Origin of the sequence: Asticcacaulis sp. SL142, from assembly GCF_026625745.1 — a bacterium.
Classification (GTDB): Bacteria; Pseudomonadota; Alphaproteobacteria; order Caulobacterales; family Caulobacteraceae; genus Asticcacaulis.
The window spans coordinates 3088657-3146327 of sequence record NZ_CP113061.1 but is presented as its reverse complement, the minus strand read 5'-3'; the positions used below and the strand labels follow the sequence as shown (position 1 = coordinate 3146327).

Sequence of the window (57671 nt, the reverse complement as noted above, 5' to 3'; positions counted from 1 at the left end):
GGCGACAACAGGTCATAATCCTTCAGCAGGTTGACGAAGGATTCCGTGCGACGGCGCTCAGTTTCAAAGTCAGTGCAGAACTTCATGGCGTTTTCAACAAACGCAGATGCCTTGCCTGCCTCAAAGAACGGCACATCCGGATTGTTGGTGGTGACCATGGAGGCGCCGGTGTCAACGCACAGGATCATGCGCTCCTGACCTTCGTCATTGGCGAACACGAACGGATAACGGCGGGCAAAAGCCGGCAGGTAAGCGTCCGAACGGAACACGCCCGCATCGGACACGAACACGTTCTGGCCTTGGGTTAAGCCCATAGCGGCGACCGGCATACGGCTTTCGCCGATGAAGACGATCGGATAGCTCAGAGCGGCGGCCGGAAATTCGGCCACGGTCAGCGGCACGACATTGGTTTCGGCCACGAACGCGTGGGGGGTCGTTGAGGCGCTGATGCCGAGGTTGGCATGAAGCTCAGGGCTCAGGGGCTCAGGGGTTTTGTAAAACAGGACGCTTCCGGTCAGTTGGGCATCTGCTAATGGAGTTTGTTCCATAGTGGCTCTTTATCTGGGCTTAAGGTAAAAACAGTAGGAAATCGCTTCTAGCGCATGGCACGGCTGTGGGCAAGCCAGGTAACAGCCAAGTTGAGTGCCGTGACGCGAAAACCCCAAATACGACCTTCCCTCCTCCCTTGCGAAGCGGGGGAGGTGCCGAGTTAACGAGGCGGAGGGGGCACTCGCGACGCTTGCCCCTCATCCGGCCCGCCATCTTCGATGCCAGCCCACCTTCTCCCCGTGAAACGGGGAGAAGGAAGTTTTTTAAAACCGGTAGCTCAACCCCGCACGCAAGTTACGGCCCGGCTGAACCAGGATATCCTTATTGAACGACGCATGTTCACGCGCTTCTTCGTCAAAGACATTGCGCACTTCGGCAAACACAGACACGCCCTCAAAACGCGCCACCTTATAGGCGGCAAACAGGTTGACCAGCGTATAGGAATCGGTCGGCAGTTCCTGTTCGGTAAGGCGATCCTGTTCACCGGCGTAGCGGGCCTCAATATGGGTCGTCCAGCGCGGATCGGTATAGGACACCTTGCCCGTCACGCTATAGGGCGGGATGCGCGCCACCGGCCCCAGATCGCTGTCGCCATGCACATAGTCATAGGTGGCATCGAAGCGGACGGTCTTATCGCCGCGCGCCCACAGATTGATGCCGCCCTCAAGCTCAAGGCCGTAGAAATCAGCATCGGTCTGGACATACTGATAGACCGGCAGTGCGTCCTGTTCGGCACCCGTGGGGCGCAGGTCGATGAAGTTATCGAACTTTGAGGTATAGACATGGGCATCAAAGGTGAAATCGGAATGCTCATCCATCAGCCAGTGACCGGTCAGCTCAAGGCTATAGCCCACTTCGGTATCGAAATCGGCATTGCCAATTTCATAAGACCCCGTCCCCGCATGAGGGCCATTGGCCAGCAGTTCGACATCGGACGGTGCGCGTTCAGACCGCGTCAGGCTGGCGCCAAAGAAGCTGTGATCGGAGGGCTTATAGAACGCGCCCAGCGAGGCCGAGGTGTTGGTGAAATCACGGTCAAAACCTGCGGAACTGATCTTTTTCTGATCGAGACGTAAGCCCCCTTCCACGCCCCAGTTGCCCTTATCGAGGCGGCCTTGAGAGAACACGCCCAGTTCCTTGGTGGTGCTCGACGGAACAAAGGCCTCAGCGCCGATGGCTTCAAAATCGCGGGTCAGGCCGTTGATGCCGATGACGCCGGACACTTCGCCCATGCCCTGACGGATCAGATTGGCGCGGAACTCCTTACCGTCCGACAGGAAACGGGTGCCGACCTCATCGCCTTCCAGTTCGGTGTGCTCATAGTCGGTATAGCCCGCCGCAAATTGCAGGCTGTTGAACGGGCCGGAGTCGATATTCAGGTGTGAGCGGAAATCATAGCGGGTTTGTTTCAAGTCGATACGGACAGGGCCTTCTTCCTCATGGCCCTCTTCGGCCTCGCCTTCTTCGTGTTCATGGCTGTGGCCCGGAACGCCGTACAAAGAATTGGTCTGCTTGGCGCTGAAGCCGATAAAACCAAAATCACCGACATAGCTCAGGCCCGCACCGTAAGATTCGAGATCGGTGGCTGAGTTGACTTGCGTGTCGCCGGTATCGGGCTCTTCGCCCTCAGCATCGGTCAGGCGGCGTGATTCCGGCCCGACCGGGGTTTTATAATCCTCAGTCTTGCGCTTAAGGCCATCCAGCGTCAGCACCCACGGCCCGTTACCGGCCTTGAGGTTAAACGCCCCCTGATAGCCCTCATCCACTGACGAGGCCTGCGCCGTCACCCGTCCGTCAAGGCCGTCCTTGGCCGGTGCCCCGGCAATACGGTCATCAATGATGTTGACGATGCCGCCGATGGCATTACCGCCATAGGTCAGGGCCGACGGCCCACGCAGAACCTCAATGCGCTGGGCTTCCAGAGGATCGGTGGCCGAGGCATGGTCCGGCGATACGGCTGAGGCATCGACCTGCCCCATGCCATTATTCAGCACCAGCACGCGAAAGCCATCCAGCCCGCGTATGATCGGCCGCGACGCCCCCGGCGCAAAACCGGAAGAACGTACCCCCGGCAGATCAGACAGCATATCACCTAAACCACGCGCTGGCATTTCATCGATCTGCGCCTGTTTCAGCACATCGACATTGGACATCAGGGCGTCTTTGGAGACCGCATAGGCCGAGCCGGTGACGACAACTTCCTTGACGGGCTCATCGGCATTTTGAGCCTGAACCTGTGATTGGGCTTGGGCCACGCCCGATAAGGCAATAAGTGAAATACCCGCGCTCAACGCAATTTTAAAAGACGATCCGGTCATGATAATGCCCCGTTACTAAATAACATTAACGCCCGTGTTATTTAATAACATAACCACTGTCAAGCCGTACCGTCAAGATTCATGCTGCATCTGCACAATTGCGCGACGGATCAGGAACCACTACATTGCTACTATGACTCAGCACGCCTGCGACCACGACCATAGCCACGACACCACAACCATCAATGTCGATGCGCGCCTTAAGGCCGCCGAAGCCCTGTGCGTGGCCTCCGGTGAGCGCCTAACCGCGCCGCGCCTGCGTACCTATGAGTTGATCCTTGGCAATAACGGGCCGATGAAGGCCTATGATGTCATTGACCGCTTTCACCCGGAAGGGGCCGCCAAGCCCCCGACCGTGTACCGCGCCTTAAGCTTCCTGGAGCAGATGGGCCTGATCCACCGGATCGAGAGCCTCAATGCCTTTGTGGCCTGCGCCACCCCCGCCAATGTCGACCATCATCACCCGCACACCGCGGCGTTCCTGCTGTGCGATTGCTGTGGCCAGAGCGAGGAAATCGCGACCTTAAGTCTGGCCGATATTGAGCATCAGGCCCAGCATCTGGGCTTTGAGGTTAAGCACATCACGGTCGAGGCCAAGGGCCGCTGCAAGACCTGCCGCTAGCTAAAATTCCCACTCAGTATTATGCCCTGCCGCGCACGGGAGTAGTTGCGCCTGCATCTAAAATAGTGCTAAGGCATTTTCCGCATCAAGAGTTGGGCCGACGCCTGACACCAACCTGCTCATCCGGCAAGGTGGTGCCCCCAAATGAATGGGGGGATGTGGCCTGACCGGCAAATACGGGATCACAGCCACACGTCGTTTCGCTCTTTTATAATCAGAAAGGGCGCTTAACATGGCCAATATTCCTCAACAATTCGCCAGCGACAACTATGCCGGCATCTGCCCCGAAGCCTGGGCTGCCCTGCAGGCCGCCAATGACGGCTCGGCGGTCGCTTACGGCAATGACGACTGGACGATCCGCGCCGCTGATGGCCTGCGCGCCCTGTTCGAGTCCGACGCCCAGGTCTTCTTCGCCTTTAACGGCACGGCGGCCAATTCGCTGGCGCTGGCGTCCCTGTGCCAGTCCTACCACAGCGTCATCTGCTCATCGTCAGCCCACGTTGAAACCGACGAATGTGGCGCGCCGGAGTTTTTCTCCAACGGCTCAAAGCTGTTGGTCGCCCCCACCCCGGACGGCAAGCTGACACCGCAGGCGATCCGGGATCTTGCCATCAGTCGCTCGGATATCCACTTCCCTAAACCGCGCGTGGTCACGGTCACCCAACCAACCGAAACCGGCCTTGTCTACACACCTGACGAATTGAAGGCCATATCGGCGACCTGCCGCGACCTGGGGCTTAAGCTGCACATGGACGGCGCGCGCTTTGCCCATGCCTGCGCGACGCTGAACTGCACCCCGGCAGATATCACCTGGCGGGCCGGGGTCGATGTGCTATGTTTTGGCGGCACCAAGAACGGCATGGCTGTCGGCGATGCCGTGCTGTTTTTTGACACGGCCCTGTCAGAAGATTTCGGTTATCGCTGCAAGCAGGCCGGGCAACTGGCCTCCAAGATGCGCTTTCTGGCCGCCCCGTGGGTCGGGATGCTGGAGAGCGGCGCGTGGCTTAAGAACGCGCAACATGGCAATGCCTGCGCCAAACGGCTGGCGGCACAGATTGAGCCGCTAACTGGCGTCGGGCTGATGTTTAAGGTTGAGGCCAATGCCGTGTTCCTGCGCGCGCCGGAGACGGTGTTGCAGGGCTTACGCGATCGCGGTTGGCTGTTCTACACCTTCATTGGCGGGGGCGCGCGTTTCATGTTCGCGTGGGATGCCAAACCGGAGCGCATCGACGAACTGGCCGCCGATATTCGGGACATCGTGGCTGTGGCCGCTACATAACTTTTACAACCAGCCCTTGTACTTAAACCACACCATCGGCAGCACCGCCGACAATACCATGGCCCCAATCGCCAGCGGATAGGCCACGGCCACATGCAGTTCCGGCATGTGCTCGAAATTCATGCCATAGATGCTGGCGATCAGGGTCGGCGGCAGAAAGGCCGCTGACGCCACCGACACGATCTTGATGATCGAGTTCTGTTCGATGTTAATCAGCCCCATGGCCGCTTCCTGCAAGTAGGTGATATTGCCGGTCACATAACCCGCATGATCGGTCAGGGACTGGGCGTCTTCGTGCAGAGACCTAAGACGGGCGCGAAAGACCTCAAGCTCAGCCGCATCGCCGCTGACCTGATCATCGCTTAAGGTCAGGGCATAGGTAAACAGACGCTGGAACGACAGCAAACTGTCGCGTAACTTGGCGATATCGTTCTGGTGCCTCCCCATCTGACGCAGCAGCTTATCCAGCCCGCGATTGGCCTTGGTGGCAAAAATCTGCGTCGAGATATCATCGACTCCAGCAGAGACCTTTTCGACCAGATCGGCGGTGCGATCGATCAGCACATCGAGCAGATTGGTAAGGGTCAGGGCCGCGCTCTCACATAAAGCGGGGGAACGGCTGATCTTATCGGAGAAAATACTGAACGATTGCGGATCAATATAGCGGATGGTCACCAGGCGCTCCCGCAGCAGGGCAAAGGTCACCGGCCCGCTTTGCAGATGCGGCTGACCGCCAAAAAAAACCACCTGAGCGGTCATGAACACCGCCCCGTCTTCGGTATAGAGCCGCGACGAGATTTCAATCTCACTCATGTCCTCGCGCGTCGGAATACCAACACCCAGCGCGCCTTCAACAAACAGTTCCTCGTCGCGAGTCGGGTTATGCAGATCAAGCCAGGTCATGGCATTATCGATATCGCACCAGGCCGAACCAGCCCCCTGCTGCGGCTCTAAGGCGATCATCTCTTCGACCTCACGGCCATGCTCGATCGCGGCGCGCCGGTCTTCATGCGGCATATCACCGATAGACCTGATGATGGCAGTGTGGCCATCTTCGGAATCCTGGGCGCGGCTATAGATTTTCAGCATGACAGTCCCCTAACACGGCCAGCGGATTTAGCTGTCAGCATAGAGATAGGCACCGCCGCGCGTGAGGGCCTTTTGATAGCCCGGGCGGGCGCGAATGGCGTCCATATACCGGCGCACGGCGGTGATATCGCTCGTCACCTTAATCCGGGTCATGCCGGCCTCGACCGGGAAGCTCATGGCAATGTCGGCGGCGGAAAAGGCCTCACCGGCAAACCAGCCGCCGACCGACAGCGTGTCATTCCAGAAGGCCAGATGATCGGCCAGTTGCGGATCAACCAGCTTAGTTTGCACGCCGGTCGAGATCAGGCTGGCCACCGGACGCAGAAAAAATGGTATCTGACGCGGTAGCTGCCCGAACAACAGCTTGAGCAGCAACAGCGGCATGGCCGAACCTTCGGCATAATGCAGCCAGTAGGTATATTGCAACCGCGCCGGCGTGCCCGCCGCCGGACGCAGGGTATCATGGCCATAGGTATCGATCAGATATTCGATAATCGCACCGCTTTCGGCAATCACTCGGCCATTGTCCTCGACAACCGGCGACTTGCCCAAAGGATGTATTGATTTCAGCGACGCGGGCGCGCGCATATCCGGGGCGCGCTTATAGGTTTTGATGTCATATTCAAGACCCAGCTCTTCAAGCAGCCACAGGATTCGATGCGCTCTGGAGTTTTCGAGATAATGTACGGTAATCAATGTCTGAAACCTCCGGGCCGCCATCTTGATTAGATAAAGCAGGCCCAGCGTCCCGCCAAGCGCCAACTTACGCGCAACGGTAAAAACCGTAGCACGTCGGTATGGTTATCTATGTGAAGGGGTTCCGCTTTAAGCGGCTTTTTTAGCGTCGGTCTTGGTGGACTTCGCAGACGCTACCTTTTTGTCGGTCTTTGTTTTATCAGCTTGAGCCTTATCGACCGTTTTGCCGGATGACTTAGCCGTGCTCTTGTCCGCCAGTTTCTTGGACACCGATTTGGTGTCGGCCTTCTTGGCGTCAGATTTCTTGGACGCGGTTTCGGACTTCACCACCGCCTTGGTTTTCATCGCGGTAGGCTTATCGGATTTTTGGACTGGAATGGTCGGGGCGTCGATCAGATTCGCCGCCAGAAGCTTGGCCTCAATAGCGCGGGTATCGACCTTTTCAATCGCCTTCTTCTCGGCCACCTTGGCGTCATTGGCCTTGATGACCGCATAGGGCACGGGCCCGTTATCAGCCGATTGCTTGTCGTTGCCGCTAAAGGTCTCTGCAATCGAAGCCGTCAGGCTCTGGCCGATGTTCTGGCCTTTTTGGGCGGCGGCATAGATAAAACCATAGGTCGGATAGACCGAGGTGCCCAGATCGTTGATCGGCCCGTACCAGACCTTGACCTTGGACCAGTCGCCCTTGTCCGAGACATCGACCACGGTGACGTCTTTTTCGACCTGACCACGACGGCCATTGATCGGCGACCAGTTGGCGTGGGTGATTTGGATGATGCGGTCGGTGACCACTTGGGATACGACGGCGACGTGGCCGACCCGCATCTTACCTGTGGGTTGAAACACCAGAACGGCGCCCGCCTGCGGGGCCTGTCCTTTGTCGTACTTGCCGGAAGCTTTTTCCCACCAGGTCCAGGCATCGCCAAAAATCTGCATGCCGGTGATCGAGCGGGCGAAGGTGACGCATTGCCAGTAGGGCGATTTCTCAGCCGCCTGAGCCATCGGGGCGGCAGCCATTACGCCTGCGCACACCATAGCCAAACCGGCCTTAATTACTCGCGATACCTTAAATGCCTGCAACGCCTCACTCCACGGTAGTTAATCCAGTCGCGCATCTGATCCAAAAACCGCACTACACTTTTTGGGATGCACTTTAACACTCTGTGTCTTTGATACATCACATAAAATATTTTACAAATACTTTATGACTATCAAATGGGGAAAAGGTTAATTTTTATGAATAAACCCTTAACCGGACACCGCTTTAAGCCATAAAGCTTATTTTGATGTGCCTTGCAGGCGATAGTTGAGGCGATAACGCACCCCGTCACCGATATGGCGCACGACGTTGCGCATCGGATTTTCGACGACATGATGGGCCAGCATGGCGATGGGGATAATGGCCACAAATCCGCCCAGCCACCACATCAGCGGCAATGAGTCTTCGCTGCCCAAAATCATGCCTGCGGCCTTGGTAAACACCCACTTCCACGGCACATAGACCATATACATGGCAAAGCTGACATTGCCGAGATAGACCAGAACACGGTTAGACATAATGCCTTTACCGTCTGCCGTGGCCAACCCGCCGACCGACAGAATGAGTCCGCCCAAAGCCAGCACAACCAGCGCATCCGAGGTCATGAATGCGGTAGCACCCAAAATCACCGCCAGAGATACCGCAACCCCGCCAAGGGCTATGGTTTTGGATTTAACTGCCCCTGCCCGCCACGCCAGATACACGGCACAGCCCAGCGCAAAACACGGCACGATGCGCAGCGCCCCCCACATAAAGGTCGCACTGGTCAGACGGAACCCGGCCACGGCTTCAAAAGCCCAGTAAAGGATAGTCAGAAACGCTGCCGCCAATGCCACTGCGACGACGGGCCTTGATCTCAGGGCCCAGGTCACACTGGCAAAGACCGGAAACAGCAGATAGGCAAACCATTCCGCCGATATCGACCAGGACGGGTGATTCCATGATGCCTCCGGGGCCAGCCCCCACGCATGGACCATGAAAATCTGCGCCGGCAGTGACGCCCACGACGCCACATGGCTGTCGAGCGTCAGCCCCTTGACTGAGGCCGCGACCACCAGCGCCAAGGTGAACAAAAGGGTTGCTATATGCAGCGGATAGATGCGCGCCAGCCGGTTGACGATAAACTGCCCGTACTGAAACTTACCTGCCCCAAAGCTTTCCAGATAGACATGGCACAGGATAAAACCCGACAGGATGAAGAACAGATCGACCCCCAGATAGCCGCGCGCAATGATCCACAGCGGGGCGGCGCCTTGCAGCAGCGGCCAGTAGCTGAACAGGATAACCCAGACGGCGGCAAAAAAACGCAGACTGGTCAGGGGCTTGAGATAATCGGACACGGTATTCTACCTTGCTTCGTTTAGATGCCCCTTTTACCGCAAAGCCATGAAAAAACCCTGAAGCCGTTCAGCTTCAGGGTTAAATCGTCGGATTTCTCAGCAAAAATTACTTCTGCTTCCAGCTACCGGAGGCGTCTTTGTAATACTCACCGGCCTTCATTTTCGGCATAATGACGCTGGAGAAGGTCGCAGCCCCGGCGGCCGCGACCGGTACATTGTTCTTGGCGGCGGCTTCGGCATAGACCTTGGCGCGACCGGCATTGATTTCCTCAACCGCGGCCTTGGTGGCGGCATCACCGGATTTGACAAAACCCAGATAGCCGTCGGACTGTTCACCCACAACCCCGGCAGCCTTGGCGGCATCAACGGTGGCTTTAGCGGCGGCCTGCGCAAATACCGGCGCAGGCGACGCCATGTTGATCGCCACACCTGCGGCCATCATACCTGTGGCGGCCATCATCGCCGCCGTAACGGAAAACACTGTTTTTTTCATGATAGGTCTCACTTTGAAGGGCGCGAAATTAGAAAAGGTTCGGGTTTTGCTGGACCAGCGCCTTGGCGTCTTCGTCAAGGCTGATGCGGACATCGTGGTCAAGCTTGGCATAGATCGAAATCGGGGCGACCTCGACCCGAACAGTCGGGACGCAGGCGGCAAACACCGGTGCGGCCAGCACCAGTAATGCGAGAGGCTTTAGGCCTTTGTGGGTCATGGCGATTACTCCTTAGTCAAAGGCTCTCGGCCTTATCATGAATGTCTTATATGATTTGCAGTCTGAACCCAAGCTGAACAAAAAGTGCTCAAGGAGCGGAGTGTGTAGTACATAAATCGTTAATCGCCCTCCTCCCCATTCCATGGGGAGGTGCCGAGCTTGTCGAGGCGGAGGGGTACCTTACTACGGCCAGTAATACCCCTCCGTCTACTCACTACGTTCGCATCCACCTCCCCATGGAATGGGGAGGAGAAAATAGGACAAACGCCAAACCCTACGCCTTACTTCAATCCCGCCTTTTGCGCCTCAAACGCCATCAGGTCATCCAGCACCTGATCGAGGTTCAGCGTCATATCGAGATTAAGATCAACCCCGGTATCGGACGGCAGGTTTATCGGCTTATCAAACAAGCGTCCGCGCAGCACATCCGCATAGCTTACGCGCGCTTCCTGTTTTTTGGGCGGGTCATATCGGCCCTTGATCTTGAAATTGAACCCGAGACGGCCGTTTTCAAGGCTGTTGATCGTGGCCGACATATCGCTGTAGGCCATGTTTTCCAGCGCCTGATAGGCCATGCCTTCGACCACTTTTGAGGCATCAGCGGGCGACGGCGCAATCTCCTGCGGCGCATCGGTCGTCACGCCACCCGATGAGGCCACACCCTGCAAGGCGGCGCGTTGGATCGACAGGCGCCCCGGCCCGTCGCCTTTCAGTTCGCCTTGCGCAAAGTGGACACGGTTGCCGTTGATTTCAAATGGCATACGGCCCGTGACCGTGCCTTCAAATTTCATGTCGCGGCCCAGATCGGTGGCAGCGATAATCTTACCGAAATCAAGCTGCTCAAAGGTCAAAGCACCCTTGATCGGCACATTCTCAGCCAGCGGCACATCCATGGGCTCAAGGCCAAACTGACCGCCCGGAGATTGTGCCGTTGCCGCCGCCAGCGACAGGTGATCGCCCAGGAACTGCACCGAGGTATTGATGTCGGTCAGCGGCACGGCGGTCGTCAGCGAGGCCACACTGAGGATCTGCCCCGGCGGGGTCATCAGGGGCGACAGGCTGGTGAATTCGATATCGCCGCGTAGGTCTTGTGCCTTGCCCAGCGGCCCTTCAAAATCGATATCGTTCAGGCGCAGACGGCCTTGGCTGATCGGCGTACCCGTGCGCGACCAGTCAAAGCGGCCATCAAAGGTGGCCGAGCCCATCACATTCTTGGTGGCAACCGTGGCCACCTGCGGGGTCAGGTCAATCGGTTGCAGGCCCTCTGGCGCAAACACCATGTCACCGGTGCTGATCAGGGCATAGCCTGAGTCGGATCGCGCATCCTGCACGATGTCGATGCGCGCCAGATCACCGGGGGCACGTTCGCGCACCACCGGATTAAGCGGCTTGACCCCCAGCCGTCCGGTCATGCGGACGGCGTCCTGATCCAGCTTACCCGCCACCGTCACCGGATTAAAGCGGGTCTTGGCCGCCGTATCATGGGCTTCAGCCGCTGCCACGGTTATGCGGAACCCGGCACCATTGGCCGCGCCCGATTTGGTCGAAAAGGCGTTGAACCGGCCCTTGGCATTGGCCACGCGCGCTTCATAATCCGGCGCGTTCAATTTCAGATCATCAAAGGCCCCGGCCGACTGCCACTGACCGTTTTCCATCGTGAGGATCGGCGCTTCGGTAGCACAAATATTCGCCGTAAGCCCTTCCAGCCGCCCGCCGATGTCCGAGCGCGCCGCGCTAAACGGCATACAGTCATCCAGCACAAAGCTGGTGCGCCCGCCCGCCACAGTGAACCGGCCACTGGCCTTGGTTTGCGCTGCTGTCACCGGGGCGAAGTTGAATTTGGCATCCGCCGCCAGTTTGCCGCTCAGCTCGCCACCGGCCCCAAAGCCCATATCACTGAGGAAGGCATTCACTTCGGGCAGGTCTTCACCCTCAAGCTTTACCCCAAAGGCCGCGCGATCCGCACTGGCCATCAGAGCCCGCGCCCCATCCGGCGTCAGGGTCAGCTTGCCGCCCGAAGCCGGGGTGATGGTAATCGGGGTTTTGGTGCGGACATCAAAGGCCGCGGGCTTGCCCGCCGCGCCATCCAGCTTGATAGTGATATCATTGGCCTCAAGGCTAAAGGCCTGCGCTGCGGCCTGCAGCGCAAGGACCGCATCAGACTTAATCGGGGCCACCGGCACCTGCGGCGTATCGAGGTTAACCGGCTCAGGATAGACCACGGCCTGAAGATCTTTGCGACGCGTCTGCGCCATCTCGTCCAGCCCTCGATAGCTGCCGTGACGGCTGTTGAGGCTGGTCTTAATCGCCGCCGTCCATGCCGAAGACGCGTTTGCAGCGGCGCCATTGAGTCCGGCCTCGGCCTTGGCATTGCCGCTCACCGTCATATTGACCCGGTCGAGCGACAGGTCAGCCGCCGCCATGCGCCCGGCATAGGCTGTACCCTTAAAGCTGATGTCAGATTCGGTCCCCGCCATATGCAGGGCCACTTTTTCAAGGTCGGCGCGGGCATTACTGACCTCAATCCCGTCCTGACGGTAAAGGCCGATGCGCGCCTGCAACGGCCCGTCGATCCAAACGTGAGCGCCACCTTGATCGGGGTTCTCAGCCGTCGGCGTTTTGGACGAATGGGCGAAACTAAGATTTAGGCTTGCGGCATCCAGATAGACATCGCGCCCGAACATCGCCCCTTGCGTGACCGACTGTGCCCGCCCCTGAAAGCGCGACTGGCCCTCAAGGCGGGTTTCATCGCGCTCAAAACTCAAGGCCGCCAGAATAGACGCATCAGCGGTTACGCCGGTCAAGGCCGCAGCACCGGTGTTCAGTTCATCCGCCGCCACCTTCATGTGCGTTTCTAACGGGCCTGAAAACTCCGCCAGCGGTGAGGCCTTGAGGTTGGCCGCCTGCTCTAGCTGGCGATACGGCAGGTTGGAGGTCAGCTCCAGCCGCACGCCTTTGAGGCGGGTCACAGTCCCCGCCTTATCCGGCTTCATCTCCCAGGCATCGGCGACAAATTTGCCTGCGACCTTAAGGCCTTCACCGACCGAGCGGGCCTTGATAAAGCCGTCGCGTAAACTGCCCTCCCCCAGCGGCCCGCTCAGACGGGTCGAGGGGATGTTGAGATTAAGCGCCTGCAACCGTCCGGCCTGCATCTGGACGCGGCCCGTAGCGTTGATGGTGCCGTAGTCGGTCTTAAGCCGCACCACCGCATTTTCAATCAGGACTTCGCCGGGGGCCTCGCCCTTATTGGACGGCGACGACAATATGCTCTGGATCAGCGGATCAAGCGAACCAAAGTCCAGCCCCTTAGAGGTCAGCGCCAGGGCGATTTCGGGCTTGGTCAGGTGGATGCGCTTAAAGCGCGCCATCGGCTGACCCTGACCGGCAAACAGGTTCAGGTCGTAATCGATGCGGAAATCATTGAGGATCACATCCGGCGACGTCGCCTTGCCCAACCGGATCGAGCCTTCGGCATGGTCAAGCCCCAGACGCCCGATCTTAAGTTCGGAATCTATCTGCTGCGACCGTAGCCAGCCTTGGGCGATTTCGCGGGCGATTTCCTTGCGGGCCACGACGGCAGCAACGCCAATGGCCGCGACCCCGCACAAGGTCAGCCCGATGATTTTCCCGGCCTTACTGGCCCCGGATTTGGGCGGGCGACCGCTGCCGTTACCTTTTTTGGCTTTCTTTCCCGGCCTGCCCTTTTCGCCGCCACCGGCCTTGGCATCGCCACTGACCACGCGCGAAAACGTCCCCAGCGTCGAGGTGCGCACCGGGAACATCAATTCATCGTTTTGATCAGCGGTCGGATCAGTGGGCGTCAAGAGGCGGGCTCAAACTAAAAGGGAAACAATGGCGGTCGAAAAATGTGAAGACGACGCAAAAAATAATTTGATCATCATCAATAGGTCATTATGGCACATATATTGGTAAAAATTATGGACACATCACCGCATTTCGCACAAGAGGCGCGAATTTCCTGCAAACCCTTGCCGGAAATGATCGCCATTGGCGAATTCTTTGCCGTTTCGTTATAAATTTTAAATGCTTAAAGCATCAGTTATCAACAGATCGGTGCTCAGCACCCAAAGCCCCCGCACTATGCGTATACCCTTTTTTAACAAAATTTAAGGGCGATCTTAATCTTAATCGGCTAAAAAGCGCCCTTCGTTGTTGCCTTCGCGACTGCGGTATGCTTGATCTTAACCCTTCCTTTTGGGCCTCACTTTGGCCCTATTTCGACGTAAACAGGATGGCACGGAAATTGTAGCTGAGTTTTCAAGCTTCACGACTCAGGCTTTTTCGCTCATAAAGAGCGTCTGTAATGAGACAGATCCGTATATCCGCACGACTATAACCTTTAAGACTACCGGGCCCTTATGGGTTCATCTGTAAGTTTTAGTATCGTTTGTCTTTATTTAGTGTTTGACGGGGACTGATGGCTCAACTCGATCCACGCCGACAGCCAGTACGCTTAACGCCCATGGTCTTTGCGACCGTGGCGGCCCTCACGGTGGGCACCTTGATCTGGCGCGTTTTTCAGCCGACACCGGGCATATTGCCGGGTATGGCCCTTGATCCGGGCGCTGTTATGGCGCTGGAAACCGAAGCCTATGCGGTGGCGTCTGCACGACCCGGCTTTGACCAGCCGGAGCAGGTCTCCATTCTGGTCCGCTCAGGTGAGACCCTCTCGCAAGCGATTGCCCGCACCGGTGTCGCCCCTGCGGATGCTCAGGCGGCCGTTAATCTGCTGTCGCAAGCCTTTGATGTCGTCAATGTCCGCGCGGGCATGTCCATTCAGGCCGCGATTGCCAAACCGGCCCTCGGCTCTGGCCAACCCGCCCAGCTTTTGGGCCTGACGACCCGCACCGGCCCTGCCAAGCAACTGACCCTGACCACCAGCCATGACGGCGCCATGCGCCTGCGGGTGCTGGAAGAAAACGTGCGCGATGAACGCCGCGTGGCCATCGGCACCATCGACGGCTCCCTGTTTACGTCGGCGGCAGCCCTTGGGGCCACGCCAGCCGTCACCAACAATGTCATGAAGCTGTTCGCCCATAAGCTCGATTTCGAGCGCGACATCAAGGCGGGTGACACCTTTAAGCTGATCTTCGACCGTAAGGTGACTGAGAGCGGTCGCACCGTAGAGACGGGTAAGCTTTTGTACGCCGAAATCGAAGCCAAGGGCGGCATCAACCGCTTCTACAGCTTTCAGCGCGCGGGCGAAAAAGAGCCGCAGTATTTCGATGAAACGGGCAAGAACATTCGTGGCTTCCTGCTGGCCACGCCGGTTGACGGGGCGCGCACCTCATCAGGGTTTGGCGTGCGCCGCCACCCGGTTCTGGGCTTTATGAAGATGCACACCGGCGTTGACTTTGCTGCCGGTTCCGGCACCCCGATCGTCGCCGCCGGTGACGGTGTGGTTCAGGACGCCAAGTGGTGGGGCGGTTATGGCCGCTGGGTTCGCGTTCGCCACACCGGCGACTGGCAAACCGGCTACGCCCACATGTCGCGCATTGCCGTGCAACCGGGCCAGCGCGTCAAGCAGGGCCAGATCATCGGCTATGTCGGCTCGACCGGCCGTTCCACCGGCCCGCACCTGCACTTCGAAGTGTGGTACAAGAACCGTCCGATCAACCCCAAGGATGCCAAGGTTCCGCAAGGCACGATTCTGGGCGGCAAAGAGCTTCAGGCCTTCATGGCGCGCAAGCGTGAAATCGACACCATGATCGCCATGGCCGACATAAAGCGCGGCGACGAAAAGCAGGCTCTGGCCATGAACAGCCCGGCAAAATCCGCGCCTGTAGCCGCAGCCCCTGCACCCGTCACTCTGGTCAGCCATGAACGCGCCCAGGAACGCACTAAGACCTATGCCGCGCTCAAACCGGCCCTGTCGTCGACCCGCGGGATGAATTAAGCCGCGAAATCGTTTTAACGTAATAGGATTTTTAGTTCCTTTGGTTTTAGTCTAAGGCATCATATGTCTGGCTATTAACCAAGGGAGCTGCGCGGTGTTTAATGTCTCCGAGAAAATCAGCGAATTAAAATCCTCGATCCTCTACATCGTGTTTCTGGCGGGCAGTTTGCTGATCGGGCTGACCTGGCTGAGCATCGGCCTTTATAACGCGCTCAAGCTGTGGATCGGCACGCCGTGGAGTTCGTTTGTTCTGGCCCTGATCATGCTGGTGCCGGTGATCATACATCTGCTGATCAAAGCCTTTTCGCCTGATCGCCCTACCAAAGCCAACACCTTAAGCAGTCAAGCCCGCCCCGCCGTCGATCCGTCCGGCGCATTACTATCCCAGATTATGGGCGCAGTAGCCGGTCAATCGACGCTGATTGTCACGGTGGTAACCCTGCTGGCCAGCTTTATCGCTGTGCGCTTTCCGTCGTTTCTGGGGATGTTTGCGCAGGTGGTCACGGCCTTTGTCGACGACATGAAACTGCGCCCTACGGCTGCCGCCACACCACCCCGCAAACCCCGCCGAAAAACCGCTGAAACTGAAGAATAGCTCCGAATTGTAAATCGTGAGATTTGAGTCAGATAATAGCCGACAAGGGAAGCAGGTACACTTAAGTACCTGCGAACCGCAGACTGCGTATTAGCTGGCCAAAGACCGCGATTTACCAGGGGCGAAAGTGTTTGGAGAGCTTCAGCCCCTGCCCCTGATAGTGAGAACCGCGCTGACCATACAGTTCTGCCGGACGCGCGATCAGCGGCTCATAGACCAGCCGCGCCACGGTCTGCTCATCTTCCAGCAGGAACGGCGTTTCGTGACAGCGCACCTCCAGCACCCCGCGCGAACCGGCAGCCGCAGCCTCCTCCGTGCCAAAGCCCGGATCGAAGAAACCGGCATAGTGGACGCGAAATTCCCCGACACTGGGGTCGATCGGCAGCATTTCGGCAGCTTCCATGACCGGGATCACGACGGCGGTTTTGGACGCCAATATGTAGAACTCACCCGGATCGAGCAGAAGCTGGCCCTTGTTCTGGTACAGCGGTTCCCAAAAGTCGCGCGGATCGTGGCCATCGACATTATCAAGGTCGATCACCCCGGCGTGCCTGCGGGCGCGGTAGCCGACGAGATCACCGGTCAGATCGACACCACAGTCGGAGGTATAGAGCTTAGGCACCGTCCCGCGCTTAACCCGAAGCTGGTTCAGGCGCGTGCCGGTGCGGGCCAAAACGGAGAAGGTTTGCGGCGCGATTTCAACATAGATCGGGCCACTATAGCCTTCGCGAACGTCATCAAAGGCATCGGAATAGTCTGACAGCAGGCGCACAAATACGTCACAACGGCCGGTCGAGGATTTCGGATTGGCGCGCGCGCTTAAGCCCTGCGGCAGGTTCAGGCTTTCCTGTAGCTCGGCAATATAAACGCAGCCGGCTTCAAACACCGCCCCCTTAGACAAGTCCATCTCATGCATGACAACATCGCTGAGGCGCTCAACGACCGTGCGTTTACGCGGCAGGTAGGACGCCCGCACCCGCCAGGCGCGCGCCCCCAGCCGCAGGTCGATACTGGCGGGTTGAATCTGATCGCCATCAAGGGCTGAGGCGCTTAGGACAACGCCCTGATCAACAAGTACGGATAGGTTTTGCAGGGGCAGTATGCCGTGGGCGGCAGGCGTAAGCGTCATGGGTGTCTCAACTTTATGGGGGGCTTGTTTACGACATTTTTGGGGACACGCAAACCGAAGTTTAAAACCAAATGCGCAATGACGGTCTTTAAATCATCCCCGAAGCTGTTTAGATTGAGGTCATGATCTATGAAGCCGTCAGTCAGGGCATCCGCATCAGCGTCGAGGTGGAATATATCCCGCCCGAAGACGACCTTCCCGCGACGTCGCGGCGACAGCGGGCCTATGTATGGGCCTATCACATCATCATCGACAATGAACGCGGCGACCGGGTGCAGCTTAAGACCCGTCACTGGACGATTATGGACGGGCTGGGCCGGGTTGAGATTGTCGAAGGCGACGGGGTGGTCGGTCAGCAACCGATACTGGAACCGCAGGAAAGCTATAGCTACTCCTCCGGCTGCCCGCTGCCGACGCCGTCAGGGTCGATGAGCGGCTATTATATGTTTGAGGACGAGAACGGCAAACCGCTCAAGGTCACGATACCTACCTTCTCGCTCGACCTGCCCGAAGCCCGCCGGATACTTAACTAAACGGCATCCTGAATTAAAAAACCCCACTGTTACCAGCGGGGCTTTGAATCTCAATCATACCGTGACTGAGATCGTGAGATTTGAGTCTAGTGATAGCCGACAAGCGCCGCAGGTACACTAAGTACCTGCCAGCGCAGACTGCGTATCAATAGGCCAAAGACCGCGATCTCAGAGATAGCGGCGGAGTGAGCGGGACAAATCCACCCCGTCCTTTTTCTTCTTTTGCTGCGGCTGATAGGCGACGCGCGAATGTTCGACGCAGTAAGGAATACCGTCATCGGCCCTACGGCCGCAGAAGGTGAATTCATCAGAGGACGGATCGCCGATCGGCCACTTGCACATCTTGGCGCCGAGGGTCAGTACGGTGGCCGTGCCAGGGCCTTCCACCAGCGGAACGATAGGCAAAGTCGGCGCCTGACGCACGGCAACAACGGGTTCAACACGGCGGACGGGCGTTGCCTGCGCCTGCGGACGGGCGGCTTCGGGGGCGGCCGCCTGACGCGGCGGCTTGGCGGGCTTATAGAGCGGACGCGCCGGTTGCGACGGTGCCGCACGGCCCGACAGGCCCAGACGGTGCACCTTACCGATTACGGCATTGCGGGTAACGCCACCCAGTTGTTTGGCGATCTGGCTGGCGGAATGACCTTCCTGCCAGAGCTTCTTGAGTGTTTCCACGCGTTCGTCTGTCCAGCTCATATTCTAGCCTCCCATTCCCCGTGCAACAGGGGATACCAACCACAAGATATAGACCCCGACCGTAGGAAGTTCTTCCCGGCCATCTACATATCGTAAACAAATCGTTAAAAACCGCAATATTTAGTGGCGATAAGCCACAGCTCTGTCCACATGATTCTATATGTGGTGTTCGCCTGTGGATAATGCTTAACAAGATGTTAATTCCCGCAGCAGGTGATCTTTCACCTTGGGCAACAGTTTGCTAGCCGTGCTCGATTCCCGGAACTGACCGTCACGGCGTCGTGGCATCCGCTTAAGCGCAAACCTGCGGATAGTGCGTTTTTGGGCTTTGAGTCTGACGGCGATTACGCTATGAACGCATCGCCTTAGCCAGTCCGAATTTTATCAGGACCATGCGGTATATAGTGCGGGTGTAGCTCAATGGTAGAGCAGCAGCTTCCCAAGCTGACAACGAGGGTTCGATTCCCTTCACCCGCTCCAATCCCCCAAAATATTGATTTTATTAAATAAAATAATCGATTTTTTCGATTTTATGTCCCAATTTCGTGACTGTTATGTCCCAAATTTCGATGTCATTTTGCGCTTAACAATTCGCCGTGTAGCCGTTCAGGCAGCTAAACGCCCAAAGATCAGCTAATATGCTGGATCATTTGGGCGGGGGCATCTCGTAGCGGCATTAAACTGATTTATGATGGTTCTTGGTACAGCACGGGGGGCTTCAAAACCCGCCCAAACATGTAAAGCTGGTCAATGGCGCTATCCATCGCGCTTTTAGCCTCTTCTTTTGAGTCGTACCCAAACGTCAGATAAAATTCCGCGTCGTCGTCCGTCATGCTATAAAGCCTGAAACCCCAAGGCTTAAGCATACGGCGGTGGAGGATTAATTGCGTCCACATTTTGGGTACTCCGAATCAATACTAGAGTTACCAAAATATCACACGAAGCGCTAAATACGCAACAGGCGGCTTAACCTCTGAACACTGAAAAGTCGAAGCCATATCGTATCTTGAGATAGATCATCTGCTCATGAGTCAAATTCCAAAAGGTTTGATACATCTCTTCATAGATGAAGAGGCTTTGAATTTATTGAATATGCAAAACATTTTGGCGTTTTTTGCACAAATTTAGAAGATTTTCTTAAAGCCAAGGGTTGGAGTTTTTAAGAGCCCCGCCCCTTAAACCTACAAAACCTCCAGCAGTCGCTCGACCGGGCGGGCGATGACCGCGCCCTTAGAGGTCACCACGATTGGGCGCTCGACCAGCACAGGCTCCCGCACCATGGCCTCAAGGATGGCATCATCGCTGACATCCGTCGCCGTCAGGCCTAGGTCCTCGGCAGGGGTTCCCCTCGTGCGCAGAATATCACGCGCACTTACGCCCATGGTTTTCAGCAGGCCCTGCAGTTGCGGCTTAGTCCAGCCGACCCTGCCATAGTCTATGACGGTCGGTTCAATACCCTGGGCGCGGATCAGTTCAAGCGCCTTGCGTGAGGTGGAGCAGGTCGGACGGTGATAGATAGTGACTTCGATGGCCATGAAACGCTTTTCTTAAATGGTGTCTAAGCGTTTTGTTTAAGCCATGCCCGCAGTGATTCATAGGCTTCGGGCCTACCTTGCGCACCATCTTTCAGCAGAAACCCGATCATCTGTGAGAAATGCGCCATGTCGGCGCTGTAGATGATCGAGCGCCCTTCTCGGTGCGCGCTCAGAAGACCCGCGCCCGTCATGATGCTGAGGTGGGTCGAGGCGGTGTTGGCGGGCATATTGACCGCGCGCGCCACCTGACCCGCAGCTATGCCACCGGTTCCGGCGGCGACAATGACCTGATACATAGCCAGCCGCCCAGGGTGCGCCAGCGCGAAAAGATTAACTACGGCATCATCGGTGTTCATGCCGCCAAGTTTACATGAGTTTCAGCAATCAGAAAGCGAAAGACAATAAAATATTTCGTCTTTTTCGCGACTATGGAATTAAAAATCCATAAAAAACCAGAAACTTAAGCCTTAAAAGACCTCACGACGCCAGCCTGAAGGCTTCCTCGCCCATGCGCTCCAGACGCATGAAAGACGTCAGGGCCTCATCCGACATGCGCGCCAAGGTATCGATCCGGCTCGACAAGCGGGCGAACATGTCGCCGTAAGCCTGCGCCACCACGCTTTTGGAATCGCTCAGATCGCTCGGGTCAGGCAGGAACCAGTCGATGACCATCGGCGCACCCTTGAAATCCGGCCAGTGGCCGTTCTGCGGGACATGGTGCGACAGACGAAAGATGAAATCAAACACCGGCGCGTCATCGGTCACCATGGTCTCAACCGGCTTCGGCGCCAGCTTTGAGAGGGTATAGTTGATCTTTTGCAGCAGCCCCACCGCAAAGGGGCTGATCGCCCCAGCCGGCGTAATACCCGCCGAATAGGCCTCAAACCGCCCGGCCCCCAGCCGGTTCAACAGGGCTTCGGCCATGATCGACCGCGCCGAATTATGCTCACACAGGAACAAAACCTTATATGCCTGAAACCCCATGACGCCCTCACCTTTGATTATTTTGGGAACCCTTATCCCGCATAACAAGGTTACATCATCAGGTTTAGTTTAAGGTTTACAGACACGGTTAATTAAACACAAAAACGCCCGTCGGGAGGGGCCGACGGGCGCTCAGTCACCTTGCCCTGAAGCAAGGTGGTAACTTTGTTACAGTGTCGCCAGATTAAGCGGCGACGGTACCGCCGACTTCGGACGGGTCACGCAGAACGTAACCCCGGCCCCAGACGGTTTCGATATAGTGGTTGCCCGAAGCGGCCACAGCCAGCTTCTTACGCAGTTTACAGATAAACACGTCGATGATCTTAAGCTCAGGCTCGTCCATGCCGCCGTACAGGTGGTTCAGGAACATTTCTTTGGTGAGCGTCGTGCCCTTACGCAGGGACAAAAGCTCAAGCATTTCATATTCTTTGCCGGTCAGGTGAACGCGGTTGCCAGACACTTCGACCGTCTTGGCGTCCAGATTGACAATGATGTCGCCGGTCTTGATCACTGACTGGGCATGGCCCTTGGAGCGGCGGACCACAGCGTGAATACGCGCGATCATTTCGTCTTTGTGGAACGGCTTGGTCATGTAGTCATCAGCGCCGTTGCCCAGGGTCTTCACCTTGGTGTCGATTTCCGACGTGCCCGACAGGATCATGATCGGCGTATTGATCTTGCCCACGCGCAACTGGCGCAGCACTTCGACGCCCGACATATCCGGCAGCGAAAGGTCCAGCAGGATCAGGTCGTAATCGTAGATCTTACCCAGATCCACGCCCTCTTCGCCCAGATCGGTCGTGTAGACGTTAAAACCTTCCGACTTAAGCATCAATTCGATGCTCTGTGCGGTAGCACTGTCGTCCTCAATCAATAAAACTCGCATCAAGCCCCTCCGGCGTTGGGAACGAGGTCAGGGCAACATGCCCAAACCATTCGTTAACAAGCTAAAACGAAAATCCCTTAAGATTCGTTAAGCTTACCCGAATATTGATTCGTAGGGTGATTTGCGACTCACCCACAAGGCCGGCGAGTCAACGATTCGATTTATTAACAGGATAAATATGTGCATTTTTTGGCGGTGAGTCTTTTGAATCACACAGGCGGGGAGCCCCCGCGGGTGAAACTTGGAGCGGGCGGCAAGGACAGCTTTTTCGCAAACACACAATTGCGCTTGTAACTTCGGGAAAAGAGCTGAATAAATTCAGGCAATAACAATAATCGGGGGGAATTATGTCGGAACAGATCACGCCCGTCGCGCGCAACGAAGCGGTCGATGTCTTGCGCGCCTTTGCCATTTTCGGCGTCTTTGCGGTTCATATTGCCGATCAGTTCGAGCTTTATTACGCCCATATGACGCCCGACCCCCTGACCGGGTTTGTGCTGACCTACATCATGGGTAAGTCGTTTTCGCTGCTGGCCCTGTGTTTTGGCTTGAGCTTTTTTGTCCTGATGGACCGCGAAGCGCATAAGGGCGGGGATTTTTCCGGCCGGTTTGCCTGGCGCATGGCCGTGCTGGCGATTATCGGCGTCATACATGGAGCGCTGTACCGGGGCGATGTGCTGACAGTTTTAGCCCCGATCGGGCTGGTGCTGATCCCGTTTCATCGGGTGCGCCAGAACGGGATACTGGTCGCCATCGCCGCCATACTGATCCTGCAGCCGGTGATTTTCTATCAGATGTTCAGCGCCGTAAGCGGTGCCGACTGGGCCAATGCCAAGCCCAACTTCTGGAATGGCGGCAGTTTTGAAGCCTATCAGCACGGGACGTTTATCGATGTCATCCGCTATAACCTGTTTGAAGGTCAGTACCCGAAATGGTGGTTTTTCCTTGAAACGGGCCGGGTGGCGCAAATCGCGGGCCTGTTCCTAATCGGCATAGTACTGGGCCGGATCGGCTTTTTCGATCAGCCGCACAGGTTCGCCACCGCACGACGTATATGGCTGGTGATTTTGGCCGCCGCGTCTGCGGGGCTCATCATCTATAAACCGGCGCTGATCGCGCTGGCCCCGACCGCGCATAGCCCGGTTATGGCTGGGGCCCTGTCGAATATGATATTAAGCGGGTGGACAGACCTGACGCTGATGGGCGTTTACGTGCTGGTGATCCTTGAGCTGTTTTACGGGTTCGCAGGGTCGGCGCTGCGCGTTCTCGTCCCCGCCGGACGCATGACCTTAAGCCTCTATGTGTTTCAGGCCATGGTGTGGGTGCCAGTCTATTACGGCTTCGGCCTTAACGGTTGGGCATGGCTGACACCGCCGGTCGCCATGCTGTGGGGTGTAGCCTTCTTTGTGGCCGAAGTTATATTCGCCAATATCTGGCTAAAGCGCTTCTACTACGGCCCGTTGGAATGGCTGTGGCGCGCCGCCACACAGATGAGCGTAAAGGTGCCGTTTAGAAGAGCTTAATCCTCGCCTACCGTGGCGGCGGCTTTTTCCTTGGGCTTGCGGTCTTTGAAGACCGCACCCATGTCACGTTCTTCGGTATTGGTCAGTTCTTCATCGGCGGCGGAGAACATTTCCTCTTCCTCCTCCTCGATGTGGTGAAGGTATTCGTGTTTCAGTTCCGCGAACTTCTCCGACCATTTTTTTGACCCGACATCAAGCTCGGCAATTTCATCAATAAGGTCTTCGATCTCTTTGTGTTCGGCCACCGAATGGCGGGCCTTGCTGGTCAGGTCAGGATTGGCCATCATGACCGAATAGAGCGCCTGCTCTTCGGCCGCCGCATGGGCCTTGGCCTCCAGCGCAAAGGCCGCGAAATGCTCCAATCGCGCGTCCTTATCGGCGGCCTCGATCTGCTCCAGCAGCTTACGATGCTTATTGTGGTCAGCGATCAGGGCGGCGAAGATATCGAGCGCGGATTTAGTCATGGGGGTCAGCCTCCAAAAGGTTAACCCACCCTAACCACCTAAAAATGGCTTTTCGATCAGATCGCGCCGTCAGATTATAAAGTCTGCGTATCGTCCAAAACCATATCGGGCCGCGCATCAGGGGCTGCGGCTTCCAGCACCACATTATCCATCTTAAACCCCCGCACATGCCGCGCCCACAGGCCGTAGGCCGGGGTGATCCCGAACATGCTCGGTTCCGGATAGGCGCTATCCAGTTCAGCGGGCCGACGCGCCGCATCGCCAACGGTACCGCCGCCGCGATAGGTGAAATGCACATTCGATAAGGTCACGTCCTCAATCGGATGGTCGGTCAGCCCCATGATCAGGGCCGAATAATCCGGCAATATATCGGTCGCGGTCATGTCCGATATCCGCACCCGTCGGATCGCGCCCGGCGTCGTGCCTTCCGGCCCGCGCAGCCGTGCGCCGATGCGCAGAAACAAAGGCGCGGTCGTGACTTCATTCAGGCTCAGGTTCTCGGTGACTACATCTTCGATCACCCCGCCATCGACCGTTTCCAGCGCCAGCCCGCGGGAGCGCTCAAAATGGCAGTTGCGAATGGTGATACGCCGGAAACTGCCGTTCGATTCCGTGCCAATCTTGATGCGGCCGGTGACGAGGTCCTGATCCGGCGCGCGCGCTTGCGTCCGTCCAAAGGTGCCGTCCAGCATCGTCCCCAGATCGAACCCGCTGACGCGGCAGTCTTCGATATGGATATCCTCACAATCACGGATTTCGCCCAAGGCAAAACTCGATTTCAGCACAATGGCATCGTCGTTAGGCGTGTTGACCTTGCAGCCGGTGATGCGCACGCGCTTACAGCCATCGATATCGAGCCCATCGCGGTTGGTGTCGATGGTCAGACCGTCGATCACCATGTCGGAGGCGCCGGTGGCCAAAAGCGCAAAATGGCCGCCATTTTTGATCGTAAAGCCACGCAAGGTAACGTGCTGGCAATTCTTAAGGGCGATCGATTTATTGCCCAGACCCTTCATAACGGAGACTTCCGGTGCCAGTTCGGCCATGACTTCAGCGGACAGACCGCGCATGCTGAGCGGAAACTCACCGGCCTGTTTTTGCCACTGTGACCCCGGCCCTTCGCGGGTCAAACCTTCGCCATTGATCAGGCCCGCACCGGTGATGGCGATATGTTCCAGCCCCTCGCCCCAGATCAGTGAGTTATGCCAGTGGGAGTGGCCGAAATCCTGATAGAGATCGAACGGATTAGCCTCAAACGGGTCGTACGCGCCGCTGTGGATTTTGGGATCAGCCGCGATCAGTTCCGCCCCTTCGGACAGGTGCAGGGTTACGTGGCTTTTGAGGCGGATCGAAAAACTCACATACCGCCCCGCCGGAAACACGACCACGCCAGCGTCAGTGGCTGCCGCGTCTATGGCGGCATTGATCGCGCCGGTATCCAGCGCCACGCCATCGCCCACCGCTCCGAAATCCCTGATATTGAACATGCGCGTCTCCGTTTTGGCCGGATTAGCGCAGCCCCCCTCAAAGGGCAATGTCAAACCTTACGGCACCAATATCGTTGTGCCGGTAGTGGCGCGGCTTTCCAGCGCTTCGTGGGCTTTGGCGGCATCTTTCAAGGCAAAGCGCTGATGGATCGGGATGGTGATAATCCCCCGGCCGATCAGGTCGAACAGTTCGCTTGCCGAGGCCAGCAGATCTTCCCGCGTGGCGTTATAGGCAAACAGCGATGGCCGCGTCATATAGAGCGAGCCCTTGGCATTGAGGAGGCCGATATCAAACGGCGGGATCGGCCCTGACGATTGCCCGAACGACACGAACAGGCCGCGCGGTTTGAGCACATCCAGCGATGCCGGAAAGGTATCCGCACCGACTGAATCATAAACCACATCAAAGCGCCCGCCATTCAGGTCCAGTGCCTTCGGGGCAAAGTCCTCATCCGCATAGTTGATGACGTGATCATAGCCATGGTTCAGTGCCAGATCGACCTTGGCCTGTGATCCGGCGGTGCCGATGATGTGCGCCCCCAAATGCCGCGCCCACTGCCCCGCAATCAGGCCCACCCCACCCGCGGCGGCATGAAACAACAGGCTGTGACCCGATTTCACCTCAAACGTCCGGCGCAGCAGATACTGCACGGTAAGTCCTTTCAGCAGCGATGCCGCCGCCACCTCATCAGGCACCGTATCGGGCAGCGGGATCAGCTTATCGGCGGGGACATTGCGCGCTTCAACATAGGTGCCCGGCCCATGCAGATAAACCACGCGATCGCCAGATTTAAATCCGTCAACACCTTCGCCTATGGCCTCGATGATACCGGCGGCTTCATTGCCCGGTGAAAACGGCAGGGTGGTCTTATAAAGCCCTGAGCGGAAATAGGTGTCGATATAGTTGACCCCGATCGCCGTATGGCGCACCCGCACCTCACCGGCCTGCGGCGGGGTGAGATCGACCTCTTCGGCCACCATGACGTCTGGGCCGCCGGTGTGATGGACGCGGATCGCCAGAACCATATTGACCTCCTACTATAGACTTACCGCTATATCGGCATGCCCTGGCAGGAGATCAATATGGCGACGCGAGTTTAATATTCAGCACATTTTAATTCGCCTTATGAACGTGACACAATGCTGTTAGAGGACAATGGCGCTAATTATCCAAACCTTTACGGGATCAAACAACGAACCCCCGGTATTAATAGGAATAGGAAATGGGAAACCCGTACCGTTAGTGCCAAAGAAAACACCCTGGTCAACCATCTGATCTATCTCGATAGAAATTTTATTTGGGTTAGCCTTTATTACGCCTAATATATGTAAAAAGCTTTCATGCGCGGAATCATGATCCTTACCAGCAACCGTAATCACAGCGGACATGTTTATCTCCTATTTCCATTTATAAACTTCAGCTTCAAACTCTTCACGCTCTTTAAACTCAGGTATAGAATCATAATAATCTAAAATTATATTTTTAACATTATCATCATTAATATTGTTCAATAGCATTCCTGAAATAGTCGACATTCCAGACATGCCTTTAGTAGAAATATATTTATTAAAACCAGTAGACAATTTTGTAGAATCAATATTTTCTATTATTTTCTTAAAATTTTCGTACTTTGGATTATAAAGAGCAGTATATGTTTCAATACTAGCCTCAAGCTTTAAACGATCTATATTCTTTCCTGATTGCTGAATAAAATAGGTTGCGCACATATCCCGCAACTCTCCGGTAGCTTGCCCCTTACGCCACATTAATACACACAACATCAGCAGTTCTTTTGTATCGTTTGCTTCTGTAAATATAGCGTGCACCTTATCGGCAACGGCTGCCAATGCCTGTAAATCTGCCTGCCTAAACTCAGCCTGCTTGAGCATCTGCGCCTGAGATTGCACCACCGAGGCACCCGCGCCTCCTGCGGATGCCGCAGCAATGCCTTCCCAACTTGCGACCCTGCTCTTAGCGACTTCCAGCGCCGCGGCCGCGCTGTCATGCTCGGCTTTGGCCGCGCTTTCCGCATCACACTTTTCCTTATTGGCCACCACTCTACAGTCCAACCCTTTCGCCGCGGCAACCGCCGCGTCCAGCGTCGTTTTTCGTATCTCCAGAGTGGCCTTTGCCCGGGTCGACTCCGCTATGGCGCCATTCAACTCCTCGGCCACATCAACCCCACCGCTTGCCGTCATCAGGCCAGGACCTCCAATAACGACCGGGGCGGGCCTTAACGGGGCCGTCAGTTGCTCTATCGTCAGAAAGGCCAGCATGGCTCGGTGATCGCGCGATCCCTGAATGACAAACTCATCCTCATCTATCGCCCCACTGAGGTAGCGCTCGCAGGTCCGGTAAAACGACTCACGGATCAGGTTCAGCGCCTGGGTGCGCTCAATGGCGGCGGCGGTTTCGCCGGTGGCCACAGCCCCCGCAGCCGACAGGGTTTTGTCCCTTTGGTCCGTTGACGCCAGATTGATCAGGCTGATGTTAAGATCGCCACTGGCTGAGGCCGAATAGGCACTGAACACGTCCGGCTGCGGCTCAGCGCATATGCGCGTTTGCCGAGAGAGTGGCACCTTCAGGGTTCCGCTCTGAGGCGCTCCGTCTTTGGGTGTAAACGTGGCGGATACCTCAGTTTCATCCCCTTCCCCAACCGTCGGTGTCGACACCAGAATATTGCGCTGCTTGGCGTCAATCGTGAGTGCCGAGACCTTATTTTGCCCCTTTTCCTCAGAAATGGTCCGCTTGTGATAAATGGATGATAGTTCCGCGATACTGCTGCACCCGCTCAGCACCACAGCCGATACTGCGCACACTCCGGATACCCATAGCGCCCTCTTTAACCGCATTGCAAACTCCCCTGCACGTCCCACCGTAAGGATGCTCAAAAGAATTATATTTGCAACTTTAAGTTGATTTTAACGCTTCCTAATTTCCAGATTTGGTGAAAACTTGGCAGAAATGCCACAACAGGCCCGGTCACACCCCCGGCAGACCGCAGCGTTGCAGAAAGTTGTAAGTCTCGTTATAAAACTCTGACGGCCGGGTCGGGTCGCGGTCATCGCCCTTCGGCACAAAGATCACCATGCCCTGCCGCGCGCGGGTAAGGATCACGCGGTAAGCGTTTTTCAGATAAATCCGTTGATGGCGGTCCTTAACAGACTGCCATTTCGTGCCTTTGAATTTGTTCAGTTGCCAACCGTGGCCATCATGGCGCAGGTCGGCATCCCAGCATATGCCGGCCCAGTCCAGTTCCAGCCCCTGAACGTCAAATTCGGTCGCCACGTCCTCAAGATAATAGGACGACCGCACATCCGCACGGTCATTCAGGAACCAGTTGGCAGGGTCAATCTCAGACTTTATGTGCACACCTTCGGGCTTGAGCCGCAGCGCCCCGGATGAAGCGATCAGGCCAAACCGTTCCGACCCGCGCGCGGTGTGCCGCAGCCATTCGCGGGCCGTACTCAAATCGCGGGTCAGATAGATGGGATAATGCCCTAACTTATCAAAGGCCGCCCGCGCCGCCACAGCATCGCCGTTCAGGACGTGCGACACGAAATCCGACAGAGTTTCGGCCCGGAACGACCGCATAGACACCGACAGATGCAGGTCTTCATGCAAGGTCACGGGCTCGGTTTTGATAAAGGCAGCGGCATCATGATTAAGGTCGTAATCCGGCTGCGTTATCTGGGCCGAGGCATGGACGCGCCAGTGCGGAAAATGATCGCGGATCGCCGCCATCCATTCGGATAATCCGGCCTCACCGGTGTTAATTTCCTGCCCGCCCCCGATCAGGCACACTACCGTGCACCAGTCGGCGTGCCGATCCATAACCCGCAACAGGAACTCAGGTTCAGACATATCAAAATCGGCGACCGCACGCTTTTGCTGCATGAATTTTGAGGCCTGAGCCCGCGTCCAGGCACGCTGGGCTTCATCAAAGACGACAATATGGTCTAGAGTGAAAATCAAATACCTCTCAGGCGCTTCAAGTAAACTCGTACATAGGACTGAAAAGCACTCTCTGAGAGGGAGTTTCGCACATCGTCACATGGGAAAGCGGCCCAGTTCGTGGCGTTTCTGCGCGAAAAAGTGCGAAACCATTTTTTTATTTCAGTTCCCTTGCGTATGGCGCTTGAGGAAGAGTTTTCAGAATTATCTCTGTTTTTAACTTGTAATAACTCCCAGTTATTATTGCCAGCAAGTGGTCTTACGAAGTCAACAGCCTTAACAATTGTACCTGAACACCATATCCATCCATGATCCTCCATTACATAGGCCAAGTAGCGCTCCAGCAAGTCTCCTACTAAATTTTCGGCTGCCATTGATAGCATATGCTCATTTTTTACGCGTTCAGTCTGGTCTGCAGGGACATCAAAAAACTCATTTAAAATTACGGAAACTACTTCGTCAGGAACTGTCTGAGGTGGGGATGGTCTTCTTGGGTCACGAGAATTAGCAAAGGAGTAAGCTAACTTTTCGATGTATTCATCACTACCAATTTGCGGCGAATTTCTTCCGCGTAAGTTAGTGGCGGCATCAGGTTGCCAAGCTAAAAAACGGATTAACTCAGAATATTTATCCGACAGTTCTGGACGTATGCCCATCATAGCGTCGCGAGCCTTTTGTTCGCAATTTTTAGAGAAACTCATTTCGGCACCTTGTTTATCAAACAGTGCTGATGAAATAGCAGCAGAATATTAATTTACCACTTGTCAGACGCACTCAAATCACACCACGAATGTGGATTAAATTTTGTTTCGGGTGCGAAAATATGCAAAATCCAAAACCGACCTTTATAACTACAAAAGATGTATGTGAAAAATTGGGCGTGTCTGAGCAACGTGTCAGAACGCTTATGCGGTCAGGCGCTATTTCTGGCCAGCAAGTCGGAAAACAATGGGTAACAAACGAACAAGCCTTAGAATCATATTTGAACGCTCCCAAAAAGACCGTACTCCCGGATCGGCATCGTAAGCCGGGAAACCTGCCCAAGATTAAAGCATTGTCCTTTTTTTCTGGGGCAATGGGACTTGATCTTGGTCTTGAAAAGGCCGGTATCGAAATTTTGTTGACGTGTGAAATTGATAAAATATGCCGCCAAACCATCACCGCTAATCGCCCTGATATCGCTATGCTAGGGGACATATGGGCCTATAGCGCACAGGATATCAGGCTTGCGGCAGGTCTTGGTGTTAACGACGACATTGATGTCATTGTAGGTGGCCCTCCCTGTCAGGCCTTTTCTACTGCCGGTGCCCGCCGGGGGTTTAATGATAATCGCGGAAATGCCCTGCTCAGATTCATTGATCTGATTACAGAGCTTAAGCCCAGATTTGCAGTTATTGAAAATGTGAGAGGGCTTCTATCAGCCCCAATGTTACATACACCTCATGCTGAGCGAGGCGAGGACTGGTGTCCGGCACCCGAAGAACAACCAGGCGGCGCTTTGTATCATGTCTTATCGAAACTTGAACAGGCCGGATATGGTGTCAGCTTTAACCTTTATAACGCAGCAAATTTTGGCGTACCTCAATCGCGAGAGCGCGTAATAATTTTGTGTTCAAGAGACGGTAAAAAACTGCCTCATTTAATCCCAACTCACGCCGATGGCGGAAAATATAATCTTCCGCAATGGCGTAGTCTGTCTGACGCATTGAAGGGAATGGATACTCAAACTGACTACGAGAATTTTCCTGAATCCAGATTAAAATTTTATCGAATGCTCAGTCCCGGACAATACTGGAAACATCTGCCGCAACACCTGCATAGAGAAGCCATGGGGGCTTCACTTGACTCTGGCGGGGGAAAGACAGGTTTTTACAGACGGCTTGATTGGAACAAACCGGCCTGTACGCTCGTCACTTCCCCAACTATGCCTGCCACAGATATTTGCCACCCAGAAGAAAACCGTCCTCTATCTGTGCAGGAATACATGCGCGTACAGGAATTTCCTGATGACTGGGTGTTTTGCGGTTCTATAAAAGATAAATACAAGCAGATTGGGAATGCCGTCCCCGTAGGCCTTGGAGCGGCTGTTGGCCGCGCTATTCTTTCGCACATATCAGGAGAAGAATACTCCCCACCCCCCGGCTTTCCATTTAGCCGCTACAAGGGTACAGACGAAGTCTCATGGCGTAAACAATTTCGACTACATGAGGCGAGCAGGATATCTCAAAATTCTGACAAGCAATTAAAGTTATTCGGAACTTAATTTTTGGTTTCAATGCGCATAAACCCATTAACCATTCTTAAGTTTGCGTTACCTAAACTCACCCCATGCAGGATCTGATTCACGCCGCCGATAATGTTGAGCCGTTACGGGTTTATGGCCGGGTGGCCGTGGTCAATGGTCTGCTGATCGAGGCCAAGGGCGGGCTTTCCTACATGCAGGTAGGTGCCCGCTGTGAGATCATCCGCCGCCATGCCGAGCCCCTGCCCGTCGAAGTCGTAGGTTTCCGCGAAGACCGCGCCCTGATGATGCCGTTTGGGCCCATCGAAGGTATCGCCCCCGGCGCCGAAATCCGCATCCTGTCCGATGGCGGCAAGGTTTATCCGTCACGCGCCTGGCTGGGGCGGATTGTCGATTCCTTTGGTGAAGCCATTGATGGTCTGGGGCCGCTGCCCAAGGGGCAAGTCGGCTATAATTTACGCGCCGCACCACCGCCTGCCCATACCCGCGCCCGCGTCGGTGAGCGGCTGAACCTTGGCGTGCGGGCGATGGATGTGTTCACCACCTGCTGCCGCGGTCAGCGCCTGGGCGTATTTGCCGGTTCCGGCGTCGGTAAGTCCGTGCTGCTGTCGATGCTGGCGCGCGAAGCCACCTGTGACGCCGTTGTGGTCGGCCTGATCGGTGAACGGGGCCGCGAAGTGCGTGAATTTATCGAAGAAACCTTGGGGCCAGAGGGCTTGCGCCGCGCCATTGTGGTGGTCGCCACGTCGGACGAACCCGCTCTGAAACGCCGTCAGGCCGCCTATATGACGCTGGCGCTCAGTGAATATCTGCGCGATCAGGGCCTGGAGGTTCTGTGCCTGATGGACTCGGTCACCCGCTTTGCGATGGCCCAGCGCGAGATCGGTTTGGCCACGGGTGAGCCGCCGACCACCAAGGGCTATACGCCGACCTGTTTTGCCGAATTACCCAAGCTTTTGGAGCGCGCAGGCCCCGGCCCGACCTATCCAGACGGCACCCAAGGCGGGCCGATTACCGGCCTGTTCACCGTGCTGGTAGACGGCGATGACCACAATGAACCGATCGCCGATGCCGTGCGCGGTATTTTAGACGGCCACATCGTCATGAGCCGCAATATTGCCGAACGCGGCCGCTTCCCCGCCATCGATGTTTTGAAGTCCATCAGCCGGACCATGCCGGGGTGCCAAACCCTGCCTGAGCGGGAGGTCGTGCGACAAGCGCGGCAGGTACTGTCGGCCTATACCAATATGGAAGAACTGATCCGGATCGGGGCGTATCGCGCCGGCGCCGACCCCGATGTTGACCGGGCTATTCGTCTTAACCCTGACATCGAAAATTTTTTACGTCAGGACAAGGAAGAATACACCTCTCTTGACGACTCGTTTACATTTCTAGCGCAAATTCTGACTTCGGATCAGGTGGAACCTCCACCGGGTTAAGCGCATTCCAAAAAGTGTCAGCGGTTTTTGGAATCTAATGCGCGTCAAACAAGTGTAAGGGGTTCTACACATGGCTAAGTGGGTCAAAAGCTTAATCCGCATCTCGACCTTTGAGGTGGAGACCCTGCAAAAGACCCTCGCCGAAGTCGTTACCCGCCGCACCCACGCTGAAATGAAAATCGCCACGCTCGACGCCGAATTTGAGCTGGAAACCGTACGCGCCAAGGAAGATTACAGCCTACAAATCCATATGCCCGCCTATAAAAAGGGTTGGGACGCGCGCCGGGCTCAGGTGGCCAATGATCTTAACCTCATCGCCCACGAAGAACGCGGCATCCGCGATCAACTGACCGAAGCGTTTGAGGAACTTAAGAAATTCGAGCATGTGTCCGAAGTGACCAAGCTTAACCGTCTGCGTCAGGAACTGGCGCGCGAAAATGCCGCCATGGACGAAGCGGCGCTGCGGATGAGCTACAGCCGCGCATGATGTCCCGGCGGGCCGTGCTGACCGGAGCTGTGGCTCTGGCCGGATGCGGCCAAAGTACCGCGTCGCCTCAAGGTGATGCGCCCCTGCCCCCGTTAAAGTCGCTGGCCCCGTTTGATCTGGGGGTCTGCGCCATGACCGCCAGTTTCAAAGACCCACAATGGGGGCCGCTGGCCGCCACCCATTTCGACCGCATCACGCCGGAATGGGAAATGAAGATGGAATATATTCTTCAACCCGACGGATCGCTGCGGTTTGATGCGCCCGATGCGGTGGTCGATTTCGCGCACGCCCACGGCATGAGCGTTTTTGGCCATGTGATTATCTGGTACGCGCAGGACGGCGAACCTTTCCAGCAATTGAAGGGCGATAAACGCGCTTTTGTGAACGCCTACCGCGCCTATGTCCGCGATGTCGCTGCTCATTACCGGGGTAAGGTCAATGGCTGGGATGTGGTCAATGAACCTATGCTGGATGACGGATCGGGTCTGCGCGATTGCCTGTGGATGCAGATGATGGGCGAGGATTATGTGGCACAGGCGTTGCGTACCGCCCATGCCGCAGCCCCCAGCGTGCCACTGTTTTTGAACGACTATAACCTCGAATATTATCCGAAAAAGCGGGCGGCGTTTCTGCGGTTGGCTGAGCGATTATTGAAAGCGGGTGTGCCGCTGCATGGTCTGGGCACCCAGACCCATATCGACGCCAATATCGCACCCGGTATGCTCAAGGCCGCGATCGCAGACATCGCGTCTTTGGGCCTGAAAGTCCATGTCTCGGAAGTCGATATCAGCCTGAAACCCGAAGGCATGGTATTGCCGGGGACTGACCTTGTTGCGGGTCAGGTGCGCGCACTGGACGAGATTACCGACGCCTATTTGCAGCTAAAGCCCCATCAGCAGTTCGGCATGACCATCTGGGGCCTGCGTGACAAAGACACCTTCCCGTACCGCAAAGACAACAGCGATAAACCGGTTTTGTTTGACAGCACAGGCTTTGCCAAGCCTCTGGCACACGCCTTTGCGGGCCGGTTTTCAGCGTAGAAACCTTATACTCCCCCATCGCAACCGGTTTCAGTTATGGTCACGTTGTCATATGGGGGAGGTGGATTTTTGCTTTAGCAAAAAGACGGTGGGGGGCTTGATAGCTGTTTTCAGGTTGAAGAAGCCCCCCACTGCCTCGGCTAAGCCTCGGCATCTCCCCCGCTTGATAAGGTATTTCGATACCTGAGGCTTAGTGCGGTGGGGGAGTATTAGAGCGAAGCCAAATCCGGCTCTAATTCTCTTTGGCCGGACGGATATTGGTAAAGGGCGAATCCATCACGTCCTTGGGGTCGCCCATATCGATCGGGGCCTGCGGGTCAAGGGTCGGGCGCGGCTCAGGCGCTGGCGCGACAGGTGCCTGGCGGCTGGCCGTTTCGGCCTCTTTACGCAGAAAACGCAGATCGTCAGCAATGCGGAAAATAGCGACGTAAAATTCGCAGAACGACCGCCACAGCAGGATACCAGCAAACACAAACAGCAATCCGCCTATCAGAAACGGCACCGCCAGAAACCAGCCCCACGGCGCTTCTTCGCGCATGGCGATACCAACGGTCGCGCCGAGCACACCAAAGGCTGACAGCAGCAACAGCGACAAACCCGCCCAATAGATCAGGTGAATAACCGGCCGCGTAATCAGGCGGTCAAAGGTAATCAGGTCAAAGAAAATATCGCCCGGAGAGGTCGAACCGAACACCTGCTTGATCAGACGCTTCATAAGCTGGCCACCCTTTAACCCGTCATGGGTTTGTCATTAAGGCGTTAGAAATGATTTTAACCCCGATTGTCAAGGTCTGACCTTGGGTCGCAGGCTTGCCAAAACCTATACCAAACAGGATTGAAAGGTATTATTTACCCGCAGCCATGTGGCGATTTTTTGCATTGCAAAACCATCAGTTTAACCTCACTATCCCGTCGTTCAGCGGGGGGCCGGATGATGTCATTAACTGCCTGGGTCAATCGGCTGGATTACAAATCCGCCCCCGTCATGTGGGCGGTGTTGAGCGCCATTATTCTGAGCGCACTGGTTTTGCGGCTATATCTTTCCGACATCTCCTTATGGGTCGATGAAAGCGCTTCGGTTGCCTTTGCGCGCGCGCCGGTTCAGTTGCTGTGGTCAGACTGGATGGCCCGCGAAACCAATCCGCCGCTCTATTACACGTTCCTAAAAGTATGGATGGCGCTATTTGGGGACAGCGATCTGGCGCTGCGCAGCCTGTCGATTATCGCCGGATGTACCAGCATATTCATAGCCTTCCTGATCGCTCGCGACATAGGCGGGCCGTTAGCGGGACTTTTAGCGGCACTGCTTTTGGCCATATCGTTTCAGAACATATTCTACAGCCTTCAGGTGCGCGGCTATATTTTCACCCAAACCTTTGCGCTGGCCGCCCTTTATGCCGTTTTGCGAATCATGAGACCGAGTGAGCCTCAGTCTTTGAGACGATGGGCCTTGGGCGTTTATGTCGTCAGCGTCAGCGCCGCGGCCTACTGCCATACAACCCTGATCATCCTGCCGGTCCTGATTAATCTGTTTCTCATTCCCTGGGCGCTGAAACAATGGCCCGCCAACCGGATCGTGGTGATTGAATGGGCGCTGGCGCAAGCCATCGTACTGATCCTGTGGAGTTGGTGGGGCGGCATAACCCTGCAGCAGATGAACCATGCCGCAAACATTAATTGGATACCGCAACTTAATCTGCCCGAAGCCATCGGCATGATGCGGAAAGTCTATGCGCCCAATTTCCAGTCGGTAGCGCCGGGCGGAAAATTCTGGGCCGCAGTGCTGATCGGTCTGGCCGTCTATATGGCGGTCAAATACCGCGCCCGCCCGGCCCTGATCCTGCCCCTGGTCGGGCTCGCCGTGCCGATCCTGATATTTCTGCTGAACCTGAAAACCCCCATCATGCTGCCGCGCACGCTTTACTGGGGGACCGGCCCGTTCATCGCCGCCGTGGCCCTGGGCATCTGCGCCCTGCCCGACCCTCGCGCCGCCATAGCTGCGGCCATACTGGCCATCACGACGACCGGCCTTGAGACGATAAGCCAGCGCCATACGTATCAGATGGAACCCTGGCGCAATATCACGCATACGCTCAGCCAACAGAACCCGACCGCCGTCGTCCTGACCAGCTACGAGTTACAAGGCCACCTGATGCAGCGCTATTGCGCCGAAATCAACTGCCGCCTGACCATTCTGGTGCCCCGCACTGATCCCGGAACTACGTCTTACCTGCAGTTGCATAATCAGGTTGATCTGGCGCAGGTTCCGGCCTTGCTGCCCAAGCACGGCACCCTCTATGTCACTAGCCGCCGCAGTAAGAACCTCAATGGTCTGCTCACTCCGCACGGCATATCCCGGCCCGTGGCGATTGACGGCCTGCCGGAAATTATAGCGGTGACGGAATGGACAGCGGCCAAATAGTCGTTATATCTGCCCGACAGTTTTCAGCTTTACCTTGGGGTGGATTTCGTTCTGGCTCATGACCGTGGTGGTCGGCCGGAAGCGTTCCACAATTGAGCGCACATAAGGCCTGATCTGCGGGCTGGTCAGCAGCACAGCCACTTCACCGTTCATCGAGACGCGCTCAAAAGTGTCACGCACGCCGCGAATGAAGTCCTGCAAAATGGAGGGCGCCATAGTCAGTTGGCGCTCCTCCCCCGTACCCACCAGCGATGTTGAGAACGCATTTTCCCACTCATGGCTCAGGGTCACGATCGGCAGGGTGCCGTCGTCGCCGCGGTTATGCCAGCACAACTGTCGCCCCAGACCGGAACGGACATGCTCGACCAGTTGGGTGACCGATTTGGTATAGGGGGCCGCCTCCCCCAAACCTTCGAGGATCGCGGGCAGGTCGCGGATCGAGACCCGCTCTTTCAGCAAGGCCTGCAAGACCCGCTGCAAGGTCGCCACCGGCACGACCGACGGGATCAGGTCGTCGATCAGCTTTTTCTGGTCGTCCGGCGCGTCTTTCAGCAGCTTGGTCAGTTCGGCGTAGGACAACAGATCGCTCATATTGTCTTTCAGGATCTCAGTCAGGTGGGTGGTGATCACGGTCGCCGGATCGACGATGGTGTAGCCCAGAAAGGTCGCCTCTTCGCGCAGGGCCTGATCGATCCAGGTGGCGGGCAGACCAAAGGCCGGTTCCTTCATATGCTCACCCGGCAGCTCAACCTGACGCCCGCTTGGGTCCATGGCCATCAGCGAGCCGATGCGCACTTCGCCGGATCCCGCTTCCATTTCCTTGACGCGCACCACATAGCCCTGATGGGGCAGGCGCATATTGTCGAGAATCCGCACCGATGGCATGACAAAGCCGTACTCCTGCGCCAGCGTCCGGCGCAGGGCCTTGATCTGATCGGTCAGCTTACGGCCATCCAGATCGTTGATCAGACCGAGCAGGCCCAGGCCCAACTCGATCTTGACATCATCAATGGCCAGCGTCGCGGAAATCGGCTCATCTTCCTGAACGAGCGGGGCGGGTGGCGGCAAGTCGGCCACGACCGGCTCCAGCATTTTTCGCCCGATGCGCCACGCCATGAACCCGGCCCCCAGCGATATACCCGCCAGCGGCAGGATCGGCATCCCCGGCACCAGCGCCAGCACGCCCGCCGCCGCCGACACCATGCCGAGCACGACCGGATTTTGCGCCAATTGCGCGGTCAGGGCCTTATCAGCGGAACCATCGACACCGGCCTTGGACACCAGAAAACCGGCGGCAATCGAGATAATCAGGGCCGGGATTTGGGTGACCAGACCGTCACCGACGGTAAGCTGAATATAGGTTGAGGCCGCTTCACCGGCCGGCATCTGATGGTTGATAATGCCGATCAGGATACCGCCGACGATATTGATGGCGGTGATCACAAGGCCTGCGACCGCATCGCCGCGCACGAATTTCGAGGCACCGTCCATGGAGCCGAAGAAGTTCGATTCCTGCTCGACCTCTTTGCGGCGTTTCTTGGCTTCGTCTTGATCGATAATGCCTGACGACAGGTCGGCATCGATGGCCATCTGTTTACCCGGCATGGAATCGAGGCTGAAGCGGGCCGACACTTCGGCGATCCGGCCCGAACCCTTGGTGATGACGACAAAATTGACCAGCAGCAGGATGGCGAAAATGATCACCCCGATGATGAAATTGCCCTGCATAATCAGGTCGCCGAACGCCTTAATGGTCTGACCGGCGGCGTCGTGGCCTTCGTGACCGTGGGTCAGGATCAGGCGCGTTGAGGCCAGGTTGAGCGACAACCGGAACAGGGTCGTGACCAAAAGCACGGTCGGAAAGGCTGAGAACTCAAGCGGCTTTTTAATCAGCAGCGCCGTCATCAAAATCAGCACGGCTGAGGCAATCGACATCGACAACAGCACATCGAGCAAAAATGCCGGCAGCGGAATGATCAGCATGACGATGATCAGCATGACGCCGACCGCCATGATGACTTCGCCGCGCTTCAGCCAGCCGCCAATTTCGGAGACCTTAAAGGGCTGGACACCCGTAGTTGTTGCCGCTGCGTCCGCCACCAAGGCCCCCGAATTACTCGAACTCCACACCGAAGACACACTTCGGGCGCTAGGCAAAATTTACCCGATGGATGGTGAACAAGTGGTTAATAAGGATTAACTACAGCTACCTCCTCCCCATATAATGGGGAGGTGGATCGGCGCGGAGCGACGAGACGGAGGGGTACAACGAATGTAGCGCAAGATACCCCTCCGTCAGCTTTGCTGACACCTCCCCATGAAATGGGGAGGAGAATATATACTAGGCCGCATTAGCACCTGATTGCGGGGCAGGCACGGGCACACCGGCGTCGGAATATTCTTTCAGCTTATTGCGCAGGGTGCGGATCGAAATGCCTAAGATATTGGCGGCATGGGTGCGGTTACCCAGACAGTGCGACAGGGTATCTAAGATAAGCACCTGCTCGACCTGCGCCACCGTGGAACCGACAAAGGTACGCGCCGCACTCTCGGCGGCTTGCGCGGCACGGCCCACATAATCAAGGCCAATCGGGGCCTCGACATTGAGCGGCTTACCGTCGGGCAGGCGAATAGCCTCGGCATCAATCTCAGCCCCGGACGATAACAACACCGCCCGGTGCATGGCGTTTTCCAGCTCACGGACATTGCCGGGCCAGTTATGGGCCTGAAGGCGGCGACGCGCTTCGTTCGACAGGGGCTTAAGCGCAATACCGTTGGCCTCTGAATACTTCTTGGCGAAAAATTCCGACAAGGCCATGATATCGGCCGGACGTTCCCGAAGCGGCGGCAGCGCCAGATTGATGACGTTCAGGCGGTACAGCAAATCCTCGCGGAAAGTGCCTTCCTTGACGGCCGTGGCCAGATTGCGGTTGGAGGTCGCCAGCACGCGGATATTGACCGGCACGGGTTTGGCCCCTCCGACGCGGTCAATGACCCGCTCCTGCAGCGCGCGCAGCAGCTTGGCCTGCAAACGGGCATCCATTTCCGAGATTTCATCGAGCAGCAACGTGCCGCCATCGGCCTCTTCGAACTTACCGATCCGGCGGGCCATGGCGCCGGTGAACGCGCCTTTTTCGTGGCCGAACAGTTCCGATTCCAGCAGATTATCAGGTATCGCCGCGCAGTTGACCGAGATGAACGGCTTTTGGGCGCGCTTTGATTTTTCGTGCAGGTAACGGGCCATGACCTCTTTACCGACCCCGGACTCACCGGTGATCAGGATCGAGGCATCGGACGCCGCCACCTGATCAGCCAGTTTCAGCACCTGCTGCATGGCCGGATCTTGCGTCACTAAGGGGCGCTGATCATCGGCCACGGCGGCCAGCACCGCCGCAATCAGTTCCGCATCGGGCGGCAGCGGAATGAACTCCTTGGCCCCGGCGGTTATGGCTTGCGCCGCCTTGCGCGGATCGGGATTAACGCCGCAGGCCACGACCGTGATGTGTATGTGCTCCAGATCGCACGACGCGATAAGCCCCGCAATATCGAGCTCATAATCGACCATCAGCAGATCCGCACCCTGGCCTTTGCGCAGGGCATCTAACGCCTGCTGGCAACCCTCGACATGGGACACCTTGGCGCCCGTATCCATCACCATCTTGACCGCGACCGACATCTGACCGCTTAATTTTCCGACTACCAAAAGTCTCATGGGTTTTTCCTTTGCGGTTAGCTGCTGCTGTCTTCGGACTTGATGATTTCAGTCATGGTAACACCTAAGCGCTCATCAACCACCACGACTTCGCCGCGTGCCACCAGCCGGTTATTGACGTAGATATCGATGGCCTCACCGACCTTGCGATCCAGTTCAAGGATCGAGCCCTGCCCCAGTTTGAGCAGTTGTGCGACCGACATGTAGGACTTACCCAGCACCGCTGAGATATTGACCGGCACATCAAACACAGGTGCCAGATCAGCGGCGGTTTTATCACCGTCGTCTTCGGGAACGGCACCGGAAGCGCCCGTTTCGCCAAACTCTTCCAGTGAGAAATTCTCGGCCATGGTCAGGCCTCCCTTTTCACGGCAGGCGCCGTGGGTTGGTGATGATGTTGATCGGCCGCCAGCGCTTCACGCAAAGCGGTATCGAGCGCGTTTAACACCCGCTCCGGGTCGAACTCGGCGCGGCCATCGGGCCACATCACCTCGAACGCCCCGGTAGGCATGGTGGTTGAGGTGCGAAAGGTGATCGCCCCCGTAAAACCGGCCAGGGTCACGGCTTCACGCGCCGCCCCTTGCAGGGAGGCATCGGGATTAGGCACTGAAACCACCAGACGCGGGGCGGTATCGATCTCATGGGTCAGGGCCTCTAATGTCGCCTTGAGTGGCGCTTCGGGAAACTGGTTGAGGGCTTCGGCGCTGATTTTTTGCGCACACATCAGCGCCAGTTGCGCGCAGGCGGCCTTGTGTCTGGCGGTGGCATCCTGGAGATGCGACAAGCCATGATGAGCGGCATCGGCCAGAGCCTGCAGCGCCTGTGCCTGCGCCAACTGGGCGCGCGCCAGCGCCGATTGTTCACCGTCATGATAGGCATTAGTGCGCAGGGTTTCGACCTCTTCGGGGGTGTAGCTGCGCTTTTGGATTGGGGCACGCGTCACCTGACCGGCGTCACCAAAGACGGTGCCGAAGTCGAATTTTTTATGAACCGGCTGGGTCATGACGATATCTCCTCCCCTGCACAGCGGGGGAGGTGGATTTTGCGATAGTAAAAGACGGAGGGGCCATACCCCGCCGCCATTGCCCCTTCCGTCAGTTCGCCCCCCTTTAGCCCTACATGCGCCCTGACACCTCCCCCGTAAACAGAGGAGGAGGAATGGCAAATGTTCTTAATAAATAAGCTCATCATCGCCTCCCTGACCGGCCAGCATGATTTCGCCCTTGGCCGCGAGGTCTTTGGCGACCTGCACCATGGACATCTGCGCACCATCAACATCTTTAAGGCGCACCGGGCCCATCGCATCCATGTCGTCGCGCATGATCTTGGCCGCACGCTCAGACATGTTGGACATGAACATATCGCGCAGAGCATCGGACGCCCCCTTAAGGGCCATGGCCAGTTGATCCTTTTCGACCGCCCGCAGCAGGGTCTGAACCCCACCGGGGTCGAGTTTCGACAGATCCTCAAACACGAACATGAGCGCGCGGATACGCTCCGCCGACTCGCGGTTGCGTTCCTCCAGCGAGGTGATGAACCGGCTTTCAGTCTGGCGGTCGAAATTGTTGAAGATTTCGGCCATCAACTCATGGCTGTCGCGCTTTGAGGTGCGCGCCAGATTGGACATGAACTCGACCCGCAAAGTCTGTTCGATCTTATCGAGGATTTCGCGCTGCACCGGCTCCATGCGCAGCATCCGCTGCACGCATTCCAGTGCGAAATCTTCCGGCAGAGCGGCCAGAACGCGGGCAGCGTGGTCGGTTTTCACCTTGGACAGCACCACGGCCACGGTCTGCGGATATTCGTTTTTCAGATAGTTAGCCAGCACGGCTTCATTGACGTTGCCGAGCTTGTCCCACATGGTCCGGCCCGCCGGACCCCGGATTTCCTCCATCAGGGCATCGACCTTATCGGCCGGCAGGAAGGACGCCAGCATCCTCTGGGTCTGCTCAAACGAGCCCATGATCATGCCGCCGTTATTCAGGCTTGAGACAAACTCCAGCAGCAGGTCTTCGACCACATTCGAGGTCACCGTGCCCAGCGACGACATGGCTTGGGAGATTTCCTTGATCTCTTCTTCGTCAAGCGCCTGCCACAACTGCATATGGTCTTCGCCCAGCGCCAGCAACACGACGGCGGCCTTTTCGACCCCGTTCAGCTTTTTGGCATCATCAATAAGGTTTTTACGCGCCATGACTGCCCCTTAGCTTTCGTGCAGCCAGCTACGCAGGATCGACACCGACTCATCCGGGTGGCGCTCCACGAACTCAGACACCTTCTTGACCGAGGAGGCCTTCACCTGACCTTCGATCTTGGCCATATCGATGCTGGAGGTATCCGCCGGCAGGGCCAGGCCACCGGCCTGCGCCGCCAACGCCGCCTGTTGAGCCTCCGGCAACATGGCCGCCTGCTCCGGCGTCAGGGCGACGGTGAAGTTATTGGGCAGACCCGCCGCGCCGCCGGGGCCTGCGGTGCCATTGATGAACTTCATCAGCGGACGGGCCACAAAGAAGATGATCAGAACCGCCACGACGACGAGGATCAGCATTTCAATGGCGCGCATGATATCGTTTTTGTCGAAATCAAACATACCGCCTGCAGCCCCCGTACCTTCAGCGATCTCACCCGGATCACGGCTGAAACGGACATTGGCGACCGAAATCACGTCGCCCCGCTCGGCGTTAATGCCCACGGCGGCGCGCACCAGCTCTTCGATTTTGGCCATGTCCTCAGCCGAGCGCGGCGCATAGGCCGGTGCGCCCTGACCATTAGCCGCCGGGGTCAGCACGCCGTCCACGACCACAGCCACGGCCAGCTTTTTGACCTGCCCCGGTGCCGTGACTTCGGTTGTGGTGGTGTTTGAAATCTCAAAATTGGTGGTTTCTTCGGTCGCCCCCGAACTGTTGGTCGCGGTCGCCGCCCCATTGGCTTCCTGACCGCCCGGAATATTGGCCGCCGCCGTAGTCACGCCGTTCGGGTCAGGCTGGGACGAAGAGTCAGTGGTTTCCGACGTTTTGGTCGAGCGCACCACCTGACCATCAGGATCATACTGTTCCTGCTTTCGCGTGGTGGTGGTGGTATCAAGCTCTGCGGTCACCGTCACACGGGCCGCACCCACGCCAACCACGCCTTCGACAATATCCTTGATGCGTTTGCGCAAGGTTTCTTCGACTTCGTTCTTACGCTCGGCACCGGCCGCGCCCAGCGCCGAATCATCCTCACCACCCGCCGCCAACAGACGGTTCTTGTCATCGACCAGCGTAATGTTCGAGGGCTTAAGGTTCGGCACGGCCGAGGCCACCAGATTGCGGATCGAGCGCACTTCATCGCCGGTCAGTTGACGGCCCGAAAGACCGACCACCACAGAGGCGGTGGGTTGGGCGGCATCTTCCTCAAATAACTGGCGCTTGGGCATGACCAGATGCACCCGCGCCGAGGTCACGCCTTTTAGGGAGCGGATGGTGCGGGCCAGTTCGCCTTCCAGTGCGCGCTTGTCATTAAGGTTCTGCACAAATTCGGTCTGGCCCAGCGCCGGTGCATTATCGAAAATCTCATAACCGACTGACGCCGCCGTCGGCATACCTTTTTCAGCCAGCATCAGACGGGCGGTCGCGACCTGATCGCGCTCAACCATGATGGTCGATCCGTCGCCCCTGGCGGAATATTTAATACCGGCCTGATCAAGGGCAGCGGTGATTTCCGAAGCTTCTTTAAGGTCGAGATTGGAGAACAGCAAAGATTGCGGCTGGGTAGCAAAATGCAGCATGACCGCCGCCAGAACGGCGGCGATGCCAATCGCCACGCCGACGATCGCGGCCAGACGGCCTATACCAAAGCGCTGAAGGAAACCTCCGCCCTGCTGGGTAATATTAAGTGTCTGACCCTGTGCCGCCACGCTGTAACTGCCCCATTAAATTCTGGTCGCGCATTCGCATGCGCTTGAGGCGAAGCAGCCTTATGCTGATCACCGCTAGGCAGTAATTTCCCAGTGAAGAGTAAACGAGCCATTAATAAATGGCGTTAAGACGTTAAAAAGGCCGATAATTCAGAGCTTTTATCCACATATCCTTAAAACGCATTAAGGTTCCGGGCACCGGAAACACTTCAATGGCTAAAATGCGAAAATTCCCACAGGGCTTAGCCCGCGGGAATTTTCACAATGCAAATCCGCTGAAAACGTATTGGGCGTTTACGCCCAAACTTTTCTGCGAGTTTTAACGGTACTGCTGGATGCGCGTGGTGCGCAGGCCTGCCATACCGTGCGATTCAATCGACTTCTGCCAGGACAGAAATTCTTCGGAGGTAATGCGATAACGCTCGCACGCCTCATCGAAGGTCAACAGCCCGCCGCGGACTGCCGCCACGACCTCTGCCTTGCGCCGTATTACCCAGCGTTCCGTCCCCGGAGGAGGCAGATCGTTGAGCGTAAGCTTTGCTCCAGTTGGACCAATCACGTATTTTTCGCCTTTGTTATCGCGGCGTTGTTCTTGCAGCATGACTTTTTCACGCCTTTCTTACCATCACCATTGAGAGCCAATATACCCCAAGGGCTTAAACATCAGCTTAATCGCCATAGTAAATATATTACTAACGCAACTATTTCCGAAATTAACCAGTCGTTTACCGAAACCGGGATGGTTACTGCAAGCTTAACGCGCTATACTTACTTACCTCTTGATGCTAATCAACTCAGCCAGCATGTCGTCTGCTGTTGTGATTATCTTTGATGCCGCGGAGTAAGCCCGCTGCGTTGTAATCAAACCTGTGAATTCCGTAGACAAGTCCACCGCCGAAGCCTCAAGAGTCGAGGGGCTCAGCAAACCCGACCCGCCGACACCCGGCGATTTCAGGTTAAACGTGCCGGAATCGCGCGACATGATGTAGGAGTTGCCGTTGACCGGGATCAGACCGTCCGGATTAACGAAGGTCGCCAGAGCCACCTGCGCGATATTGCGGGTCACGCCATTATCATAAATGGCGGTGACAATGCCGTCTTTTGAGACCTGCACGGTGGCGAGGTTACCAAAGGCCGTACCGTTAGTAACCACAGACTGCACGATCGATGTCGAGTTAAGCTGGGTCAGACCCGCCGTGGCATCTTCCAGATCAAGGGAGATGGTCTGATCATCGACCCCCAGAATATCCTTCCAGCGCGGCGTGCCCGCGGTACCGGAAGCGCCTATGGTAAGGGTCGAGTTATAAGGCGTACCAAACAGGGTTGAGTTGGCGGTATCCAGACGACCGTCCTGGGTAAAGGTCAAGGTCCCTCTGGCCAGTTGTCCGGCGGGCGCCCCCGTCGTGATGTCGTCCGACACCATTTCAGCGTACCAGGTGTTGGCGGTTTCCGATTTCAGCAGACGCATAGTGATATTGCGCTGACCGCCTTTGGAATCCGACACCGGAATGGAGATTTCAAAGTCGGGCTCAACGCCTGTGCCCGCGTCAATATCATATACAGCCATCGAATTGGTGGCTGAGGTAGCATCGTAACGCGTAGCCACCGGTGCCGCGGTAAATGTCCCCGCCGCATCGACCGTGCCGACGCGTGCCGACAGGGCCTGACCATCGGACAGGTTGGCGTTGACGACGACGCGGGTCGTCGCTTCGGCCGCACCACCGACGCTTGAGACGTTGATTGAGCCCAGCTTTGACATATCCGATGGGTCAGTGACCACATTGCCGAGCGCATCGACCGGCCAGCCCTGGAGATAATAGCCCGACGCGTTTTGCAGATAGCCATATTTGTCGACCGCGAACGAACCGGCGCGGGTAAACAGACGGGTATCGGAATTGGTCAGATTTTCCGATTTTTCCGTCACCACGAAAAAGCCCTGACCGTCGATGCCTAGGTCCATGTCAGAGTTCGTGCGCTGCAACAGGGCCGGGCTGGAAATCTGCTGGCGCGTATCGGCGATGACACCCCCGGCGCTGTAGCCGCCCGAACTTGAACTGTCAGTGACTATGGCGGAGAAATTGGTGGCCACGCGCTTATAGGCTGTGGTGTTGACGTTGGCGATGTTGTTGGAAATCGCCGCCAGAGCCGTCGAATTTGCCGCCAGCCCCGAAACCCCGGCCAGCATGGCACTGTTGATACTCATCAGTTTTCTCCGTTACTTATATTGTGAGCGCATTCCGAAACGTGTGACGCGGTTTTCGTAACCAATGCGCGTAAAACTATATTGGTCTGAACATTGGTCATCAGGCTGCCGCAGCCTCCTTGACCGACAGGATTTTGTAGAAGGGTACGCGGTTGTCGCCGATGGTCAGGATGATCTCGCCGTTTTCGTATTCGGCGGATTTGACGGTGCCCTTGACCATGACGGTTGAGCCAATCTCCGTACCGGCTGTGTTTTTGGCGGTGACGCTTAAGGTATAGTCGCCGGCCGCCATGGCCTTGCCATTGGAGCCCTTGCCGTCCCACTCAAAGCTGTGACTGCCTTGAGTCTCATTCTCAATGCTCTTGGTGTAGACGATATCGCCGTTAGAATTTTTGACGGTCAGGAGCGTACTGGCGACATTACCGTCGAGCTTATAGTCCCATGACGTCCCCGAACCGCTGGCCGTTATGGTGGCGGTGTCATGCTCAGCGCTGACGTCCTTGCCGATATAGTTGACGGCGGTCGTCATGCTGTCGCCGCCCTGATTGGCGATGGTGGCCAGATATTCGTTGGATTGAAGTTGTTGTTCGACACTGGTGTACTGAACCAACTGGTTCGTCCACTCGGTCGTATCCATCGGCGACAGCGGATCCTGATTTTTGATCTGGGCCGTCAGCAGCGACAGAAACGTCTCATAGGTTGACGCAAGCCCCGTCGATCCCGCCGCCGCCGTTGTATTGGTCGGCGTGCTTTGGGTCGAAAGATAATCGGTAATGCTGGTTGCCATAGCCTGTTTCCTAAACCCTTACATTGAGCGCGATACGCCCGCCCATACTGTCAAAGCCATCCATGCCCGGCAGCCAGTTGCTCCCTGACAGATCATCTGCCGTATCTTCGGTCTGTGAAAACTGCGCACTGGCCGCCGAGGCCGTCACGGCGGACTGATCCGCTTTATCGCGGCCGGAATCACGCCCCGACTGCTGCGGGTTCTGATCGCGCGAAGAGAAGCTCAAAGACCCGTCTTCGAGATTAAACCCCGACTGTTCCAGTTGCCGGCGCAGTTCGTCCTGACGGCCGCGGAACTCGCTCTCAGCCACCGGGCTGTCGAAGCTCAAGTGCGCCGACAGCTTACCGTCGGTATTGATTTCCATACGGACATCGACCCGGCCCATGTCACTTGGGCGCAGTTCCATGTCAAAGCGCATCGACTTGCCGTCCATTTTCTTCTGAATATTGGCGGCCAGTGCGGCGATATTGTCCGCCGTCTGGTTTGACATGACATAGACCTGAGCCGTGGCGGCGCTTGATGCACTTGATGCCGCCGTGGCGCCGTTCAGCCGCGCCGACAAATTATTGACCAGAGCCTGAGCCTCGCTCTGCGAAGTCGGCACCTGAGACGCTTGCGCGGTTGCCACCGCCGGTTGGGCCAGTTCATCCGCAGCAGACGCGACCGCCGTCATATCCTTGACGGCGCTTAAGGCAGGATCGACCGATGTATCTGCATCCTTGGCGGTCAGGGTTTGCGCATCCGCAGAGGTTCCGGCAAAGGCCTTATCCATTAGGCTTTGGCTGTTGGACTCAGCCGAGGTGGGTTTCGGGATTGCGGGTTTTGCCTGACCATTCGCCGGGTTAGCCGTCGCCTGCAACAGGGCCTGAAGCTCTGGCGGCAGGGTTTTCAGCAAGGCCTCAAGATCGGCGTCGGTTGGCGGGGTTTCTGCGGCATCGGCAGACTTAATCTCAGTAAATTGGGCTTCATCAGATTGTGCCAGTTGCGCCGCCATCAACGCCGCCGCCAGGTCAAGCGCAGGCACGGCGGCCGTGGGTTTTGCCGCCTCTGTCGCGCTAGCGTCTGACGGCTTTGAGTTTTGCGCCGCGTTCAGGGGGGCCATCAGCGCCTGAACCACAGGCGACTGCGCTACGGTCGCGGCGGCAGAGTCATCGGCAGTGAGGGTCAGGTCAGGAGTTTGGCCCAAAGCCTGGTCTATCGTCTTATCCAGAGTCGGGCGTGTTTCCAGTCCGCCCTCGCCACTCACCTGAGTTTCAGCATATATGGCCTGAGCCAAAAGCTCGACCGAAACCGGCGATGCCGATACCGGGGCTACCGCTGGCACAGCGACGCCGTCCACAGATACCAGGACTGGGGGCGCGCCTTCGGGCGTTGAGGGCGTATCCGTCGCGGCCTTTACCGATGTGTCGGTCGAATCGCTTTCAGCCGTTTGGGTTTGCAGGGCCTGATCAAAGCGCGACTTGATGCCAGCCTGCTCAGCGTCTGACAGGCTCTGCCCGCCCGCGGACGATGCCGCATCGGCAGAGGTCATAGCCCCCGGCAGGATCAGATTGTGCGCGTCAAACGACATGAACGGCTCTTTAAAAGCGGAAATATTCCGGCAAAGACCATCACCCACATTCAGCCGTGACGGACCATTTTTCTCAGAGCGCGTTTTGCGCAAGGTTTAGGTCACTGCCGTAGCAAGCGTCAGGCCAGATTTAAAATCATTGTTTTTATTGAATTTTTATACGAAACACATGGGATGCGTTCTGATCAGTTTCTTCCCGGTGCGGCCAAATCTGCCGCCTTGACCGGCATCATTCCTGCCTAGCACGAGGTGGAGGCACGCCGCCAAACCGCCCGCGCAAAGCGCCCCGCATCATACCTTTATAAGCTTGGCACCTAACTTGCGACAGCCATGCCAACACATGGTTTTCGCTCAAGGCGGATTTTGGTATCTATATGAAAAACAACAGGTTTTCATTTTGGCCCGTATCTTCAGTTAGGCAGAAATTGCCTGATGATGCGCAGGCTTTGCCTAAAGACGGGCCATCGGCGTGCGCGCGCTTTGGTTACGGAGGCTAGGTCATGTCGCTTTCAAACATCCTGAATATCGGTGTTTCGGGCCTGATTACGGCCCAGAACCAGTTGAGTATTGTCTCGGACAATATTTCTAACCTCAATACACCGGGCTATATCCGTAAGAAACTTGAGCAAAACGCGGCCACGGTTAACGGCGTTGGTGCCGGGGTGACCACCGGTCAGGTTAATCTGTCGACCAGCACTTATCTGCAGAGCGCCTCGCTCAAGGCTACCTCAGCCTCGGCTCAGGCCCAGGCCTATTACGAATTGCTGGATCAAATTCAGGGCCAGTTCGGCGACATCAGCGAAGCCGGCAATGTCTTTAATTTGGGCGATGAAATCTTCACCACCTTCGCCAAGGCCGCCGAAAGCCCGCAATCGACCGCCAGCCGTCAGGAAATCGTCACTAATCTGGAAAACTTCCTCGATGAGACGGCGCGTATCGCCGACCAGATTCAGACGATCCGCAAGGATGCGGATTCGCGCATTTCATCGGGCGTCAAATCGGTCAACGACCTTCTGAAAAACATCAGTCAGTTGAACGGCGTCATCTCACAGGCCTATGTCACCGGCGGCGACGCCTCCGGCGCTCAGACCACCCAGTCGCAATATATGGATGAACTGTCCAAGCTGATCGACGTCGGTGTCTCATCGAACGGCACGGGCGGCGTGACCTTACGCACCCAGTCGGGGTTTAATCTGGTCACCAAGGACTCTTACGCGACCTTAAGCTACCAGTCCGCCGGCAATGTCGATGCCGACACGACCTTCAATTCAATCTATGTCACCGGCCCTGACGGCGAAAAGCGCGACTTTGGCGACCATCTGGGCAGCGGCGAGCTTAAGGGCCTGACTGATCTGCGCGACGATACCTCGGTCAAGATTTCCGAGCAACTCTCCGAATATGTCTCGGCCTTTGCCGATCAGTTGAACGCCGCCCATAATGCCGCCAGCGCCGTACCGGCCCCGACCGCACTTAATGGCAAGGCAACCGACCTGACCCTGGCCGAAGCCGCCACCGGCTTTACCGGTACCACCAATCTGGTGGTCACCAATTCATCCGGTGTCATCCAGCGCCGGGTCGAACTGAACATGACCGCAGGCACCTGGACCGCCTATAATGCGGCGGGGGCGGCCGTTGGCACGGGCGGCTATGCCCCGGCAACCTTTGATACCGACATCACCGCCGCCATGGGCGGCTATGGCACGGTCAGCTTCACCAATGGTCAGTTAAGCGTTGCCGCCAGCCAGACCGCACCGGGTTCCGCCGGAAACGGCATTGCGGTCGTTGAGCCTGACACGGGTGCTTCAGCCAAAAATGGCCGATCTTTTTCGCACTATTTCGGCCTAAACGACCTGATCACTTCCTCGGGTCATACCCAATACGATACCGGCCTGACCTCGACCTCCAACCATGGCTTTACCGCCGGCGATACCATCCGCTTTGACCTGCGCGAAGCCAATGGCTCCATTCTGGCCAAGGTCGATTTCCAGATACCGGCCGGCACGCAGATGAGCGATCTGCTGACTGCGCTCAATTCAACCACCACCGGCGTCGGCTCCTATGGTCAGTTTGCGCTGTCATCCGAAGGTGAATTGCAATTCACCGGCTACGGCACCCCGTCAAACAAACTGAGTGTTTTGTCGGATCAGTCCTCGCGCCTAAATGCCGGGGGCGCATCGCTCACAGAATTTTTCGGCGTCGGCGGCACACCCGCCACCCGCATAGGCACGTTTTCCGTTAGCGACCGCATCTCCAATAATCTCTATAATCTGTCGATGGCGCAGGTTGACCTGTCGGCCCCGGCGGGTGAATCGGCCCTGGTCAGCGGCGACGGCGACGGCGCGCTGTTGATGTCCAAGATCGGCGACGCCACCTATAATTTTAATAAAGCCGGCTATTCCGGCGTCGGTCTGTCGTCCCTGTCGCGCTACGCCTCTGACCTTGCCGGCCAGATCGGCACCCTGGCCTCTTCCGCTGAAAAGCGCCGCGATTCCGCCGAAGCGTTGTCGAGCGAGGCCACGGCCCGGCGCTCTTCGGTCGAAGGGGTCAATCTGGATGAAGAATTGGTCAATCTGACCACGTTCCAGCAGGCCTATAACGCCTCATCCCGCGTCATTCAAACCGCTAAGGATATGTACGATATCCTGCTTAATCTGGTGTAAGTCATGAGAATCTCAACCGGCCAAAGCTGGAACAATGCTTTATCGAACCTGATGCAGGCGCAAGCACGCCAAAATCAGGCCAATGAGCAGGTTCAAACCCAAAAGGTCGCTACCGACCTTGGCGGCTATGGCCGCTCATCGGAAATCGTGGCCTCCTACCAGTCGTCAATCACCCGCATTGACGGCTATCTGAGCGTCAACCAGACGGTGGGCGATCGCCTCAATACTCAGAACCTGGCGCTGGAACGTGTAGGCGAAGGGGCCGAAGGGGCGCGCCAGACCATTCTCGATGCGCTCTCTAACGGCACCGCCAACACCATGATGCAGGCCCTCAATTCCGATTTTGCCGCTGTCGTCGATGGCCTGAACTTCAAGCATCAGGGCCAGTACCTGTTTGCGGGCGGCAAGGATGACACCGCCCCGGTCAATGTCTCGACCATGGCTCAGGCGGCGGCGCTGACCAATGTCGCAGACGCGTTCGATAACGGGACGATTAAAAAAAGCTCCCAGATCGACGCCACCACCAGTCTGCAAACCGGTATGCTGGCCAGCGATCTCGGCACCGAAGTCATGCAGATCTATAAGGATCTTTATGACTATCACGCGTCGGCTAACGGCCCGCTGGATGGTGAACTTAATGACGCTCAGCAGACCTTCCTGAGCGGCATCGCGTCGCGCTTTGCCACCGCCTATAGTAATGTGCTGGAATCGACCTCGCTCAACGGCACCTATCAGAACCGGGTCGAAAATGCCGCCACATCGTTGACGGCCCAATCAACCTCATTGCAGGGCCTGTTGGCCGATCGCACCAAAGTCGATCTTGCCGAGGCCTACACCAAGCTTGAGATGGCGACCGTGTCGGTCAATGCCTCGGCTCAGGTTGTTGCTAACCTCAAGCAAACGACCTTACTGGATCTGCTGCGGTAGGGCCTATACCCTCACCGCCTCCACCATCAGATCCATGCCCTCTGCGATGTCCTCGGCCATGGCGGTGCGGGCGGTGTCGGCATCGCGGGCAGCAAAGGCACCGATCAGTTCCTGATGGTGATCGCGAGGCAATTGCACCGTGCCGAGCTTATTGAACACCACCCGCATAAACGGCCCGGTTTGCAGCCACAGGGTGCGCGCCATATCGTAAAACAGGTCGGCATGAGCCGCCTTGTAGATATGGAAATGAAAGGCGTGATTGGCCTTCATATAGCCTTCGACATCGCCTTTGGAGAGCGCGACCATCAGGGTATCGTCTTCTTCCTTAAGCGTATCGACCAACTCCGGCGTCGCCTTGATCGCCGCGATCGCCGCCAGTTCCGGCTCGACCCAGGAGCGGGCCTTAGCCAGTTGATGCAGGCGATCTTCAGACAAGGACGGCACCCGCAGGCGTTTATTTGACGGCTGCAACTCCAGCGCTTTTTCGGCGATCAGACGGCGCACAGCTTCGCGCACCGGCATGGGCGATACATTTAGCCCGCTGGCAAGTGTGCGCAGCGACACTGACTGTCCCGGCGCGAAAACACCTTCGGTCAGGGCTTCGGCCAGGGCGTCATAGACCTGATCGTGGAAGGAGGCGTCGTCGGCCTTTAGCAAATATGAACTCAACGCTTCCACAGCCAAAACTGATCTCCTGTAGCGGAACATGATTGCGGAACCGGTTCAGATGTGATCACAATCGCCTGCCGCCTGACTCATAGTGTCACATGTTTTACCACCCCGTCATCAGGGATTTTTCGTATAATGGATAATCTCAGCCCCAACCTGCCGTCGCCCGAAGCGCTCGACAGCTTTTGGATGCCCTTTACCCCCAACCGGCAGTTCAAGGCCCAGCCGCGGCTGTTGGTGTCGGCCAATGACATGCACTACCAAAGCCATGACGGGCGTCAGATTCTGGATATGACGGCGGGCATATGGTGCTCCAACGCCGGCCATAACCGTCCGAAAATCGTTGAGGCCATTCAGAAGCAGGCGGCGGAGATGGACTTCGCCCCGACCTTCAACATGGCCCACCCCAAGGTCTTTGAGTTTACCCATAAGCTGTCCAAGCTTTTGCCCTATGACCTCAAGCGGGTGTTCCTGACCAATTCGGGGTCAGAATCCGCCGATACGGCGCTCAAGATCGCCCTGGCCTATCAGCGCGCGCGCGGCATGGCAGGTAAGGTGCGGCTGATCGGGCGGGAGCGGGCCTATCACGGCGTCGGCTTTGGCGGCATCAGCGTCGGCGGCATCCCTAAAAACCGATTATTTGGCCCGCTGCTGAACGGCGTTGACCACCTGCCCCACACCTATCAGCCTGAACTTGGCCGCTTTATCAAGGGCGAACCGGAGCATGGTCTGGACTCTGCCGAAGCGCTGGAGCGGATCATCACCCTGCATGACGCCTCAACCATCGCCGCCGTGATTGTCGAACCCGTGGCCGGATCGACCGGGGTTCTGGTGCCGCCGAAGGGCTATCTGAAACGCCTGCGCGAAATCTGCGATAAACACGACATTCTGCTGATTTTCGATGAGGTCATCACCGGCTTTGGGCGATTGGGCGCGGCCTTCGGGGCCGACTATTTCGGCGTGCGGCCCGACATCATGTGCATGGCCAAGGGCATCACCAATGCGGCCGTGCCAATGGGGGCGGTCGCCGTATCGAACCGCATCTATGACACCTTTATGCAGACCAGTGAGACACCGATTGAGCTGTTCCACGGCTATACCTATACCGGCCACCCTCTGGCCTGTGCGGCGGGGATTGCGACCTTAGAGACCTATGCTGAAGAAGGCCTGTTTGCGCGCGCTGCCGATATGGCCCCCTACTGGCAGGAGGCGATCCATTCCTTAAAAGATGCCCGTCATGTCATTGATATCCGCAATCTGGGTTTGATCGGCGGGATCGAGCTTGAACCGCGCGCAGGTGCCGCGACCGCGCGGGCGATGGAGGTGTTCAACAAAGCCTTCGATGCCGGACTTCTGATCCGCGTGACAGGTGACATCATCGCCATGTCCCCGCCGCTGATCCTTGAGAAATCCCATATAGATCAGGCGGTGGAGATACTGCGGAAAGTTCTATCGGAGACGGAATAGGCCGTGAAATTATCGTTCAGACGCTTTGCTATAAAGCGGCGTAAACCCTATAAACGCTATCTAAAGCATAGGTTCACAGTCAACTCTGCATCAGGGGCAGATCGGTTTGTATTCCGAACACCAGATGCTGGTTACCAAACTTGGGAGCTAAGGCATGGGTTCTTCTTACCGCAGAACGCACCTATTCCCGGTTACTATGAACGTGAACTATCTTCGGCTTATCAAATCTGTGATCATAGCCGAGGGTTCTTCCCCGGAAAGTTTGCGGCCAAAGTATACTGAGCGAAGGCGCATAGCCGAAGCGAGGGACTTTGGGGCGAGGTCTATAGCTGGTCGGATTTATATAACGCCGGAAACAGCTTGACCCACGCGCCGGTGACAATCAGCGAGCCGATCCCGCCAAACAGCGCCGCCCCGACCGGCCCTAAGAACCGCGCGGCCACACCGGATTCAAACTCTCCTAACTCATTGGACGCGCCGATAAACAGGTAGGACACCGACGCCACCCGCCCGCGCATGTAATCCGGCGTGACGATCTGCACCAGGGTCCCGCGCACATAGACGCTGACCATATCGGCCGCCCCCAGCACCACCAGGGCTGCGACCGACACCCAAAAGCTTTGGGAAATACCGAATATGATGGTGCAAATCCCAAATATCGCTACCCCGCCATACATCCACTTACCGGCATGACGCCGGATCGGGCGCCGCGCCAGCCAGGCCGCCGTGGCCATGGCACCTACCGCCGCGGATGACCGTAAAATACCGTAGCCTTCCGGCCCGACATGCAAAACGTCCTTGGCAAAAATCGGCAGCAGGGCCGTCGCCCCGCCCAGCAAAACCGCAAACAGATCCAGTGACAAGGCCCCCAGCACGACCTTATTGGTCCAGATGTAGCTCAGGCCTTCCCTGACCATTTCCATCTTGGAACCGCCCGCATAGTCCGGCTGGGTATTGGCCTTGATGTTGAGGATGATAATGCCTGCAATCACGAAAAGCACTGCACTGACGCCGTAGGCAAAGCCGGTCGAAGCCGCCACCAGCATGCCCCCGAGCGCTGGCCCCAGCACCCCGCCGACCTGAAACGACAGGGAATTGATGGCGATCGCCTTGGGCAGCATGTCGCGCGGCACAATCATCGGCCCGATGCTGGAACCGGCGGGGGCGATAAATGAGCGCGTCACCCCCAGACACGCCGACAGCACAAACAGCGCCCAGAATGGCGAATCCGGTGTCACCGCCAAGGCGAAAAACCCAAGCGCAATCACGGCTTGGGCTGCTATCGTAAAGCCCATCACCTTCTTGCGATCGTATTTGTCCACGACCACACCAGCGGGCAGGGTCGTGATAAACATGGCGATAAACTGACACAGGCCCATCAACCCGACATAGAGCGCCGATTGCCCCACCCCGGTGGTCTCGCGCGCCGTTTCATAGATATGCCAGGCAATCGCCGCCGACTGAGCCGAATAGCTTAGGACCGAAATGAAGCGCGCCAGCAGGAAACTGCGAAAGGCCGGAATTTGCAGCGGCCCTTTGTAGAGCGACGGCGATGGATTGACGGGCGGGATTTCGGCAGGGGGATTTGACACAAAAAAAGTCCCAAAATGGCGGAAACCGGCGCACATTGCGGCTTCCCTAATATGACCGGAGGTCTTACACCAAGCCTCATGTCAAATACACAGAAATGTCTCACCGATCCCGTTCAGTTAACGCAAGCCCTGATCCGCCGACCGTCCGTCACCCCCGCCGACGAAGGGGCGATGGATGTGGTGCAGGGCTGGCTTGAGGATCTGGGGTTTAGCTGCACGCGCCTTAAGTACGCAGAGATCGAAAACCTCTATGCGCGGCGGGGTTCGGCCTCTCCCAATCTGTGTTTTGCCGGTCATACCGATGTGGTGCCAGATGGCGAGCGCGCCGGTTGGCGCTGCGATCCCTTTGCCGGTGAGATCAAAGACGGCATCCTGACCGGACGTGGTGCGGTCGATATGAAGGGCGGCATTGCCGCCTGGATCGCCGCAGTGGCGCGGCTTGAAAACACCCCCGGTTCGTTGTCATTTCTGATCACCGGCGACGAAGAAGGGGTGGCGACCGATGGCACGGTCAAGGTCGTTGAGTGGCTGAAAACACAGGGCGAAGTTATCGATCATTGCATCGTCGGTGAGCCGACCTCATCGGCAGTGTTAGGTGACATGATCAAGGTCGGTCGGCGCGGCTCGATCAACGCCACGATCACCGTGACGGGTAAGCAGGGTCATGTCGCCTACCCACAGCGGGCGCTCAATCCGGTGCCGGTACTGGTCGATATCATGCAAGTGCTGAACGCGCGGGTATTGGATGAGGGCTATGAGCGGTTTTTGCCGTCAAACCTTGAAATCACCACCTTTGATGTCGGCAATGCCACCACCAACCTCATCCCGCAAAAGGCCACCGGCCGGGTCAATATCCGCTTTAATCCGACCCATTCGGGGCAATCTCTGGCCGACTGGATGCGCGGCGTGTGCGATGAATTTGCGCACAAAACGGGAGCTCAGGTCGAGTTCAAACCGACCATATCAGGTGAAGCCTTCCTGACCGAAGGCGGGCCGTTTGTGGAGGTGATCTTAAGCGCGATCCGTGAGGTTCTAGGGACTGACGCCGATCCATCGACGACCGGCGGCACGTCCGACGCGCGCTTTATCCGCAGCCTGTGCCCCGTCGTCGAGTTTGGTCTGGTCGGCCAGACCATGCATCAGGTCAATGAATCTACGCCTGTTGCCGACCTTGAAAACCTGACCCGCGTTTATCAGCGTTTGATCGAGCTAT

At 57.0% G+C, this 57671-nt stretch carries 51 protein-coding genes, 1 tRNA gene and 1 riboswitch (2 of these 53 only partly in view); of the genes, 16 read left to right on the top strand and 36 right to left on the bottom strand.

Features of this window, described 5'->3' with window-relative positions; all coding sequences use genetic code 11:
* Together OVA03_RS14360 and OVA03_RS14355 are read right to left on the bottom strand one after the other, a co-directional pair.
* Window positions 1-548 carry the 5' portion of a SapC family protein gene (locus OVA03_RS14360; protein ID WP_267525726.1) on the bottom strand. It extends 244 nt beyond the left edge of the window, so 548 of the gene's 792 nt are visible here — the first part of the coding sequence; its start codon is at window positions 546-548; its stop codon lies off the left edge, out of view.
* 264 nt (window positions 549-812) lie between these two features.
* Entirely contained in the window at window positions 813-2867 is a 2055-nt protein-coding gene (locus OVA03_RS14355) for a TonB-dependent receptor (RefSeq protein ID WP_267525725.1), read from the bottom strand.
* A 133-nt stretch (window positions 2868-3000) separates the two neighbouring features.
* On the opposite strand from OVA03_RS14355, the gene OVA03_RS14350 reads away from it, so the two are divergent.
* Both OVA03_RS14350 and OVA03_RS14345 read left to right on the top strand, forming a co-directional pair.
* Window positions 3001-3489 (top strand): transcriptional repressor, encoded by a 489-nt coding sequence (locus OVA03_RS14350; RefSeq protein ID WP_267525724.1) that lies wholly within the window; start codon window positions 3001-3003, stop codon window positions 3487-3489.
* Window positions 3490-3566: 77 nt separating this feature from the next.
* Window positions 3567-3677: riboswitch (SAM-I-IV-variant riboswitch) on the top strand.
* Between the two features lie 44 nt (window positions 3678-3721).
* Complete coding sequence (locus OVA03_RS14345) at window positions 3722-4768, top strand: threonine aldolase family protein (RefSeq protein WP_267525723.1); 1047 nt, start codon at window positions 3722-3724, stop codon at window positions 4766-4768.
* A gap of 3 nt (window positions 4769-4771) precedes the next feature.
* Here the strand turns inward: OVA03_RS14345 and OVA03_RS14340 are convergent, their stop codons facing one another.
* From OVA03_RS14340 to OVA03_RS14310, 7 genes are all read right to left on the bottom strand, one after another.
* Window positions 4772-5857 (bottom strand): magnesium transporter CorA family protein, encoded by a 1086-nt coding sequence (locus OVA03_RS14340; protein ID WP_267525722.1) that lies wholly within the window; start codon window positions 5855-5857, stop codon window positions 4772-4774.
* A 27-nt stretch (window positions 5858-5884) separates the two neighbouring features.
* Complete coding sequence (locus OVA03_RS14335; RefSeq protein ID WP_267525721.1) at window positions 5885-6553, bottom strand: glutathione S-transferase; 669 nt, start codon at window positions 6551-6553, stop codon at window positions 5885-5887.
* Window positions 6554-6682: 129 nt separating this feature from the next.
* Complete coding sequence (locus OVA03_RS14330) at window positions 6683-7633, bottom strand: CHAP domain-containing protein (RefSeq protein ID WP_267525720.1); 951 nt, start codon at window positions 7631-7633, stop codon at window positions 6683-6685.
* A 198-nt stretch (window positions 7634-7831) separates the two neighbouring features.
* Window positions 7832-8932: an acyltransferase family protein gene (locus OVA03_RS14325; RefSeq protein ID WP_267525719.1), complete on the bottom strand. Its 1101-nt coding sequence runs from the start codon at window positions 8930-8932 to the stop codon at window positions 7832-7834.
* Window positions 8933-9038: 106 nt separating this feature from the next.
* A complete protein-coding gene (locus tag OVA03_RS14320; RefSeq protein WP_267525718.1) occupies window positions 9039-9425 on the bottom strand; it encodes a YdbL family protein in 387 nt (128 codons plus the stop codon).
* 28 nt (window positions 9426-9453) lie between these two features.
* Window positions 9454-9642 (bottom strand): YnbE family lipoprotein, encoded by a 189-nt coding sequence (locus OVA03_RS14315; RefSeq protein WP_267525717.1) that lies wholly within the window; start codon window positions 9640-9642, stop codon window positions 9454-9456.
* Between the two features lie 281 nt (window positions 9643-9923).
* The gene (locus OVA03_RS14310; RefSeq protein ID WP_267525716.1) at window positions 9924-13466 is read right to left on the bottom strand and encodes an intermembrane phospholipid transport protein YdbH family protein; all 3543 of its coding nucleotides are present in this window, start codon (window positions 13464-13466) and stop codon (window positions 9924-9926) included.
* A 614-nt stretch (window positions 13467-14080) separates the two neighbouring features.
* On the opposite strand from OVA03_RS14310, the gene OVA03_RS14305 reads away from it, so the two are divergent.
* Together OVA03_RS14305 and OVA03_RS14300 are read left to right on the top strand one after the other, a co-directional pair.
* On the top strand, window positions 14081-15559 hold the full coding sequence (locus tag OVA03_RS14305; protein ID WP_267525715.1) for a M23 family metallopeptidase: 1479 nt from the start codon (window positions 14081-14083) through the stop codon (window positions 15557-15559).
* 94 nt (window positions 15560-15653) lie between these two features.
* The gene (locus tag OVA03_RS14300; RefSeq protein WP_267525714.1) at window positions 15654-16154 is read left to right on the top strand and encodes a hypothetical protein; all 501 of its coding nucleotides are present in this window, start codon (window positions 15654-15656) and stop codon (window positions 16152-16154) included.
* A 112-nt stretch (window positions 16155-16266) separates the two neighbouring features.
* Here OVA03_RS14300 and OVA03_RS14295 read toward each other — a convergent pair whose 3' ends face one another.
* Complete coding sequence (locus tag OVA03_RS14295) at window positions 16267-17283, bottom strand: 2'-deoxycytidine 5'-triphosphate deaminase (protein ID WP_267525713.1); 1017 nt, start codon at window positions 17281-17283, stop codon at window positions 16267-16269.
* Window positions 17284-17405: 122 nt separating this feature from the next.
* Here OVA03_RS14295 and apaG point away from each other — a divergent pair, with 122 nt between their 5' ends.
* Window positions 17406-17816 carry a Co2+/Mg2+ efflux protein ApaG gene (apaG, locus tag OVA03_RS14290; RefSeq protein ID WP_267525712.1) on the top strand — a complete coding sequence of 137 codons (411 nt, stop codon included), beginning with the start codon at window positions 17406-17408 and terminating at the stop codon, window positions 17814-17816.
* 168 nt (window positions 17817-17984) lie between these two features.
* Here the strand turns inward: apaG and OVA03_RS14285 are convergent, their stop codons facing one another.
* A complete protein-coding gene (locus OVA03_RS14285) occupies window positions 17985-18512 on the bottom strand; it encodes a GcrA family cell cycle regulator (RefSeq protein ID WP_267525711.1) in 528 nt (175 codons plus the stop codon).
* A 406-nt stretch (window positions 18513-18918) separates the two neighbouring features.
* Between OVA03_RS14285 and OVA03_RS14280 the strand changes: the two genes are divergently transcribed.
* Window positions 18919-18992 (top strand) — tRNA-Gly (locus OVA03_RS14280).
* A gap of 206 nt (window positions 18993-19198) precedes the next feature.
* Here the strand turns inward: OVA03_RS14280 and OVA03_RS14275 are convergent.
* From OVA03_RS14275 to ctrA, 5 genes are all read right to left on the bottom strand, one after another.
* Entirely contained in the window at window positions 19199-19345 is a 147-nt protein-coding gene (locus OVA03_RS14275; protein WP_267525710.1) for a hypothetical protein, read from the bottom strand.
* 348 nt (window positions 19346-19693) lie between these two features.
* Entirely contained in the window at window positions 19694-20047 is a 354-nt protein-coding gene (gene arsC / locus OVA03_RS14270; RefSeq protein ID WP_267525709.1) for an arsenate reductase (glutaredoxin), read from the bottom strand.
* Between the two features lie 23 nt (window positions 20048-20070).
* Window positions 20071-20403 carry an ArsR/SmtB family transcription factor gene (locus OVA03_RS14265; protein WP_267525708.1) on the bottom strand — a complete coding sequence of 111 codons (333 nt, stop codon included), beginning with the start codon at window positions 20401-20403 and terminating at the stop codon, window positions 20071-20073.
* A gap of 121 nt (window positions 20404-20524) precedes the next feature.
* Window positions 20525-21031: an arsenate reductase ArsC gene (locus OVA03_RS14260; RefSeq protein WP_267525707.1), complete on the bottom strand. Its 507-nt coding sequence runs from the start codon at window positions 21029-21031 to the stop codon at window positions 20525-20527.
* A 184-nt stretch (window positions 21032-21215) separates the two neighbouring features.
* On the bottom strand, window positions 21216-21917 hold the full coding sequence (gene ctrA / locus OVA03_RS14255; RefSeq protein ID WP_189484345.1) for a response regulator transcription factor CtrA: 702 nt from the start codon (window positions 21915-21917) through the stop codon (window positions 21216-21218).
* A 347-nt stretch (window positions 21918-22264) separates the two neighbouring features.
* Between ctrA and OVA03_RS14250 the strand changes: the two genes are divergently transcribed.
* The gene (locus OVA03_RS14250; protein WP_267525706.1) at window positions 22265-23440 is read left to right on the top strand and encodes a DUF418 domain-containing protein; all 1176 of its coding nucleotides are present in this window, start codon (window positions 22265-22267) and stop codon (window positions 23438-23440) included.
* Here OVA03_RS14250 and OVA03_RS14245 read toward each other — a convergent pair.
* From OVA03_RS14245 to OVA03_RS14215, 7 genes are all read right to left on the bottom strand, one after another.
* Window positions 23437-23904 (bottom strand): hemerythrin domain-containing protein, encoded by a 468-nt coding sequence (locus OVA03_RS14245; RefSeq protein ID WP_267525705.1) that lies wholly within the window; start codon window positions 23902-23904, stop codon window positions 23437-23439. The two genes, OVA03_RS14250 and OVA03_RS14245, sit on opposite strands and share 4 nt — an antisense overlap.
* Before the next feature lie 74 nt (window positions 23905-23978).
* Window positions 23979-25391 carry a glycoside hydrolase family 28 protein gene (locus tag OVA03_RS14240; RefSeq protein ID WP_267525704.1) on the bottom strand — a complete coding sequence of 471 codons (1413 nt, stop codon included), beginning with the start codon at window positions 25389-25391 and terminating at the stop codon, window positions 23979-23981.
* A 57-nt stretch (window positions 25392-25448) separates the two neighbouring features.
* The gene (locus OVA03_RS14235) at window positions 25449-26417 is read right to left on the bottom strand and encodes a quinone oxidoreductase family protein (RefSeq protein WP_267525703.1); all 969 of its coding nucleotides are present in this window, start codon (window positions 26415-26417) and stop codon (window positions 25449-25451) included.
* Between the two features lie 120 nt (window positions 26418-26537).
* Complete coding sequence (locus OVA03_RS14230; protein ID WP_267525702.1) at window positions 26538-26780, bottom strand: hypothetical protein; 243 nt, start codon at window positions 26778-26780, stop codon at window positions 26538-26540.
* A 9-nt stretch (window positions 26781-26789) separates the two neighbouring features.
* Window positions 26790-28244 carry a hypothetical protein gene (locus OVA03_RS14225; RefSeq protein ID WP_267525701.1) on the bottom strand — a complete coding sequence of 485 codons (1455 nt, stop codon included), beginning with the start codon at window positions 28242-28244 and terminating at the stop codon, window positions 26790-26792.
* Window positions 28245-28374: 130 nt separating this feature from the next.
* Complete coding sequence (locus OVA03_RS14220) at window positions 28375-29367, bottom strand: DNA/RNA helicase domain-containing protein (RefSeq protein ID WP_267525700.1); 993 nt, start codon at window positions 29365-29367, stop codon at window positions 28375-28377.
* A complete protein-coding gene (locus OVA03_RS14215; protein ID WP_267525699.1) occupies window positions 29364-30047 on the bottom strand; it encodes a SinI family restriction endonuclease in 684 nt (227 codons plus the stop codon). The genes OVA03_RS14220 and OVA03_RS14215 overlap by 4 nt, the downstream gene beginning before the upstream one ends.
* A gap of 122 nt (window positions 30048-30169) precedes the next feature.
* Between OVA03_RS14215 and OVA03_RS14210 the strand changes: the two genes are divergently transcribed.
* The 4 genes from OVA03_RS14210 (at window position 30170) to OVA03_RS14195 (ending at window position 34554) form a co-directional block, all read left to right on the top strand.
* Window positions 30170-31609 carry a DNA cytosine methyltransferase gene (locus OVA03_RS14210; RefSeq protein ID WP_267525698.1) on the top strand — a complete coding sequence of 480 codons (1440 nt, stop codon included), beginning with the start codon at window positions 30170-30172 and terminating at the stop codon, window positions 31607-31609.
* 65 nt (window positions 31610-31674) lie between these two features.
* Complete coding sequence (gene fliI / locus OVA03_RS14205) at window positions 31675-33027, top strand: flagellar protein export ATPase FliI (RefSeq protein ID WP_267525697.1); 1353 nt, start codon at window positions 31675-31677, stop codon at window positions 33025-33027.
* Between the two features lie 70 nt (window positions 33028-33097).
* Window positions 33098-33514 carry a flagellar FliJ family protein gene (locus OVA03_RS14200; protein ID WP_267525696.1) on the top strand — a complete coding sequence of 139 codons (417 nt, stop codon included), beginning with the start codon at window positions 33098-33100 and terminating at the stop codon, window positions 33512-33514.
* Window positions 33511-34554, top strand: a complete 1044-nt coding sequence (locus tag OVA03_RS14195; RefSeq protein WP_267525695.1) for an endo-1,4-beta-xylanase — start codon at window positions 33511-33513, stop codon at window positions 34552-34554. Before OVA03_RS14200 ends, OVA03_RS14195 begins: the two co-directional genes overlap by 4 nt.
* 232 nt (window positions 34555-34786) lie before the next feature.
* On the opposite strand, the gene OVA03_RS14190 is transcribed toward OVA03_RS14195, so the two are convergent.
* Entirely contained in the window at window positions 34787-35269 is a 483-nt protein-coding gene (locus OVA03_RS14190; protein WP_267525694.1) for a DUF4282 domain-containing protein, read from the bottom strand.
* Window positions 35270-35485: 216 nt separating this feature from the next.
* On the opposite strand from OVA03_RS14190, the gene OVA03_RS14185 reads away from it, so the two are divergent.
* Window positions 35486-36976, top strand: coding sequence for a glycosyltransferase family 39 protein (locus tag OVA03_RS14185; protein WP_267525693.1), 1491 nt, complete (start codon window positions 35486-35488; stop codon window positions 36974-36976).
* Window positions 36977-36979: 3 nt separating this feature from the next.
* On the opposite strand, the gene flhA is transcribed toward OVA03_RS14185, so the two are convergent.
* From flhA to OVA03_RS14135, 10 genes are all read right to left on the bottom strand, one after another.
* Window positions 36980-39076, bottom strand: coding sequence for a flagellar biosynthesis protein FlhA (gene flhA, locus OVA03_RS14180; protein WP_420710429.1), 2097 nt, complete (start codon window positions 39074-39076; stop codon window positions 36980-36982).
* 241 nt (window positions 39077-39317) lie between these two features.
* Window positions 39318-40688, bottom strand: a complete 1371-nt coding sequence (locus tag OVA03_RS14175; RefSeq protein WP_267525692.1) for a sigma-54 interaction domain-containing protein — start codon at window positions 40686-40688, stop codon at window positions 39318-39320.
* A 17-nt stretch (window positions 40689-40705) separates the two neighbouring features.
* On the bottom strand, window positions 40706-41038 hold the full coding sequence (gene fliN, locus OVA03_RS14170; RefSeq protein WP_267525691.1) for a flagellar motor switch protein FliN: 333 nt from the start codon (window positions 41036-41038) through the stop codon (window positions 40706-40708).
* Between the two features lie 2 nt (window positions 41039-41040).
* Window positions 41041-41691 carry a flagellar assembly protein FliH gene (locus OVA03_RS14165; RefSeq protein ID WP_267525690.1) on the bottom strand — a complete coding sequence of 217 codons (651 nt, stop codon included), beginning with the start codon at window positions 41689-41691 and terminating at the stop codon, window positions 41041-41043.
* Between the two features lie 168 nt (window positions 41692-41859).
* Complete coding sequence (fliG, locus tag OVA03_RS14160) at window positions 41860-42882, bottom strand: flagellar motor switch protein FliG (RefSeq protein ID WP_267525689.1); 1023 nt, start codon at window positions 42880-42882, stop codon at window positions 41860-41862.
* Between the two features lie 9 nt (window positions 42883-42891).
* Window positions 42892-44583, bottom strand: a complete 1692-nt coding sequence (gene fliF, locus OVA03_RS14155) for a flagellar basal-body MS-ring/collar protein FliF (protein WP_267525688.1) — start codon at window positions 44581-44583, stop codon at window positions 42892-42894.
* A gap of 319 nt (window positions 44584-44902) precedes the next feature.
* On the bottom strand, window positions 44903-45184 hold the full coding sequence (locus tag OVA03_RS14150; RefSeq protein WP_189484364.1) for a DUF1153 domain-containing protein: 282 nt from the start codon (window positions 45182-45184) through the stop codon (window positions 44903-44905).
* Window positions 45185-45355: 171 nt separating this feature from the next.
* Window positions 45356-46786 (bottom strand): flagellar hook protein FlgE, encoded by a 1431-nt coding sequence (locus OVA03_RS14145; RefSeq protein ID WP_267525687.1) that lies wholly within the window; start codon window positions 46784-46786, stop codon window positions 45356-45358.
* A 100-nt stretch (window positions 46787-46886) separates the two neighbouring features.
* Complete coding sequence (locus OVA03_RS14140) at window positions 46887-47573, bottom strand: flagellar hook assembly protein FlgD (RefSeq protein ID WP_267525686.1); 687 nt, start codon at window positions 47571-47573, stop codon at window positions 46887-46889.
* Between the two features lie 10 nt (window positions 47574-47583).
* Window positions 47584-49143 (bottom strand): flagellar hook-length control protein FliK, encoded by a 1560-nt coding sequence (locus OVA03_RS14135; RefSeq protein ID WP_267525685.1) that lies wholly within the window; start codon window positions 49141-49143, stop codon window positions 47584-47586.
* Window positions 49144-49643: 500 nt separating this feature from the next.
* Between OVA03_RS14135 and flgK the strand changes: the two genes are divergently transcribed.
* Window positions 49644-51803 carry a flagellar hook-associated protein FlgK gene (flgK, locus tag OVA03_RS14130; RefSeq protein ID WP_267525684.1) on the top strand — a complete coding sequence of 720 codons (2160 nt, stop codon included), beginning with the start codon at window positions 49644-49646 and terminating at the stop codon, window positions 51801-51803.
* 3 nt (window positions 51804-51806) lie between these two features.
* Window positions 51807-52730 (top strand): flagellin, encoded by a 924-nt coding sequence (locus OVA03_RS14125; RefSeq protein WP_267525683.1) that lies wholly within the window; start codon window positions 51807-51809, stop codon window positions 52728-52730.
* 3 nt (window positions 52731-52733) lie between these two features.
* Here the strand turns inward: OVA03_RS14125 and OVA03_RS14120 are convergent, their stop codons facing one another.
* Window positions 52734-53438: a GntR family transcriptional regulator gene (locus OVA03_RS14120; RefSeq protein ID WP_267525681.1), complete on the bottom strand. Its 705-nt coding sequence runs from the start codon at window positions 53436-53438 to the stop codon at window positions 52734-52736.
* Between the two features lie 96 nt (window positions 53439-53534).
* Between OVA03_RS14120 and OVA03_RS14115 the strand changes: the two genes are divergently transcribed.
* Window positions 53535-54866 carry an aspartate aminotransferase family protein gene (locus OVA03_RS14115; protein ID WP_267525679.1) on the top strand — a complete coding sequence of 444 codons (1332 nt, stop codon included), beginning with the start codon at window positions 53535-53537 and terminating at the stop codon, window positions 54864-54866.
* A gap of 323 nt (window positions 54867-55189) precedes the next feature.
* Here OVA03_RS14115 and OVA03_RS14110 read toward each other — a convergent pair whose 3' ends face one another.
* On the bottom strand, window positions 55190-56458 hold the full coding sequence (locus OVA03_RS14110) for an MFS transporter (RefSeq protein WP_267525677.1): 1269 nt from the start codon (window positions 56456-56458) through the stop codon (window positions 55190-55192).
* A gap of 78 nt (window positions 56459-56536) precedes the next feature.
* Here OVA03_RS14110 and dapE point away from each other — a divergent pair, with 78 nt between their 5' ends.
* Window positions 56537-57671: the 5' portion of a succinyl-diaminopimelate desuccinylase gene (dapE, locus tag OVA03_RS14105; protein ID WP_420710428.1), read on the top strand. The gene runs 23 nt beyond the window's last position; only the first 1135 of its 1158 coding nucleotides appear in the window; its start codon is at window positions 56537-56539; its stop codon lies beyond the right edge, outside the window.

Coding starts and splice junctions, on each gene's coding strand:
- OVA03_RS14165 (WP_267525690.1), bottom strand. CDS start 41,691: ATGACCCAGCCGGTTCATAAAAAATTCGACTTCGGCACCGTCTTTGGT.
- OVA03_RS14285 (WP_267525711.1), bottom strand. CDS start 18,512: ATGAGCTGGACAGACGAACGCGTGGAAACACTCAAGAAGCTCTGGCAG.
- OVA03_RS14350 (WP_267525724.1), top strand. CDS start 3,001: ATGACTCAGCACGCCTGCGACCACGACCATAGCCACGACACCACAACC.
- apaG (WP_267525712.1), top strand. CDS start 17,406: ATGATCTATGAAGCCGTCAGTCAGGGCATCCGCATCAGCGTCGAGGTG.
- fliN (WP_267525691.1), bottom strand. CDS start 41,038: ATGGCCGAGAATTTCTCACTGGAAGAGTTTGGCGAAACGGGCGCTTCC.
- OVA03_RS14210 (WP_267525698.1), top strand. CDS start 30,170: ATGCAAAATCCAAAACCGACCTTTATAACTACAAAAGATGTATGTGAA.
- OVA03_RS14250 (WP_267525706.1), top strand. CDS start 22,265: ATGTCGGAACAGATCACGCCCGTCGCGCGCAACGAAGCGGTCGATGTC.
- OVA03_RS14295 (WP_267525713.1), bottom strand. CDS start 17,283: ATGACGCTTACGCCTGCCGCCCACGGCATACTGCCCCTGCAAAACCTA.
- fliG (WP_267525689.1), bottom strand. CDS start 42,882: ATGGCGCGTAAAAACCTTATTGATGATGCCAAAAAGCTGAACGGGGTC.
- OVA03_RS14200 (WP_267525696.1), top strand. CDS start 33,098: ATGGCTAAGTGGGTCAAAAGCTTAATCCGCATCTCGACCTTTGAGGTG.
- OVA03_RS14120 (WP_267525681.1), bottom strand. CDS start 53,438: ATGTTCCGCTACAGGAGATCAGTTTTGGCTGTGGAAGCGTTGAGTTCA.
- OVA03_RS14215 (WP_267525699.1), bottom strand. CDS start 30,047: ATGAGTTTCTCTAAAAATTGCGAACAAAAGGCTCGCGACGCTATGATG.
- ctrA (WP_189484345.1), bottom strand. CDS start 21,917: ATGCGAGTTTTATTGATTGAGGACGACAGTGCTACCGCACAGAGCATC.
- OVA03_RS14305 (WP_267525715.1), top strand. CDS start 14,081: ATGGCTCAACTCGATCCACGCCGACAGCCAGTACGCTTAACGCCCATG.
- flgK (WP_267525684.1), top strand. CDS start 49,644: ATGTCGCTTTCAAACATCCTGAATATCGGTGTTTCGGGCCTGATTACG.
- OVA03_RS14265 (WP_267525708.1), bottom strand. CDS start 20,403: ATGAACACCGATGATGCCGTAGTTAATCTTTTCGCGCTGGCGCACCCT.
- OVA03_RS14140 (WP_267525686.1), bottom strand. CDS start 47,573: ATGGCAACCAGCATTACCGATTATCTTTCGACCCAAAGCACGCCGACC.
- OVA03_RS14320 (WP_267525718.1), bottom strand. CDS start 9,425: ATGAAAAAAACAGTGTTTTCCGTTACGGCGGCGATGATGGCCGCCACA.
- OVA03_RS14340 (WP_267525722.1), bottom strand. CDS start 5,857: ATGCTGAAAATCTATAGCCGCGCCCAGGATTCCGAAGATGGCCACACT.
- OVA03_RS14355 (WP_267525725.1), bottom strand. CDS start 2,867: ATGACCGGATCGTCTTTTAAAATTGCGTTGAGCGCGGGTATTTCACTT.
- OVA03_RS14175 (WP_267525692.1), bottom strand. CDS start 40,688: ATGAGACTTTTGGTAGTCGGAAAATTAAGCGGTCAGATGTCGGTCGCG.
- fliI (WP_267525697.1), top strand. CDS start 31,675: ATGCAGGATCTGATTCACGCCGCCGATAATGTTGAGCCGTTACGGGTT.
- OVA03_RS14230 (WP_267525702.1), bottom strand. CDS start 26,780: ATGTCCGCTGTGATTACGGTTGCTGGTAAGGATCATGATTCCGCGCAT.
- OVA03_RS14225 (WP_267525701.1), bottom strand. CDS start 28,244: ATGCGGTTAAAGAGGGCGCTATGGGTATCCGGAGTGTGCGCAGTATCG.
- OVA03_RS14260 (WP_267525707.1), bottom strand. CDS start 21,031: ATGGGGTTTCAGGCATATAAGGTTTTGTTCCTGTGTGAGCATAATTCG.
- OVA03_RS14345 (WP_267525723.1), top strand. CDS start 3,722: ATGGCCAATATTCCTCAACAATTCGCCAGCGACAACTATGCCGGCATC.
- OVA03_RS14315 (WP_267525717.1), bottom strand. CDS start 9,642: ATGACCCACAAAGGCCTAAAGCCTCTCGCATTACTGGTGCTGGCCGCA.
- OVA03_RS14190 (WP_267525694.1), bottom strand. CDS start 35,269: ATGAAGCGTCTGATCAAGCAGGTGTTCGGTTCGACCTCTCCGGGCGAT.
- OVA03_RS14275 (WP_267525710.1), bottom strand. CDS start 19,345: ATGACGGACGACGACGCGGAATTTTATCTGACGTTTGGGTACGACTCA.
- arsC (WP_267525709.1), bottom strand. CDS start 20,047: ATGGCCATCGAAGTCACTATCTATCACCGTCCGACCTGCTCCACCTCA.
- OVA03_RS14185 (WP_267525693.1), top strand. CDS start 35,486: ATGATGTCATTAACTGCCTGGGTCAATCGGCTGGATTACAAATCCGCC.
- OVA03_RS14240 (WP_267525704.1), bottom strand. CDS start 25,391: ATGTTCAATATCAGGGATTTCGGAGCGGTGGGCGATGGCGTGGCGCTG.
- OVA03_RS14245 (WP_267525705.1), bottom strand. CDS start 23,904: ATGACTAAATCCGCGCTCGATATCTTCGCCGCCCTGATCGCTGACCAC.
- OVA03_RS14115 (WP_267525679.1), top strand. CDS start 53,535: ATGGATAATCTCAGCCCCAACCTGCCGTCGCCCGAAGCGCTCGACAGC.
- OVA03_RS14135 (WP_267525685.1), bottom strand. CDS start 49,143: ATGTCGTTTGACGCGCACAATCTGATCCTGCCGGGGGCTATGACCTCT.
- OVA03_RS14235 (WP_267525703.1), bottom strand. CDS start 26,417: ATGGTTCTGGCGATCCGCGTCCATCACACCGGCGGCCCAGACGTCATG.
- OVA03_RS14195 (WP_267525695.1), top strand. CDS start 33,511: ATGATGTCCCGGCGGGCCGTGCTGACCGGAGCTGTGGCTCTGGCCGGA.
- OVA03_RS14150 (WP_189484364.1), bottom strand. CDS start 45,184: ATGCTGCAAGAACAACGCCGCGATAACAAAGGCGAAAAATACGTGATT.
- OVA03_RS14125 (WP_267525683.1), top strand. CDS start 51,807: ATGAGAATCTCAACCGGCCAAAGCTGGAACAATGCTTTATCGAACCTG.
- OVA03_RS14145 (WP_267525687.1), bottom strand. CDS start 46,786: ATGAGTATCAACAGTGCCATGCTGGCCGGGGTTTCGGGGCTGGCGGCA.